This window comes from Paenibacillus paridis (assembly GCF_006345825.1).
GTDB classification, from domain to species: Bacteria; Bacillota; Bacilli; order Paenibacillales; family Paenibacillaceae; genus Pristimantibacillus; species Pristimantibacillus paridis.
Genome location: NZ_VCIX01000077.1, coordinates 57,672 through 115,342 on the forward strand (window position 1 = coordinate 57,672; position 57,671 = coordinate 115,342).

Annotated in this window: 37 protein-coding genes and 2 riboswitches (2 of these 39 cut by a window edge); of the genes, 4 read left to right on the forward strand and 33 right to left on the reverse strand. The window is 50.2% G+C overall.

Annotated features, from left to right (window positions below):
- The 3 genes from FJQ58_RS07890 to FJQ58_RS07900 form a co-directional block, all read right to left on the reverse strand.
- Positions 1 to 53: the start of a GNAT family N-acetyltransferase gene (locus tag FJQ58_RS07890; RefSeq protein ID WP_238403890.1), read on the reverse strand. Its footprint begins 460 nt before the window's first position; the window shows 53 of its 513 coding nt (coding positions 1–53); it begins with the start codon at positions 51 to 53; its stop codon lies off the left edge, out of view.
- 234 nt (positions 54 to 287) lie between these two features.
- On the reverse strand, positions 288 to 992 hold the full coding sequence (locus FJQ58_RS07895) for a hypothetical protein (RefSeq protein WP_139992043.1): 705 nt from the start codon (positions 990 to 992) through the stop codon (positions 288 to 290).
- A 103-nt stretch (positions 993 to 1,095) separates the two neighbouring features.
- Positions 1,096 to 2,340: an MFS transporter gene (locus FJQ58_RS07900; RefSeq protein ID WP_139992045.1), complete on the reverse strand. Its 1,245-nt coding sequence runs from the start codon at positions 2,338 to 2,340 to the stop codon at positions 1,096 to 1,098.
- 257 nt (positions 2,341 to 2,597) lie between these two features.
- Here FJQ58_RS07900 and FJQ58_RS07905 point away from each other — a divergent pair, with 257 nt between their 5' ends.
- A complete protein-coding gene (locus FJQ58_RS07905; RefSeq protein WP_139992047.1) occupies positions 2,598 to 3,488 on the forward strand; it encodes an ROK family protein in 891 nt (296 codons plus the stop codon).
- Positions 3,489 to 3,572: 84 nt separating this feature from the next.
- Here FJQ58_RS07905 and FJQ58_RS07910 read toward each other — a convergent pair whose 3' ends face one another.
- From FJQ58_RS07910 to rbsK, 3 genes are all read right to left on the reverse strand, one after another.
- On the reverse strand, positions 3,573 to 4,142 hold the full coding sequence (locus FJQ58_RS07910; protein ID WP_139992049.1) for a TetR/AcrR family transcriptional regulator: 570 nt from the start codon (positions 4,140 to 4,142) through the stop codon (positions 3,573 to 3,575).
- A gap of 17 nt (positions 4,143 to 4,159) precedes the next feature.
- Positions 4,160 to 4,870 carry an MBL fold metallo-hydrolase gene (locus FJQ58_RS07915; RefSeq protein WP_139992051.1) on the reverse strand — a complete coding sequence of 237 codons (711 nt, stop codon included), beginning with the start codon at positions 4,868 to 4,870 and terminating at the stop codon, positions 4,160 to 4,162.
- 80 nt (positions 4,871 to 4,950) lie between these two features.
- Positions 4,951 to 5,877, reverse strand: coding sequence for a ribokinase (gene rbsK, locus FJQ58_RS07920; RefSeq protein ID WP_139992052.1), 927 nt, complete (start codon positions 5,875 to 5,877; stop codon positions 4,951 to 4,953).
- An 85-nt stretch (positions 5,878 to 5,962) separates the two neighbouring features.
- On the opposite strand from rbsK, the gene FJQ58_RS07925 reads away from it, so the two are divergent.
- Complete coding sequence (locus FJQ58_RS07925) at positions 5,963 to 6,505, forward strand: hypothetical protein (RefSeq protein ID WP_139992054.1); 543 nt, start codon at positions 5,963 to 5,965, stop codon at positions 6,503 to 6,505.
- Between the two features lie 26 nt (positions 6,506 to 6,531).
- On the opposite strand, the gene FJQ58_RS07930 is transcribed toward FJQ58_RS07925, so the two are convergent.
- Positions 6,532 to 7,812, reverse strand: coding sequence for an adenylosuccinate synthase (locus FJQ58_RS07930; protein WP_139992056.1), 1,281 nt, complete (start codon positions 7,810 to 7,812; stop codon positions 6,532 to 6,534).
- A 110-nt stretch (positions 7,813 to 7,922) separates the two neighbouring features.
- On the opposite strand from FJQ58_RS07930, the gene FJQ58_RS07935 reads away from it, so the two are divergent.
- On the forward strand, positions 7,923 to 8,801 hold the full coding sequence (locus FJQ58_RS07935; protein WP_139992058.1) for a LysR family transcriptional regulator: 879 nt from the start codon (positions 7,923 to 7,925) through the stop codon (positions 8,799 to 8,801).
- A gap of 59 nt (positions 8,802 to 8,860) precedes the next feature.
- On the opposite strand, the gene atzF is transcribed toward FJQ58_RS07935, so the two are convergent.
- The 12 genes from atzF to FJQ58_RS07995 form a co-directional block, all read right to left on the reverse strand.
- On the reverse strand, positions 8,861 to 10,621 hold the full coding sequence (gene atzF / locus FJQ58_RS07940) for an allophanate hydrolase (protein WP_139992060.1): 1,761 nt from the start codon (positions 10,619 to 10,621) through the stop codon (positions 8,861 to 8,863).
- Positions 10,618 to 14,253, reverse strand: a complete 3,636-nt coding sequence (uca, locus tag FJQ58_RS07945) for an urea carboxylase (RefSeq protein ID WP_139992062.1) — start codon at positions 14,251 to 14,253, stop codon at positions 10,618 to 10,620. The genes atzF and uca overlap by 4 nt, the downstream gene beginning before the upstream one ends.
- 59 nt (positions 14,254 to 14,312) lie before the next feature.
- Positions 14,313 to 14,963 (reverse strand): urea amidolyase associated protein UAAP2, encoded by a 651-nt coding sequence (locus FJQ58_RS07950; protein WP_139992064.1) that lies wholly within the window; start codon positions 14,961 to 14,963, stop codon positions 14,313 to 14,315.
- Between the two features lie 33 nt (positions 14,964 to 14,996).
- Complete coding sequence (locus tag FJQ58_RS07955; protein ID WP_139992067.1) at positions 14,997 to 15,716, reverse strand: urea amidolyase associated protein UAAP1; 720 nt, start codon at positions 15,714 to 15,716, stop codon at positions 14,997 to 14,999.
- A 42-nt stretch (positions 15,717 to 15,758) separates the two neighbouring features.
- A riboswitch (guanidine-I (ykkC/yxkD leader) is annotated at positions 15,759 to 15,929 on the reverse strand.
- A gap of 55 nt (positions 15,930 to 15,984) precedes the next feature.
- Positions 15,985 to 16,785, reverse strand: a complete 801-nt coding sequence (locus tag FJQ58_RS07960) for an ABC transporter permease (RefSeq protein ID WP_139992068.1) — start codon at positions 16,783 to 16,785, stop codon at positions 15,985 to 15,987.
- Positions 16,786 to 16,791: 6 nt separating this feature from the next.
- Entirely contained in the window at positions 16,792 to 17,805 is a 1,014-nt protein-coding gene (locus FJQ58_RS07965; RefSeq protein ID WP_139992070.1) for an ABC transporter substrate-binding protein, read from the reverse strand.
- Positions 17,806 to 17,882: 77 nt separating this feature from the next.
- Positions 17,883 to 18,036, reverse strand: a riboswitch (guanidine-I (ykkC/yxkD leader).
- A gap of 146 nt (positions 18,037 to 18,182) precedes the next feature.
- Complete coding sequence (locus FJQ58_RS07970; RefSeq protein WP_139992072.1) at positions 18,183 to 19,964, reverse strand: cache domain-containing sensor histidine kinase; 1,782 nt, start codon at positions 19,962 to 19,964, stop codon at positions 18,183 to 18,185.
- Positions 19,961 to 21,502, reverse strand: coding sequence for a response regulator (locus tag FJQ58_RS07975; RefSeq protein ID WP_139992074.1), 1,542 nt, complete (start codon positions 21,500 to 21,502; stop codon positions 19,961 to 19,963). The genes FJQ58_RS07970 and FJQ58_RS07975 overlap by 4 nt, the downstream gene beginning before the upstream one ends.
- Positions 21,503 to 21,631: 129 nt before the next feature.
- Positions 21,632 to 23,293 (reverse strand): extracellular solute-binding protein, encoded by a 1,662-nt coding sequence (locus FJQ58_RS07980; protein ID WP_139992076.1) that lies wholly within the window; start codon positions 23,291 to 23,293, stop codon positions 21,632 to 21,634.
- Positions 23,294 to 23,370: 77 nt separating this feature from the next.
- Positions 23,371 to 24,267: a carbohydrate ABC transporter permease gene (locus FJQ58_RS07985; protein ID WP_139992078.1), complete on the reverse strand. Its 897-nt coding sequence runs from the start codon at positions 24,265 to 24,267 to the stop codon at positions 23,371 to 23,373.
- 34 nt (positions 24,268 to 24,301) lie between these two features.
- Positions 24,302 to 25,258: an ABC transporter permease gene (locus FJQ58_RS07990; protein ID WP_139992080.1), complete on the reverse strand. Its 957-nt coding sequence runs from the start codon at positions 25,256 to 25,258 to the stop codon at positions 24,302 to 24,304.
- Between the two features lie 180 nt (positions 25,259 to 25,438).
- On the reverse strand, positions 25,439 to 26,218 hold the full coding sequence (locus tag FJQ58_RS07995; RefSeq protein WP_139992082.1) for a YheC/YheD family protein: 780 nt from the start codon (positions 26,216 to 26,218) through the stop codon (positions 25,439 to 25,441).
- A gap of 191 nt (positions 26,219 to 26,409) precedes the next feature.
- Here FJQ58_RS07995 and FJQ58_RS08000 point away from each other — a divergent pair, with 191 nt between their 5' ends.
- Entirely contained in the window at positions 26,410 to 27,717 is a 1,308-nt protein-coding gene (locus FJQ58_RS08000; protein WP_139992084.1) for an ArnT family glycosyltransferase, read from the forward strand.
- A 1,329-nt stretch (positions 27,718 to 29,046) separates the two neighbouring features.
- Here FJQ58_RS08000 and FJQ58_RS08005 read toward each other — a convergent pair.
- The 14 genes from FJQ58_RS08005 to FJQ58_RS08070 all read right to left on the reverse strand — a co-directional run.
- The gene (locus FJQ58_RS08005; protein WP_139992086.1) at positions 29,047 to 29,925 is read right to left on the reverse strand and encodes a carbohydrate ABC transporter permease; all 879 of its coding nucleotides are present in this window, start codon (positions 29,923 to 29,925) and stop codon (positions 29,047 to 29,049) included.
- Between the two features lie 182 nt (positions 29,926 to 30,107).
- Positions 30,108 to 30,968, reverse strand: a complete 861-nt coding sequence (locus tag FJQ58_RS08010; protein ID WP_139992159.1) for an ABC transporter permease — start codon at positions 30,966 to 30,968, stop codon at positions 30,108 to 30,110.
- 315 nt (positions 30,969 to 31,283) lie between these two features.
- Positions 31,284 to 32,981 carry a type 2 periplasmic-binding domain-containing protein gene (locus FJQ58_RS08015; RefSeq protein WP_202915232.1) on the reverse strand — a complete coding sequence of 566 codons (1,698 nt, stop codon included), beginning with the start codon at positions 32,979 to 32,981 and terminating at the stop codon, positions 31,284 to 31,286.
- 103 nt (positions 32,982 to 33,084) lie between these two features.
- Complete coding sequence (locus FJQ58_RS08020; RefSeq protein ID WP_139992088.1) at positions 33,085 to 34,725, reverse strand: response regulator; 1,641 nt, start codon at positions 34,723 to 34,725, stop codon at positions 33,085 to 33,087.
- Between the two features lie 19 nt (positions 34,726 to 34,744).
- The gene (locus FJQ58_RS08025; RefSeq protein WP_139992090.1) at positions 34,745 to 36,469 is read right to left on the reverse strand and encodes a sensor histidine kinase; all 1,725 of its coding nucleotides are present in this window, start codon (positions 36,467 to 36,469) and stop codon (positions 34,745 to 34,747) included.
- A 227-nt stretch (positions 36,470 to 36,696) separates the two neighbouring features.
- Positions 36,697 to 39,012 (reverse strand): beta-galactosidase, encoded by a 2,316-nt coding sequence (locus FJQ58_RS08030; RefSeq protein ID WP_139992092.1) that lies wholly within the window; start codon positions 39,010 to 39,012, stop codon positions 36,697 to 36,699.
- A gap of 217 nt (positions 39,013 to 39,229) precedes the next feature.
- The gene (locus FJQ58_RS08035; RefSeq protein ID WP_139992094.1) at positions 39,230 to 41,233 is read right to left on the reverse strand and encodes a glycoside hydrolase family 2 protein; all 2,004 of its coding nucleotides are present in this window, start codon (positions 41,231 to 41,233) and stop codon (positions 39,230 to 39,232) included.
- Between the two features lie 104 nt (positions 41,234 to 41,337).
- Complete coding sequence (locus FJQ58_RS08040; protein WP_238403892.1) at positions 41,338 to 44,679, reverse strand: DUF5107 domain-containing protein; 3,342 nt, start codon at positions 44,677 to 44,679, stop codon at positions 41,338 to 41,340.
- Between the two features lie 183 nt (positions 44,680 to 44,862).
- Positions 44,863 to 50,409: a glycosyl hydrolase 53 family protein gene (locus tag FJQ58_RS08045; protein WP_139992096.1), complete on the reverse strand. Its 5,547-nt coding sequence runs from the start codon at positions 50,407 to 50,409 to the stop codon at positions 44,863 to 44,865.
- Between the two features lie 1,204 nt (positions 50,410 to 51,613).
- Positions 51,614 to 52,480 (reverse strand): protease modulator HflC, encoded by an 867-nt coding sequence (gene hflC / locus FJQ58_RS08050; RefSeq protein WP_139992098.1) that lies wholly within the window; start codon positions 52,478 to 52,480, stop codon positions 51,614 to 51,616.
- Positions 52,477 to 53,553: an FtsH protease activity modulator HflK gene (gene hflK / locus FJQ58_RS08055; RefSeq protein WP_238403894.1), complete on the reverse strand. Its 1,077-nt coding sequence runs from the start codon at positions 53,551 to 53,553 to the stop codon at positions 52,477 to 52,479. The genes hflC and hflK overlap by 4 nt, the downstream gene beginning before the upstream one ends.
- A 166-nt stretch (positions 53,554 to 53,719) precedes the next feature.
- Positions 53,720 to 55,780 (reverse strand): alpha-galactosidase, encoded by a 2,061-nt coding sequence (locus FJQ58_RS08060; RefSeq protein WP_139992100.1) that lies wholly within the window; start codon positions 55,778 to 55,780, stop codon positions 53,720 to 53,722.
- A 68-nt stretch (positions 55,781 to 55,848) separates the two neighbouring features.
- Positions 55,849 to 57,465 (reverse strand): extracellular solute-binding protein, encoded by a 1,617-nt coding sequence (locus FJQ58_RS08065; protein WP_338016132.1) that lies wholly within the window; start codon positions 57,463 to 57,465, stop codon positions 55,849 to 55,851.
- A 100-nt stretch (positions 57,466 to 57,565) separates the two neighbouring features.
- Positions 57,566 to 57,671: the final stretch of a carbohydrate ABC transporter permease gene (locus FJQ58_RS08070; protein ID WP_139992102.1), read on the reverse strand. 782 nt of this gene lie beyond the right edge of the window; only the last 106 of its 888 coding nucleotides appear in the window; its start codon lies beyond the right edge, outside the window — the gene reads right to left on this strand; the stop codon is at positions 57,566 to 57,568.

Genomic DNA, 57,671 nt, shown 5'->3' on the forward strand with positions numbered 1-57,671 from the left:
ACCAAGCTCACATCCGTATTTATCATTGGCCTAATCTGTACTTGCGAATCCATGCATATCTCCCCTTAGCTGTTTATTCGCACTGCCGAAATCGCTCAAAAACGGGATGCGGCAGGCTGAGCCTCTTCGGACAATATGTTCGTTGCTTCAAAAATTGTACCATAGCCCCTCTGGTAGAAACGAGTATAACAAACAAAAAGGAGCGATCCGAGTGAGCAACTGTGCTGCACTTGGTATAGCTCCTTCAATTTCAATCGCTTGAATCTGCCCTTAACAACTCACACGATTTAGCTTGCTGTCGTTGTAGTCGCTGCTTGATCCTGTTGCTGCTGCGGCTGTCTGCCGCCTCCGCCTCCACCGCCGAAGCCGCCCGTTCGAATCGTAATGGACTCGGCCTCCTGGGTATCGTCTTTGAGCATCACGGACAAAATATCGTCAGCCTTCAGATCCGCAAGCGCAACCTCCGTTTCTACCATTTGTTCATTCTCAAATGTTACGGTTACGATTTTGGTCGCATCGGTGACTTGAATGTCTACGGTCTCATCCGTAAACATCGCGCCCATGTTCATTCTTCCGCCGCCCTGCGGCGCTGTCCCATCACCTGACGGAGCGGTTCCGTCACCCGCTGGAGGCTGCTCGCCCTCTGCAGGGGCTTGTCCACCTTCAGGCGGCTGTTGTCCGTCACCGCCAGAAGGCATATCGCCTGTGCCGTCTCCTTGAGGGGGTCTGCCTTGTCCCATGGCCGATTTGTAGAGCGTGATGGTCTGTCCGTCAATCGATTTGATTTTGCCCATGAGATCCGCCTGCATGCCCATGCCCATTTGGCCACGGCCTGCATCGCTCGTTTGGCTCCCGCCCGTTCCTGTGTTAGGCTGAACCTCGCCTTGCGATTCCGTTTGCGATTCCGAGCTGGCCTGCTCCTCCTGCACCCCGCAGCCTGCCAGAGCAGCCGCAATAACTACCGCGCTAAGCATCACTTTCCATTTGTTCATTTCGTTCATCTCCTATGTTTGTTCGCTGATTTCTTATGTCCATAACGAATTCTAGCATTCGAATATGAACGAGAGATGAACGACAACTGAAGGAGAGCTTAACTTATGGTCTGAGCTGCCTTCGCTTCCAATTTCCTGAAAGAAAGAGAAGCGTTCCGATCCAGCCGCAAATGGAGGCAATGATTAATAAGATGGTCAAAGACACGCTGCTCGACAGCGAAGAGCTTAGGATTGGGCCTACGGTTCCCCTAAAGCCGAACAGCATTAAATGCAAGCCGAATACCATTGCTTCTCGTCCTGGCGCAAGCCGGAATACAAAGGCAAGGATGCCGATATCCCAGATCGCTTCCCCGATGCCTTGAATGGCATTCCCGGTAATCACCGCCGCGTAGCTGCCCCAAAGACCATAAATCATTGGTACGATCGCATAAGCGGCTATTCCGCAAAGAAGCGTATATTTGATATCAATCCGATCAATCATCCAGCCGGCTATCAAGAATGTTAGCAGCAGCGCCGAGAAATAAGCTACGCGGGCAAAGCCGATTTGAACATTGGACAGTTCAAGCACATCGACTTGAATAATTTGATAAAGCGGATTCGCCAGCATATTGCCGAAGCCCGAAAAGGTAGTGGCCGCCAGGAAGACGGCAAGCGTCTTATTTTCCTTTACCAGCTTCCACTGCTCTTGCAGCGGAAAGCGGCTCGTTTTTTTGAGGATTGACGGCTTTACAGGAGCTTTCCCCGCAGGCAGCTTTACCGTGCTGAATAAGCCAATGGAGAGGAAGCCCGCTATGGAAGCTGCGATAAGCGGCCCCGATGGACCGAATGCATCCGACCAGCTTCCTACAAAATAAGCAAGCGGGATCATAATAATGCCCATCGCTACCCGAACGTAGCCCATGAGGCGGCCGCGCAAATCAGAAGGGTACATCCGCGATACCAGTGCCGCATAGGCAGGCGCCTGTATCCCCATTAATAATTGAAAGAGAAGAGCGGTAGCTACATAAACGGATGGATAAGCAAAAAATGCCGGCAGCAGAAGCAGCAATCTTCCGACCGCATTCGGCAGCATGACGAACGGTTTGGGGTTATTCGCCTTCTCGATCCAACTTGCCCAGAAAGGCGAGAACAACAGCCCTACCGCAGGCGCTGCCGACAGCAAGCCTACCTGTAAATTGCTGGCCCCCTGTTGAATGGCAAACGCGACGTAAAACTGATTCAAAACCACATTAAATAGGCTGAACAGACAGGAGGCTCCCAGATCGATACGGGCATTTTTCCATACATTTGCGGTCATCGGCATGCCGAATTTCAATAGTCGCGAGCTTGGTTTGGCTTCGGATTCCATTTGGATAGCTACCTTCTTCTCTATGTTGGTTGTAAACGGCCAGAGGACCCCTTGCGCCGCAAAGGATCCTCTCTCTAGCACTTCATTCGATTGGATATTACTACACTACCGCCTTTTTGTACAGCATAAATTGAAAGGGTATTCTTTTGTTCTCCAGCTGGTTTAATTGTGCGTTAAACTTCCTAATATTCCGCGAGTATGATAGACTTTTTCTCAAAGCGTTACAGCAACTTTTTTATATTATTGGAGGGTATTTCGTGAGTATAGCAGTAGGAATCGACATTGGCGGCACAAAAATAGCATTTGGATTCGTAGACGAGCAAGGAGCCGTTATAGCCAAGGGCTCATTAAAAACCGATCTGACGGTAGAGCCGGCCGTTATGCTTGCGCGCGTCGCGGACGCGGTCAAAGAACTGGCTGAACAAAACGAACTGGCGATAGACGCCTTAAAGGGTGTAGGCGTTGGCGCTCCCGGGCCGCTCAATACACTGAAAGGCGAGCTAACCTGCCCGCCCAACCTAAAGAGCTGGTGGGGCTTCCCCGTAGTAGCAGAGCTCAAGAACCATCTTCCTCTTCCTATTAAAATGGAGAATGACGCTACCGCGGCTGCGCTTGCCGAGAAATGGATCGGTGCGGCGCAGGATTCGGAGCATTTCATCTTTATTACGATCAGCACCGGCATTGGCGCAGGCATCTTCATGCATGGCAAGCTGCTGACCGGGTCGACAGGCAATGCGGGCGACGCAGGCTTTATGATTATGGATGAAGCTGGCACGCCTTGGGAGGTTGTTGCCTCCGGTACCGCTGTAGCGCGTCAAGCGACGGAGCTGCTGGGCCGGGAAGTCACTTCCAAGGAAGCCTTCGAGCTGGCGGCACAAGGCGATGCACAAATGTCCGAGCTGGTGAACCGCGTATTCAAATCAATCGGCATGGGCTGCGTCTCGCTTATCAATATTTTGGACCCAAGCAAAATCGTAATCGGCGGCGGCGTATCACAAGTGGGCGACCCGCTTTTCTCAGCCGTTAAAACGTATGTATCCAAGCATGCACTCAACCCTTCGGGCAGAGAAACCGCTATCGTGCCGGCACTGCTGCAGCAGGATGCCGGGCTCATTGGCGCAGCTGCATTGATTCAGCAAGCCTACTAACATAAAACTCAAATAAGCTGTCTTTGACGTCAATAGGCGTCAAGGATAGCTTATTTTTTCTTCACACACACTAATCGCTTTCAATCACTGCTCATGCATACGTAACCCGTGAATATAGGTTTGAATGATGATGTTCAAGCTTTCATCAATCGGTTGCGGCATGCCGAAGCCGCCCTTTTGCTCGATAGCTGCAAATCCGTGCAAAATGCTGCGGAAACCCCTTACGATATGAATGGACGTTTCGCGGTCCAGCTTGTAGAAGCTCAGCCTGTCCACAAGCAGCTCGACCAGCGCCTGCCCGCTAGCCGCATAAGCTGCATCATCCGCATCCGGCGAGCGTAAAGTAAGCTCATATAAGCCTGGATGCTTCCTAGCGAAAGCGATATACGCGGCAGCGATCGCGTGAATGGCCTCATCGCCCTTTTTGCCCTCTAAAGAGCCATTAATCGCATCCGTCAGCTTACCAAGACCATAGATCGCAAGCTGGTTCCGCAAGCCCTTTAATCCGTTCACATGGTTATATAACGAAGGGGAACGAACGCCAAGCTTATGCGCAAGCGAGGCCAGCGTGACCTCCTGTATGCCCTGCTCATCCGCGATTGCGGCCGCCGCTTCAACAACCGTCGTTAAATCAAGCCCTTTTCTAGGCGACATGCTTACAGCTCCCTTCTTTAATTTGACAAAGCCCGCTCTGCTTCTGCAATCGCCTTATCCATGTACTGCTTTGGCTGTTTCACCATATTGCCATGCCCAGCGGCAAGCACCGACGGCTTCAATTCGCCCAACCGGCGAGCCGACGCCAAACTTGTGCGTTTGTCCCAGGTAGCCAGCGCCGGAAATGGGAATAGCAGCTTCATCTGCCCCGCGACCGCTACGCCTGCTCTGGTTTGGAAGGCATCCCCAACGATCAAAATATGATTTCTTGTATCAAGAAAGGCCATCGAGCCTGGCGTATGACCCGGCGCGGCTACAGCGAGCAAAGAACCGACGCGGTCTCCGTCTTGCAGCAAGATATCCGGTATCGTCCGAACCTGCTTCGGAACGCCACCGCGAATCGGCGTATTCGGCTCTCCCGGCTCCAACGAACGGTCACCGCGAAGCAGCTTCGCGTCCCGTTTGGAGATATAGACCTGCGCCTTCGGCAATTGCTCCTTAAGTCCGTCGAGCGCGCCGATATGGTCATCATGGGCATGGGTCAATACGATCCGAGTGATTGGCTTGCCCAGCTGCTCCGCCGCTTGCAGAATCGCTTTGGCATTGCTTGAAAGCGCCGCATCGACAAGCGTTAAGCTGTCCTCCTCCTCCACCAAATAGCAATTAACCGGAAACAGGTTCGGCAGGTAAGTGAGCTGGACAACGGTCTTCTCACGTGTCATTCGCATTAAAATCGGCCTCCTCAAATAAAAACTAATACCATTAGTTTTATAATAAACTAATGATATTAGTTTTGGCAAGCCCCATTTTATTTAGCCGATTCGTTTTGAAGGAACGCCTCAATTTCCGTTTTGTTTGGAATCGATGACTGTGCTCCGGCTTTCGTTACGGCAAGCGCCGCTGCGGCAGAGGCAAATGAGAGCGCCTGCTCAATCGGCAATCCCGCTGCGCTTGCCGCCGCATAAGCGCCAAGGAAGGTATCTCCCGCTGCCGTCGTATCGACCGGCTTCACCTTATACGCAGGCACGGCTGCTGTATCGCCCTGAGCATTTTTATAAAAGCAGCCTTTCTCCCCTAACGTAATGATTACGCTGTCGGTGCCCTTTGCCAATGCCCATTCCGCTGCGGCTTGTGCCGACTCTGCGTCCTTGACCGCCAAGCCGGTTATGACAGCTGCCTCTGTCTCGTTCAGAATTAGCGTATCGAGAAGCGGAAACACCGCATCCGGAATAGCTTTTGCAGGGGCTGGATTGTATAACACGCGTGTCCCGCCTGCACTTGCTCCGGCAATGACCGCCTCGGTCGTTTCCCATGCAATTTCATTTTGGAGAAGTACCGCATACACATTGGACCAATCGCCAGCGCTTGCAGCCGCATCCTCTGCCGTAAGCTTGCCGTTTGCCCCTTCGGACAGTACGATATGGTTTTCGCCCGCTTCATTTACGGTTATAATTGCGAAACCCGAGGAGCCGTTCTTGCGTAATACTTGGTCTGTAGCAATTCCATCATTATGCAGGGCAGCAACCAGCGTTTCTGCGAAGGGGTCCTCCCCAACTGCGCCAATCATCGAGCAGCTTGCGCCCGCTCTAGCTGCCGCAACGGCTTGGTTAGCACCCTTGCCGCCAGGAAAAAAAGACGTTTCCTTGCTTGGTATCGTTTCTCCAGGCAGCGGAAACTCGGTGACATTACTGACAATATCCATATTAATACTTCCGACAACGAGAATTTTCTTCATCGAGCGTGCCTCCCTTTCAATTTGAAACACAAATTTATGTTTTTCCGGGTATGTCCCCATTTTATCAGAAGGAGTAGAATTTCACATGATTACCGCCTTTATTATTGCCTGTGAAATCGGTTTTTGGGTGTTCGTGCTTGCCGGTTTAGTGTTTCGTTATGTATTCCGCTTCAAAAAGGCTGGTACCCTGCTGCTTTACAGCACCCCGCTTATCGATCTGGCACTCGTCATTGCCACTGTCTATGATCTGCGCAGCGGCTCCGAGGCCACCTTCGCACATAGCTTGGCAGCCGTCTATATCGGCGTATCCATTGCCTACGGGCACAAGATGATCAAGTGGGCGGATGAACGGTTTGCCCACCGCTTTGCCGGCGGTCCTGCGCCAGCAGGCAAGCCAAAGTACGGCGCAGCGCATGCACGGCATGAACGCAGCGGCTGGCTTCATCACTTGCTTGCTTGGATCATAGGCGGCGCCATCTTGTACGGCATGATTCTGATGGTTGGCGATGAATCGCGGACCGAAGCTTTGTTCAACGCCCTGCGGCTTTGGTCGCTCATCCTCGGCATCGATTTTCTGATCAGCTTCAGCTACACGTTATGGCCGCGCAAAGAAAAAGCAGTATCCTGACAAACAGGATACTGCTTTTTTAATGTTTACAGCATAATAAGCTGCTCGCGTTTCGGCCCTACCGATACGCTTCCGACCCTCACCGAGGTAGCTTCCTCCACAAAGCGGACATAACGCTGAGCCGCCTCCGGCAGCTGGTCAAAGCTGCGCACGCCCGAAATATCACAGCGCCAGCCCGGAAGCCGCTCCAATATTGGCTTGGCCAAGCCAAGCTTCGCTGTAACCGGGAAAGAGTCCTTGATCATTTGTCCATCCATCTCATAAGCGACGCAGACCGGAATCTCGTCCAAATATCCGAGTACATCCAGATTGGTCAGCGCAATTTCTGTCGCCCCCTGCAGCATGCAGCCATAACGGGAAGCTACCGCATCGAACCAGCCCATCCGCCGCGGCCGTCCCGTGAGAGCGCCAAACTCCCCCGCATCTCCGCCCAAGCGGCGAAGCTGGTCCGCTTCCTCTCCAAACAGCTCGCATACAAAGGGGCCCGCCCCTACGCAGCTGGAGTATGCCTTTACAACCGCAATGATACGTGTAATGGCATAAGGCGGCAGCCCAGCGCCAACTGGCGCGAAGCCCGCAAGCGTGGACGAAGAGGTTGAATACGGATAGATGCCATGATCGGGGTCACGCAGCGCGCCAAGCTGACCCTCCAGCAGAATTTCCTCCCCGTTCCGATAAGCGTCATGGAGCAGTCTGCTCGTATCGCAAACATACGGACGCAGCTTCTCCGCCTGCACAAGCAGCTCGGGCAGCAGCTCCTCTGCTTGGATGGGCGCCCGGCTGTACAGCTGCTCCAGCAGCACATTTTTGGCTGCCAAGGATTGCTCAAGCCGCTGCAATAGCTGCTCCTCTTCATACAAATCAGCGACTTGAACGCCTAGCTTTGCATATTTATCCGCATAAAAAGGGGCGATTCCCCGCTTTGTGGAGCCAAACCCTTTTGCCCCGAGCCGCTCTTCCTCAAGCTCATCAAGCAGCCGGTGAATAGGCAGCACGACCTGGGCTCTCTCCGAGATGCGGATCCGCGGCTCCGGCACGCCTCTTGCGAGCAGCTCACCGTGCTCCTTCAGCAGCATGTCGATGTCCAGCGCGGCGCCTGGGCCGATCACATTCGTAATCCCCGGGTGAAATACGCCTGATGGCAGCATATGAAGCGCAAACTTCCCATAGCCGTTAATAATGGTGTGACCCGCATTGCTGCCGCCCTGATAACGCACGACATAAGCTGATCTTGCGGCCAAAGCATCCGTCAGCTTCCCCTTGCCCTCGTCTCCCCAATTCGCTCCCACTATCGCTGTTACCGTCAATCCAATCGCCTCCGTTACTTGTTTTCCCTTTACCTGGTTCATTATAATGGAAGCATTAACATAAAAATAATTGATATTTCTAATATCTTATATTAGGTGAGGTTATGGATATGATCGTGAATATGGAATGGTACCGTGTCTTTTATTGGACGGCTAAGACAGGGAGCTTGTCGCGCGCTGCAGAGCAGCTTTATATTACGCAGCCTGCCGTGTCCCATACGATTAAGCAATTGGAAGCGAAGCTCGGCGGGCAGCTTTTTTTTCGGATGGCTAAAGGGGTAAAGCTGACAACGGAGGGAGAGGTTCTGTTTCGTTATATCGAGCAGGCCTACACGTTCATGGAAACCGGCGAGCGGATGCTGGCCGAAATGCATAGCCTGCAAAGCGGGGAAATCAGCATTGGAGCCAGCGATACGTTGTGCAAGCATTATCTTATGCCTTACCTGGAGCAATTCCACAACCAATATCCTGATATCCGGATTCGCGTGACCAATCGCACCACACCCGAGACGATTGCGCTGCTCAAGGAAGGAAAAATCGATTTCGGCATCGTGCACATGCCGGTCTCCGATCCACTGCTGGACTTTCGCATAAGCATGCCGCTTCAGGATATCCTCGTGGGAGGCAAAGCTTGCTCCGGGCTCGGCAGCAGCGGACTCGAGCTCGCGAGAGTAAGCGAACACCCGCTCCTGCTGCTGGAGCAGGGGGGCAGCACGCGCAGATTTCTGGATGAATGCGCCAAAGCCGCAGGCGTCCAGCTGACGCCTGAGCTTGAGCTTGGCAGCTTCGAGCTGCTTGCCCAGTTCGCCAGAAGCGGCTTCGGCCTTGCGTTTCTTATTCGGGAGTATGTGAGGGATGAGCTCCGCTCAGGCGAGCTGATCGAAATCCCGCTGCAGCCGCCTTTGCCTGCGCGCAGCATTGGCATTGCCACGCTGCGCGGCGTGCCGCTGTCAGCGGCTGCAAAACGGTTCTTGGAGCTGCTGCCTTAAGCGGGTATAGCACAGCTGGATGAGCACTTCGGATAAAATACTCTCCTAAGATTTATGATTTATGATTGCGGTAGGTTGCGCCAGCCGCCATATGCGGTTATATCCTCCGCCTCCTCTGCTGCATAGGCTTCGCATACAAAGCCGGACACCTCCGACCCGTCCATCAGCTCTACTTTGCCAATGCCCAGCGGAGCTGGAATGGATGACGTCAATGCACCGAACGCAGCCAAAGGCATTTCCCACAATTCAAGCGCAACGGTTGCCCCGCCCTGCGCCTGCTTAATCATGCCCGGCTTCGCTGGCGACGTTGGCAGCTTAACCAGCCGGTAGCGCGGAGCAGAGCTTGCCTCCCGGACAAAGCGAGCCCGCAGCGCAAGCATCTGCTTCTCCAGCGGATATCCGCGCATATGCAAGCCGCAGACAGCCACAGTTATTTTGTCATCAGCTCTACGATCCGCTCCATTTCGAGCAGGCTCCTGAAGAAAAGCCCGGGCCCCAGCCTCGATTAGATGTTCATTCTCCGCAAGCGCGAACAGCGTGATGCCAAACGGCAGACTTGCCCCAGCCGCATCGGAAGGAATGGCCACCGCGCACAAATCCAGCAGGTTGCAATGGTTTGTATAGCGCCCCATATCGCTATTTGCCCGGTACGGTTCCGCTCTCACCTGCTCGCGTGTCCATGTGCCTCCGCAGGTAGGCATGATCAACACCGCATCGCGCAGCAGCTGTTTGGCTTGCCGCTTATATTCCTGCAGCTTATGCATCGCCCGGAACAAGGAAGCCGCATCGTATTCCGGCAATGCCCCCGTACGCAGCACCTGCTCCGTAACCGCTGTAGCAGCGCCAGGATGAGCCTCAATAAATTCGCCTAAATCCGCCCAACGTTCCGCAACCAAAGGCCCCCCGTACAACAGTTCGGCTGCATCCGCAAACAGCTCGTAATCCACGTATTCAATTGGAATATTCAATTGTTTCACACGTTCGAGGGCTGCAAGCCAAGCTGCCTCATATTCCGCTGCAAACGGCCCATAAAAAGCGACGCTTTCCTTCGGCAGGCAAAGCTTGGCAGGCCGCTTAGCTTCCGCTTTGGTAAACTCTCGGGACCACGGATCTCCTTCATGAGCCCCTCTAACAGCATGATCCACAAGGAGCGCTTCTCCCAAGCTGTGCGCAAACACCGTAACGCAGTCCAAGCTTGCACAGGCAGGGACAACCCCTTGGAGCGGCCATGAGCCAACGCTTGGCTTATAGCCCACAAGCCCGTTAAGCGCAGCCGGCACACGGCCTGATCCCGCCGTATCGGTCCCAAGCGAGAATACCGCTTGGCCGCGCGCGACAGCGACTGCCGAGCCGGAGCTCGAGCCGCCGCTAATCAACTCCGGACGGAGCGCATTATGCGTCTCGCCATACGGACTGCGGGTGCCAACGAGCCCCGTTGCGAATTGATCCAGATTGGTCTTGCCGATTGGGATAGCGCCTGCATTTACGAGGCGTTCCACAACCGCCGCATGCTCCTCCGGCCGATAGCTGAATGCTGCGCAGCCTGCCGTAGTTGGCAAACCGGCAACGTCAATATTATCTTTGACAGCGAACGGAATGCCCCAAAGCGGGGCCTCTACCGGATCAAGGGCAGCCAGCCCCTCCAGATAAGGCGCCAATGCTTCTACAGTTGGCGGCGTGATCCAAATGTTCATCGCTGCATCCGTCTCAGCCCTGCGAATAATTTCCTCCATAACAACCGCTGGCGTCACTCGGCCGCTTGCATAGCTGCCTTGCAGCCATTCTAAAGTCAGGTGATCCGGAAAGGCTACCGTAGTCATACCGCCACCTCCGTTTCGTTATGCTGAGTAATACCAACGATTAACTGGCCGGTATGCACTTGATCGCCAGGCGCCACATACACGGAGCATACTTCTCCATCAACGGATGCTTGCTGCGAAAACTCCATCTTCATACTTTCGACAATCATCAGCGTATCGCCCTTTTTGACGTAATCGCCCGGACGCACCAGCACCTTCCATACGCTGCCCGGCATCGTGCAGCGAACAGCGGCTGCCCCTTCCTGCAGCGCCTCCTCCTGTTCCGCCCGGTCCGGTTCTGCTTCCGCCACATACTCGGCAAGCCCAAGCGCCTTCCAGCTCTCGCGCTCCGCTTGAAAGGCCGCTTGCTGCTTCTCTTTGAAGTCCGCGGCGCTTTCCTTAATCTCCTCCAGAAACGCCAGATATTCCCCTAAATCAAACGTCGTTTCCGTAATATCCGCTTCATATCTGCCGCGCAGGAAATCCTCGCGCAGCCGCAGCAGCTCATCAGCCGTCACCGGATAAAACTGAATTTGGTCAAAAAATCGGAGCAGCCAAGGCTTGCCAGGCTTAAAGCTCTCCGTGCTTCGCAGCCTGTTCCACATTTGAATCGTACGCCCGACGAATTGATAGCCGCCTGGGCCTTCCATCCCGTATACACACATATAAGCGCCGCCGATGCCAACCGCATTCTCCGGCGTCCATGTACGCGCAGGATTATATTTCGTAGTCACCAGCCGGTGCCGCGGATCAATCGGCGTGGCTACCGGCGCTCCCAGATAAACATCGCCTAGCCCGAGCACCAAATAGTTCGCTTCATATACAATTCGCTGCACGTCCTCCATATGCACCAGCCCATTCACTCGTCTGATGAACTCGATATTGCTTGGGCACCACGGCGCATCCGGCCTTACCGTTTGCTGATAACGTTCGATGGCGAGCTGCGTTGCCGGATCATCCCAAGAAAGCGGCAGACGGACAATTCGCGACGGCACCTGAATCGTCTCCAGCGGCGGAAGCTCACTATCCAGCTTCAAGATAAGGCCGCAAGCTTGGCTGACGGTCATTTGGGAACGGTCGATATGCACCTGCAAAGAGCGAATGCCCGGCGTCAAATCCAGTACCGGAATTTCGCCTGAAGCTTCGATTGCCTGCATCAACGCATGCGCTTGGAAGCGCAGCAGCAGGTCCAGCTCAAGCTCGCCATATTCCACTAACAAATTCTCGTCGCCGCTGCAGCGAATTTGGATCGGAAAGCGGCGGCCCTCTGATTCATGGACGAGAAGCGGATAATCCGGGCTCATCGCTTCCCCTGCCGCAGGCAGCTCTGCGGAAGGCAAACCCTGACGCAGCCCACCCCCTATGGCCTCTAGGCTTCGCTCTTGCCCATCACGAAGTTCATCGGCTTCCTCCAATGTCAGCAGGTGAAACCGCACCTTGTCTCCGGCATGCAGCTGCCCAAGCTTCCAGAACTGCGCCGATGCCGTCGTCACCGGGCAGACGAAGCCGCCCAAGCTAGGTCCATCCGGTCCGAGCAAAATCGGCATATCCCCGGTCAAATCAAGTGTTCCAATCGCATACGCATTATCGTGGATGTTGGACGGATGAAGCCCGGCTTCCCCGCCATCCTCGCGCGTCCACAGCGGGGGAGGCCCAATCAAGCGAACCCCGGTCCGCGAGCTGTTAAAATGCACCTCATACGCCGTCTCGGACAGCTCCTTCAAATATGCTGGCTTCAAAAACTCTCCCGTACAATGTGGTCCAGGAATAACGCCGATCGTCCATTCCCTCCCCATTTGCGGACGCTCGGGCAGCGCTAGCTCCTGCAGCACCGCGGGCTCTGCGCCTGCGTTTAAGCCAAGCACATCCCCCGCTCGCAAAGCACGGCCGCCATGACCGCCGAAGCCGCCAAGCGTAAAGGTCGCCGAGCTGCCTAGAATACGCGGCATATCGAACCCACCTGCGACAAGCAAATACGTTCGCAAGCCCATTTGCGCCTCGCCGAAGCTGAGCACTTGCCCACGTTCCGCGTACGTCGGCTTATAAAGCTCCACGATCTCGCCGCCCAGCTTCGCCTCCATATCCGCTCCAGTTAAGCAAAACCAGGTCCCGCTGCGAAATTTATAAGAGCCTCCGCGCAGGGTGAGCTCCAGGCCAGGGGCTGCGTCCTCATTGCCAAGCAGCTTATTGCCGATGCGGAAGGAGTACGGGTCCATCGGTCCGCATGGCGGGACGCCAACATCCCAGTGGCCGACCCGGCCCGGCCAATCCTGCACCGTGGTTTGCACGCCGCCGTCCAGCACTTCTAGCGCAAGCTCGGCAGGCTCGAAGCCGTTTAACAGCTGCGTATACACCTGTCCGCCAGCTACCTCCGAATCCTGCAAAAGTGCCTGCAAATATTGCAGATTCGTCGTAAGGCCGTACATTCGTGTCTCGCCAAGCGCATTAACCAGCTTCTCGATCGCTTCCTCCCGGCTCGCGCCGTGCACAATGATTTTGGCCAGCATCGGATCATAAAGCGTGGTAACCGTCAATCCGTCCCTCACCCAAGTCTCATTGCGGGCATGGGCCGAAAATACAGCTTGATCCAGCTGGCCCGCGCTGGGACGGAAGCCCTGCAAACAATCCTCCGCATAAATGCGGGCTTGGATGCTGTGGCCCACGGGCGCTTTCACCAGCGATTGCAAGTTCGTCAGCTCATGCGCCGCTTCCCGAACCATCCATTCCACCAGATCAATGCCGAGCACCTCCTCGGTTACCCCATGCTCCACCTGCAGCCGCGTATTGACCTCGAGGAAATAAAAATCGCCAGTCTCCGGATCGTACAAGTACTCAACGGTACCCGCGCTTCGATAGCCTGCTTCGGCTGCAAGCCGCTTTGAGCATTCGAACATCGCCATCCGTACCTCATCAGTCAAGTTCGGTGCCGGGCTTTCCTCAATAACCTTCTGGTTGCGGCGCTGGATTGAGCAATCGCGCTCGCCCAGCGCAACCACCTCGCCAAAGCCGTTGCCGAATATTTGCACCTCTACGTGGCGCGCTCTAGCAATATATTTTTCCAGAAACAATCCGCCGTTTTTAAAATGGGTTTCCGCCAGATGCTTTACGCCGTCATAGGCAGAGCTCAGCGCCTCACCGTCTGCGCACACGCGCATGCCAATGCCGCCCCCGCCTGCCGTGCTTTTCAAAATAACCGGATAGCCGATATTCCCTGCTTCCTCCAACGCTTCTTCGAGCTCCTTAATCAGCGCCGTTCCCGGCAGAAGCGGTACGCCTGCCCGATTCGCTATCTCTCTGGCCGAATGCTTCAGTCCGAACATTTCCATCTGCTCGGGCGTCGGCCCGATGAACACAATGCCTTGCTCGCGGCAAGCGCGGGCAAAGTCCGCATTTTCGCTAAGGAAGCCATAACCCGGATGAATGGCCTGAGCGCCTGTTTCCAAAGCGGTTCGCAAAATCAAATCCGCATTCAAATAGCTCTCTTTGGCCGGTCCTTCGCCGATGAGCACAGCTTCGTCCGCCTGATCGACATGCAGGCTGTCTTGATCTGCTTCCGTATAGACGGCTACCGAGGCGATGCCTAGCTTGCGCAGGGTGCGCTCGATTCGGACGGCGATTGCGCCGCGGTTTGCGATTAATATTTTAGTGAACATCGTACCCTCTCCTCGCCTTATCGTTATATTAATCCGTTAGTAAGAAAACATCAGCCATGTCAGGCATGCCAGATAAGCACCCGTACCGGCGTTGGGTTATAGGCGTTGCAAGGATTGTTGAGCTGCGGGCAGTTGCTGAGCAGCGCCGTCGTGCGGCATAGCGACTGAAGCTCCACATAAGCGCCTGGCGAGGATACGCCGTCCGCAAATTGCAGCCCGCCGTCTGCCGTTACCGGCACGTTCATGAAGAAGTTAATATTGGGAGCCAAGTCACGTTTCGTGTAGCCCTCGTTTCGCTTCGCGAGCTGCAGCATAAACGTGTCGCGGCAGTTGTGCATATGAAGCTTGTCATGGGCATATCGCACCGTATTGCTTTGCGCCGAGCAAGAGCCGCCAACGGTATCGTGCCGGCCGCAGGTATCCGCGACGATGCGCAGCAGCTCCTTGCCGGATTCCGAGAGCAGTACCGAGCCGGCCGTCAAATAAAGGTTGCCTTGCCCTGCGATGGTCGCAACCGCACTGTAATGGTCCTCCGGATGGTCGGCGTCGTAGAACAGCGTGTCGGCCGCTTGGTTGCCAGCTAAATCAACGATGCGCAGCACCTGTCCCGGCTGCAGGTCATACATCCATCCGTCACCCGCTTCAATCACCTCATCGTAGATGGCATCTTCTTCCTTGCGGGAGCTTTCTACCCGATTGAATACAGTCATCATCCATTCCTCCTCATCCACCATGTTTGTCTCTTACAATCCTTGCAGCAAGTAATATTGCTGCGTATTCTCATAGGCCCGGCGATTCTCGGGCCGAAAGTTAAAGCAATAGTCGTCCTCCCTAACCATATCTGCCGTAAGCACCTCAAGCTGAACAGGCACGGATGGATATTCGCTGCTCGGGTCCAGCGGATTCGGCGTATTCGACAGCACCAGCAGCACATCCATATCCGTTCGCAGCGTCACCTGCGCTCCGGCCGCGCAATGCGCCAAGCTAAAATGCATCCGCCCCTGCTCATCGCAGGACACCTTGGAGAACAGATTTACCGGCGGAACAAGATCCCGCACGCCGAGTCCATTTCGAATGAGCTCAACGGCGAAATTTTCTTCCCCGCTGCGATACCATTCATTCCGCTGCTCTTGATACGCGGTCCTGCCGTATTTTCGGTCTGTGGCCGCTCGGCTCGTATAACCGCTAATGGCATCATGCCAGCCAAGCTGATCCTCTACAAAACTGGCGAGCGACCGACCATTATCGCTCATGAGGATGTTGCCCTTGGTGAGATGGGCGGTGTACTGTGCTTTCAGCGTATCCGGCATATTGTAGCGCTCCGTCAGATCCTTTGCTTGATAGAGAAGCAAGGAAACGTTCGCTCCCGCTTCCAATGCGGTAAACCTCAGCAATCTCCCCCTGCTTATCAAGCCTGACCATTTGCCGCCCGGACGAATGATTGTATTCCAAGTCCCGTTCATGTTGTTTCCTCCTCTTGAAAATAAAGATAGCCCGGGAGTGTGATCTCCCAGGCTTTTATCCTTCCGTGTGCTATCGCGGGCCGATTAACCCTCGTGGGATGATGAACCTCCCCGCGATATGCCGTCTCTCGGACCAGACCTGAGCCGGCTGACGAGTATAAAGCAAAACATAAACCGTCAGCCGTCTTCAGCGGAACCCTAGACAGCTATTTCGTTCCCAATGGCAATCATGGGAACCTATATTCAATTTTCAGCTATTCCTATTTGCTTATGCCCAAGGAAACAAGCGGCGGTTCAAGAAAGCAAACACCCGATCGCTGACAAGTCCCAATAAACCGATGACGATAATTCCTACAAAAATTTCATCTGTATTCAGAAAGCGCTGCGCCTTCATAATTTGATAGCCCAGCCCGCTGCTTACGGCAACAAGCTCCGCTACGACAAGATACGTCCATGCCCACCCTAATATTAGGCGGAGCGTATTCATCAGCTGTGGCTGAATTGCCGGTATAATAACTGTTTCGATCGCTTTCCACCTAGTCGCTCCAAGCGTGAAGGACGCATGCAGAAGGTCATGCGATACCCGGCGCGTAATATCCGATACCATAAGCACAAGCTGGAAGAAGCAGCCGATAAAAATGAGCAGCACCTTCGCCCATTCGCCGATACCCGCCCATACCATAATGAGCGGAATAAAAGCGACTGCAGGCATATACCGGATAAATTCCATCGGCGGCTCCACGAAGGCTTCACCGAATTTGAAGGTACCCGCAAATACCCCGATAGGGATACCAACCACACAAGCCAGCAGAAATCCCGCGGATACCCGGAATACGCTAATTCCGATATGCCCCCAATATTCCGGGCTGCCGAGATTCAGGATGAGCTGGATAAGCACGGCATGCGGCTTAGGAAGAAAAATCGGGTTAACCATTTCCGTATAGCTGAGCAGCGACCAAATGCCGAGCAGCAAGACGAAGGAGAAACCTGCCACAGCAGCAAACGGTCTCGGACCGATGTCTTTAAAAATTTGAAAGGTATGCGGTTTGCGTCTTATCGGCTTCCCCATCGTTGATCACTTCCCCGCTCTATTTTTGATGAACTGCGGGTCAAATAGCTCATCCACGCTGTCCAGCTTGTCGACCATGTCCAAATTGTGGAGGAATTCAGCTGTTTTCATGCCCGTATAACTAAGCGACGTATAATCCTCGCGTTTCTCAAACGCCTCAATGTTATCCTCTACGCCAAACAGCTTGATGCTATCGAGGCCAAGCTTAAAGTCCTCCGGCGTTGTCTCGGCCTTCTCGGCAAGCAGCTTAATCGCTTCCTCCTGATTATCCTCGTACCAAGCAAGCGCATCGAACCAAGCGTCGACGATCTTCTGTACCTCTTCCGGCCTTTTCTTCACCACGGAGTCGCGGAATACGAGCAGATCGGGAATAAGTCCCGGCGTTTCCTTGGATGAATAGAGCACCTTGCCCTTGCCTTCTTTGACCGCCGTCGTCTGGAACGGCTCCCACAGCACCGAGGCGTCGGTGTTGCCGGAAATAAACGCCGGGCCGGCATCGTTTACCGTCATGTTAACGTATTTGATATCCTTCTCATCCATCCCGTTTTCTGCAAGCGCGGTAAGCAGTAGAAAATGGTCCACCGTGCCTAGTTCCGTAGCAACCGTCTTGCCCTTCAGATCTTTAATCGAGTTAATCTCAGGCTTACTCACAATGGCATCTCCGCCGAAGGAGTTATCATTGACGAGCACGGCTTTAAGGCCAATTCCCTTCGATAACGGAGCCAGCGAATCGCTAAGCGTCTGGCTGTTCGCGTCTACTTTGCCCGCCGCGATCGCTTGCAGCGAATCGCTATATACCGGGAAAAATTCCAATTTCACGTTTACGCCATGCTTTTCGAAGAACCCCTTCTCCTCGACCAAATACCACATATACCAGCCCGGCCAAGGGCTAAGCGCAATCGTAATCGGATCGCCTTGCGCTCCTCCCGATGTTTCTTTTGTATTTCCTGAACACGCAGCCACGACCGACATTGCAATGATAAGGATAAGCACAAGCCCCGCTTTCATTGTTGCTTTCATTACTCCCCACTCCTGTCATCTTTTTAGTTGTCAGCTCCAACATTCTCTTTATAAAAAAACAAAAGCCCGGGAGAGTAATCTCCCAGGCTTTTATCCTTCCGTGTTATATAGATGAGCGGATGAATCCGAAACCATCTATACGCCGTCTCTTGGACCAGGCTTAGCCGCATGCCGAGCGTTTACTTGCGTTTACGCTGAGCCGCTGCTAACGGAACCCTAGACTGCTTGTCGTTCTCATCGTTTTGCTTTGAGAACCTTTATTCGATTGTCACGAAACCTTACGTTAAATCGAATTATAGTTCGGATCGTACGGATATGTCAACGTTTATGTTAGGTTTTATTACATATATTTAAATAAATAAAAAAACCGCCCTCTGTTAAAGAGGACGGTCAGACGTTTGAGCAGCAGTTTGTGCCGGAATGATGATCGATACGGATGTGCCAATGCCACGTTTACTGTAGATGCTTACCCCGTATTCCGCGCCGAAATGAAGCTTGATTCTCCCATCTACGTTGCGAATGCCATACCCTACGTTTACGCTCTCCACCGGGTCGGAAAGCTGACGCAAAATTTCCGGATGAATGCCGATACCATCGTCGATAATCTGGAAAGTAATCAGCTTCCCCTCTAATTTCCCAACGATGCGGATATTAATGCGGTCCCCATACCAGGCATGCTCCAGCGCATTCTCAATATAGGGCTGCAATATAAGCTTTACGGTCGTAAAGCGCAAGATATCAGGGTCCACATCAAACAGCACCTGCATGCCGTCACCAAATTTTGTCTTCTGGATGTTAATATAGGCGCCCACCTGCTCCAGCTCGTTTTTGATCGGAATGACCGTTCTTCCTTCGTTGAGTGACAGCCGATAAAATTTAGCCAAATCAAGCACCATCCGCTGCAGCTTGTCCACCTCTCCGAACTTGGCCAGCCGGCTAATCGAGGAAAGCGTATTATAGAGAAAATGAGGATTGATTTGCGCTTGCAGCGATTCCAGCTCCGCTTCCTTCTTCTGGATATTGGTCATGTACACTTCCTGGATCAGCTCATCAATGTTTTGCCCCATCTCGTTCAAGGCCACGGAGATGCGCGTAAATTCATCTTTCCCCTTGAAATGGATGCTCTTCTGGAAGTTGCCCTCTTGGAAGGCGTCGAGCACGCGGACGATCTTGGAAACCTTGCGGGAATAAAACCGGGAGATAAAGAGACCGGCAAACGAGAACACGATATAACACGCCAAACAAATCAGCACGGTCCATAATCGCACCTTTTTGGTCGCTTTCTCCATAATGTCCGTGGGTACGAGTGCAACAAGCTGCCAATTGAGCTGTGCAATCGGTTCATCCTGAATGACCCAATAATTCGCGATCTTCTCCTCGCTTAGCGTTTCGCCAAGCTTATAATCCGTATCTCCGGAGGAGAACATGATGCTGCGGTTCTCATCGATTGCGAATATTTTCGTACCCTTGCCGATCTTCTCGGAATCCACGCTCTCCAGCAGGTCCGTCAGCCGCAGGCTGATCCGAACGAAACCGATCTCCTCAAGCGTAATCGGATCATTCATATTGACAAGGCGCCGAAGCAAGGAGATGTGGCCAAATTTCGTATCCCCCTCAATTTGCTTCCACTGCATCGTCTCGCCGTAACGCTCCTTCGGATAATTCACGTACCAAGGATGATCCTCGATCCGTGAAATATGGTACAAATCGAACAACGGCCCCTCATTATTGAGCGGATCGGCATTTTTATAATCATGATAGATTTCGGGCAGCGTATCATTATGCAAATATACCGCCAACCTCATCTTATTGTTCGCTGCCTCGATGGTCGTCTGGATCTTTGGCAGCAGCTGCTTTGTCGTTGCCTCGTAGCTCACCCAGCCCTCCTCGTAGTGGCGAAGGTAGGAAGCCAGATTGCTGTCAAAATAAAGCATGCCCGAGAGCCGCGACATATCGTTCATTTTATAAGAGATATTGTCCTTCATCTGCTCCAGCGTGCCGTGGTTAATCTCGCGCGTACGCTCTTGAATGGAGCTTGTAAAAATAATATTCGCAGCGTAGCCAACCAGCAGCACCGGTATAATAATAAACAAGCTGTAGGTGAGCATCAGCTTAATGCCAAACGGAATGTAGCGATGCTCCTTCTTGTGCGTAGTCATGTTCGTCTATACTCCAGCGGCGTCATGCCGTACGTTTCTTTGAATTGCCTGCTGAAATAAGGCAGGTGGCGGTAGCCGACGCGGTCCGCGATTTCATATATTTTCAAATGGGTCGTTTTGAGCAGCTCGCATGATTTCTCCATGCGGAGCTGGATAAAGTATTCGCTGAAGTTTTTGCCGGTTTCCTCTTTGAAGATCAGCCCAAGATAATTCGGCGACAGCGAGAATTGCTCGGCCAAATCGCGCAGCGTAATATTATCATGCGTACGCTCTTTCATATAATCGATCATTTGCTTAATGATTTTCCAATTTTTCTTATGCTTGTTCGCTTGAAGCGTCTCTGATATTTCGTAGACCCTGCGTCTGAGCCATAAATGGATATCATTAATCGTCTCCAAATGCATGATGATTTCGTAATGGTCCAGCTCCATGCCCAGCAGTTGAAATACGTTTTCATTCGTTCGCTGCAAATAATTATCAAGCTTCATCACGATATAAAGCGCGTAGTTGCGCAGTGTAAACTTGGATTTTAGGTTTTTTGCCACTTGGAACAAATCATCCAGCTCGTCATGAATCCGCACAAGCTCGTAGCCTGACATTGCATCAAACAAAGCTTCCAGCTTGGCATCCAGATGCTTAACATCCTCCTTCTCCGATTGCCGGAGCTCGCCGTGGCCGATTACCCGTCCTTTGCCGTAAAACATTTTCAAATCAAGTGCTTCTATTGCTTGCCTGTACGAGCACTGCAGCTCCTTAATCGACGTACACGGTTCACCAACGCCCACAGTAATGGAGAACGATTGCAAGTCCCGAATCCGCCGTACGATGATTTCAGGCAGATTGACCTGATCCGTGCCCTCGATGAGGAACGCCACGCGCGCTTTGCTTATTTTGCAAATATGCCGAACGCCAAGCTCCTTGCCTACGGACACCACCTGCTGCATCTCGTCCTGCTCGGAGCGTTCCTCGTCTGCAAGCTTCCACGAAAGGTCATCAATTTCGATAACTGCGGCAAAGCCCGGCCACTTAAAGCGGTTCAATTCATATTCTTGATTAAGCACTTCAATCGTGTTTTCGTTACAAGGACCTTCCAGCAGCTGCAGCAAATATTCATTTTTGACGATCGGCACCATTTGCCCATAGGTATCCTGCCGCACCTGCTCCTTGTCCAAATCCTCGCGCACCTTAAGCAGGGAGTCGATCAGCTCCTGGTCATCCATCGGCTTCAGCACATAATTCACGGCATTCAATGATAACGCCTGCTTCACATAGCTAAAGTCCTGGTAACCGCTCACAAAAATAATTTTTATATCCTTGGATAGCTCAAGCGCCCTTCTGGCAAGCTCCAAGCCCGTCATATTCGGCATGCGGACGTCCGTGACAAGGATATCCACTTTCTCAGCGTCCAGCACTTTGCACGCATCAAATCCGTTCATAACGCCGGCTACAACCTCCATCCCCAGCTCTTGCCATGGAATAAAGGTGCGCATTCCTTCCAAATCAAGCCTTTCGTCGTCTGCTAGCAATACTTTGTACATGGTGTTATCAGCTCCAATTAGAAAAACGCGTAATGGCCTATTTACTCTTTAATATTGACGGTGGGAAAACGAAAACTCGGGTACACTAAAAAATCTTAGTATACCCGTCGTTTTATCAATCGCTATCGCTTATTGCGCTTTCATTTTTGCAAGGTTAGCTTGCCATTTCTCGGTTTTGAATGCAAGCAGCTTGTCATAGCCAGCAGCCTGCGCATCCTTTTCCGCTTTATCAAGAATGGAGATCACTTCTTCATCGTTCTTAGCGAACAATGCTTTCGCTCTCACTTCTAGGTATAGGTCCTCGATACGCTGGCGAATAATGCCTTCCTCCGTATCCGGCTGCGGATCAATGTTAATGAATTCCGTTGCGTTCGATTGCGTTTTCCAAGTGACTTCGCGTTGGTAGCGCGTCGACCAGTTTTGCTGCTCAACCGGCAGCGATTCTTCGAACTTCGCTTTTGTTGTATCCAGGAATACCGTGTTGCCTACCCAGTTCAGGTTAGTCGTAATCGCTTGCAGCTTGCCAAGCTCGCCTGCCTCGGACGTGTATTTGTCCGTGAAGATTGGCGTCTCGCCGTCAGCTTCCACGCCATCCCAGTAGATGCCTGGAGGGCCCCACATCAATGCGCTTTGTCCTTCAGCGCCAGTCAGCCAATCGTAGAATGCGAAGATGGCTTCCGGGTTTTTCGCTTTTTTCGTAATAACCGTAACGTTCCAACCTAGCATACCATATGTGCCAGGGAAAATTTTATCTTTGTCCAAGCCTTCTTTATGAATCGGCCAGATCATAAAATAACCAGCTTCCGGATCGTTCTTCACGAGCTCGGCATGAGCTTGCATCGCGATCTCTGTCGGGCTTGCCGCTGCGAATACCGCTACGCGGCCTGTCATTACTTTTTCCGTAATTTGATCAATCGTTTGCGTCATCGCATCCTGCGTGATCAGCTTCTCGCGGAAGAGCTTCGCCGTATACTGCAGGGACTCGCGATATTGCGGGTCAAGGAAGATCGAAGTCAGCTTGTCGCCGTTTGGCACGGCGCGCATGCCCGGATACTTCTGATCGTTCTCTTTGAATGCGGAGTACAAGACGTCAAGGCCTTGTCCATCCTTCGCCAAATGCGGCTCGTAAGGAACAACGTTCGGATATTTCTCTTTCACAAGCTTCAGGTAGCTGTAAAGATCATCCGTCGTTTCAAGCTTCGGAGAACCTAGCTCCGCATAAATCTTTTTGTTCACAACATAACCGGAGTTACCGTTTGGCTGCTTCGTATACCAGTTAGGGAACTGATAAAGCTTGCCATCCTCGGAACGAAGCATGTTAATGCCTTCTTCGCCCAGCCATTTCTTCAGGTTCGGATATTTATCCAAATAATCGTCGAACGGAACCAGCATGTCCGCGCTGCGGAGCTTCTCTACATCCACACGCTCCAGCCAGATTGCATCAGGCAAGTCACCGGTAGCAATCATCGTGTTCAGCTTCTGAGGTGCCGCGCCGCCAGAGTGGATCGGCTTCACGTTTACTTTCTTCGTATCTCTGATCCACGTACTTGTAATATCGCCGCCCCATGCCGGCATTGTATACCAGTCATAGTGGCCATAAAGGGTAAAATCAAGCTGTTCCTTGCCTAGTTCATAAACCGATGCGGGAGTATTGCTGTTATTTTCATCCGCTTTGTTGTTTGGCGTTTCTCCGCTTCCGGATTTGCCGCTGTTACCGCTGCAACCTGCCAATAAAGATACGGCCATAAAAGCAGAAATGAGTGGGACTAGCAGTTTACTTTTTGCTTTCATCTGTTTTAAATCCCCTTTCGAGCTCTTTTTTATATGTTCAAAGCTTTCGCTCTAAACGACTTTTCATACCATGCCGGCTATTCCTTCAATGATCCGACGAGTACACCCTTAACGAAATATTTCTGAACGAACGGGTATACCATAATGATTGGAATGGTAGCGACCATCATCGTCGCCATCGACAGTGACTTGCTGGTTACGGTTCTCATCTTGGCCATCTGGCCCTGAGCCGCTGAATCCAGCTGGGACATCTGATCCGAGACGATGTTCGAATTCAAAATTTGCTTCAGCATCGTTTGTATAGGGAGCAGCTTCTCATTGGTAATGTAGATACTTGGCCCAAACCAGTCATTCCAATGAAAAACAGCGGTAAATAGCGAAAGCGTAGCGATAACCGGTCCTGAGAGCGGAACGACGATACGGAAAAATATGCCCCAATTGCCGCTGCCGTCGATTTTAGCCGATTCTTCCAAACCTGCGGGCAAGCCCTGGAAAAAAGTCCGGAAAATAATCATGTTCCATACGCTAATCAGCGAAGGGATAATGAATACCCAAAACGTATTCATCAGGTGAAGCTCACGGATCAAGAGGAAGGATGGAATCAATCCGCCGCTGAAGTACATCGTAATGATACACAAAATCATGTAAAATTTGCGACCCATCAGCTCTTTCTTTGAGATGCCATAAGCAAGTATGGCCGTAAATAGAATGGAGGCAACCGTACCGACGACTGTCCGGGCGATGGAGACAAAGAAGGCGCCTACAAGCCGCTCATCCTTGAAAACGATCCCGTAATTCTCCAGCGTCCAGGCCCGCGGCCAAAAGGTGACGCCGCCCATCGCCGTATCGATGCCGGCATTAAAGGAAATGACCAATGCGTTCCAGAAAGGATAGAAGGTCATAAAAGCTAATAATGTTAGTATGATATAGATCGTGACCGTCATCACGCGGTCTCCAAAGCTGAGCCTGATCACTGCATCCTCCGCCTTTCCGGGCTAATTCTTTTGTTTACCATAAGCTGCTGCCGGCTCTGCGTGCCAGATAGTTCGCCATCGTCAGTAGTCCAACGCTGATTACCGCTTTGAAGAGGCCAACCGCAGTGGCGTATGAATATCTTGAGCTTTGAATACCGACTCGATAAACATAGGTGTCGATAACATCCGAGACATCCCTCAGTACGGGATTGACGGCCAGCAGGAGAATGTCCTCGAAACCTGCGTTCAATAGATTGCCAATGGCCAAAATCATGAAGATCAGCACAACCGGCATAATCGAAGGTAGGGTAATCAAGAAAATTTGCTTAAACTTGCTCGCGCCATCCATCGATGCCGCTTCGTACATGCTTGGATCAATGCTGGCGATAGCAGCAAGGTATACGATGGAACCAAAGCCGATTTCCTTCCATACGCCCGTCGATACGAGGATCGACCAGAACATTTCCGGAAGCGACAGGAAGTTGATAGGCTCCTCGATAAAATTCATTTTCTCAAGCAAAATATTAACGCTGCCATTATCCGTCGAGAGCATCGACATGATCAAGCCTGCGACGATAACCCAGGACATAAAGTGCGGCAGGTAGCTGACCGTTTGCACGAGTCGCTTGAACATCATGTTTTTCACTTCGTTCAGCATAAGCGCCAGCACGATAGGCGCCGGAAATCCAATGCAAAATTTCAGCAAGCTGATGATCACTGTATTGCGCATGACCTTAAAAAACTCCGGCGAGTTGAAGAACATTTCGAAATGCTTTAACCCGACCCATTCGCTGGCCATAAAACCTTTGAAGATGCTGTAATCTTGAAAAGCCATCAATACACCATACATAGGAATGTAGCTAAACACAATGATAAGCAGCAATGCAGGCAACACCATCATTTGAATGTCCAGCTGTTTCGCAAATCGCACAAACGCATTTTTAGTTTTTGGTTTCCGTATTAGTTCTTCATCAATGGAAAGCTGTGCCACTCTTCAATCCCCCTTGCTCTTGTTGTTCTTCTTGTATTCTATCGTTATACCAATTCGACTAATAGCTAACTGAACAACTAAAAATGATACTTTTCAATCATTGAGGTAAGCGCAATCATTTATATATGCAAAAAAGCAGCAGATCGGGGCTGCTCTCCCTGATCTGCTGCTTTTGGACGGCTATTTGGCGTCCCGCCTGCCGTAGCTGGCTGCGAAACGCTTCATGTTTTGGTAGGCGGTAGGGTCAAGCTTCTTGAGAGGATGGAATTGCGGATGGTTCGAATTTACTTCGAGCACCCACAGCTGTTGTTTTTTATCATAAGCGAAGTCGATGCCCAGCTCATGCATGCCGGAGCGCTTCTTGCTGAGCGTGCGCGAGATTTGCATCGCCACGCGGGTAAGCTGTTTGACCCGGCTGGCTGTCTCCGCTTCGGAAATGCCCTGCTCGCGCCCCAGCTTTTTCATCGAATAGATGTCTCCGCCTTGATGATAATTAGTGACGATTTTATGCCTTGCGCCTACCTTCACCATAAAACCGGTACAAACCCATGAACCGCGAGGCTTTCGCTGAACCATTGCCCGAATGTCATAAGGACAGCCATTCACTTTGTCTAACGAAATGCCCTGCTGGATAATGAGCTTCGATGATTTCATCTTTTTTATTCGGTCGTGGAGCGACGATACGGTTTCATACCTATGTCGGAGCTGCTTCTTCTTAACAATTTCATATAATTCGTAGCCGTCTTCCGTACTTATGATCTTAAAGATCCCCATTCCTAGCGACCCTATGTCAGGCTTGACATAAAGCGTAGCAAAACGGTTAAGCATGCTTTGCAAGTGGTCACGGCTGAAAGAAACAGTATGAGGCACATAAGATTTGAGATTTCTTTGCGCGGCTAAGTATTGGCAAACACGCAGCTTTCCTCTTATATTCCGGCTTTTGTATTTTTTCTTATACACGCTGCACTCACCTCATCTTACTATATGTAAAGAGGCATTCTAGCAATTGTACGGGAGTGTACAGGCGGCTAAAATAATCAAAGCCTTCCAATGGTCATTTGGAACATTTTTGGCAATTTATACGTTATACTTATCCGTAGGGATGAATAGCTCCAATAACAGAGAAATACAATTCGAGAGGTGTGTCTTTTTTGTTTAATCTAAGCCAAGTATCCAAACCTGTTAAAACTGCCCTTTGGGTGATCGTTGCTTTCGTGATAGCCGTCAGCTCGGCATCCGTGCTGATTTATGGGGATCATTTTTTGCTGGGCTCTTATGAGAAGCTAAATAATGATGATGTAAAATACGTGAATAGCGCAAAAATTTTATTGAACCAGCACACGCTTGCTTACAACAGCGGCGAATCGCCGTCCACCTTCATTATGCCCGGCATGCCCTTTGTGCTCGCAGGCTTGATGCTGATATTCGGACAAGGCGAAGCCGCCGTCATTGCGTTCCGCCTTTTACAAGTGCTGCTCCAGGCTTTTTCCGTTTATCTGATTTTTGTGATCGCCAATTACATGTTTAACAGCAGAGCCGCTTTGATCGCGAGTATCGCGACCGCACTTTACCTGCCTAATTATTTCTCTTCCGGCGTTATCTTGTCCGAGACTTTGTTCACGACCATTTTTATCCTTTTGATCTGCTTCAGCCTGATCGCCTTGAAGAGCAATCAAACGAAGCATTACATAATTGTAGCTGTCCTTGTGATCATGGGTTGCTATTTCAAACCGCATACCGGACTTTTTCCCGTCGTGTTATTTATTCTATGGCTATTCAACAAGGTATCCTGGAAAACGATCGTCAAGCATACCGTTGTCATTTCCATTACGATGGTACTGCTGCTCTGTCCTTGGTGGATTCGCAACTACGTTACTTTTGACGAGTTTATCCCGTTCACCAAATCGGCGGGCAACCCCATGCTGCTTGGGGCTCTAATCAACAACGCTGCTCCGGCCCAGCCTTTCTTCGATGCTCATCCGGAATATGCGGGCGACCGTGCCAGCCTGTTCGTCGGATCAGACGATTCCATGGCCGAAACCGCTAAAAAAATTATGCGTTACGGCTTCACCAACCAGCCCATGGATTATTTGAAATGGTATACCGTTGAAAAAGTAAAAGGGCTGTATCTCGGACCTTACTATTGGAGAACGGTGTTTGATATCCAGCTGCCCTTCGTCTATACGATTCACGTCATCGCGATGTTGATCGGCACTTCCGGCTTGCTTTACCTGCTCGTAAAAACGATTCGGAAGCGCAATATTCCATATTTGCTCCTGCTTCTCACGCTGACCTACTTTACAGTGATCTACATACCGTTCGTCGCTTTCTCACGGTATGGCTATCCGAACCTGTTCATTCTCTTCCTAGCCGGAGCCTTCTTCGCCGACCGGATGCTGAATACTTGGGGGGAGATGCGCTTGGCAGCGCGGGCTGAAAAGATGGGGGCACCTTTGTAAAGGTGGAGCCAAACTTCTTGTGGGAACCAAAACCTTCAAAGGCGCTATCTACCAAACCTTCAAAGGCGTTTCGAACCCACCCAAACCCTCCCTTCCAAGGGAGGGCCCCGAGGCGCTGCGCCCTCTGGACTCCTGCACCTGAAGTAACATTAGCTTCACTCTTATGCTCCACCGCTACGTTTGCGGTGGAGCGCTTTTCTTCCCTACGGGACACGCTTTACTTTGGTGAGGAAAAATTGATTGGTTACTTTTAAAAACAACTGGCTTGAATTGATCCATTTCAGCTTGAACTAATAACGTGCTTTCCTGCCACGTTGAGTGATACGAGTAGAAGTCCAAGATTAGTTACTTTTATAGATGTATGTTTGTTTACTTATGAGCTAATTTTGGCTGAAGGAGCTAGTTTTTTTGTTCGGGCTGCCAAGTTAGTTTGGAGCATGTTTTATTAACAGGAATTCCTCCCGTTAATTATTCGAACTTAGCTAGGTTTTCGCTTTTAGCTGGAATTCCTCCCGTTAATTCTGGGCTTTTTCTCCCTTTCCATTATTTTGGGGTCATTTAGCGGGAGGAATTCCCGTTAAGCTTCAGAAGTTTTGTTATTCCATAAATTAGAGGGACAAATTCCGGTTAAATGGGTGAATTGTTGCGGCAGCAAGCCAACAACTTCCAAAATCAGGTTCTGTTTAATTCACTCTGGCACTCAACCGCTACGTTTGCGGGGGAGCGCTTTTCTTCCCTGCGGGACACGCTTTACTTAAGTGGTGGGAAACAATTGATGGGTTACTTTTAAAGATTGACTTGGATTGATCCGTTTCAGCTTGAACTAATAACGTGCTTTCCTGCCACCTTTAGGGATAAGAGTAGAAGTCCAAGATTAGTTACTTTTATAGGTCTATATTAGTTTCCATTTGATCTAGTTTTGGCTGAAGGAGCTAGTTTTTTGTTCGGGCTGCCAAGTTAGTTTGGAGGAAATTCAATTAACAGGATTTCCTCCCGTTAAGTATTCATATTTAGCTAGTTTTTCACTTTTAGCTGGAATTTCTCCCGTTAATTCAGGGCTTTTTCTACCTTTCCATATTTTTGGGGACATTTAGCGGGAGAAATTCCTGTTAAGCTTCAGAAGTTTTGTTATTCCAGAAATTAGAGGGACAAATTCCCATTAATTGGGTGAATTGTTGCGGCAGCGGGCCCGCAAATCTCGAAAATCAGGTTTAGATGCATTGTCCTGTAGTGTCCTGCCTCAGCCACCAGCAACAGTTCAGTTGAATAGCAACACAAAAGGCATCCCTTATAAAGGGATGCCTTTTGTGTTGCCCTAGCCGGACTTCATTACTCCTTAACCGAGCCCATAACCAAGCCTTTGACAAAAAACTTTTGCAGGAACGGATATACGATGAGGATCGGAAGAGCGCCGATGAAGATTTGGGCTGACTTTACTGTTTTTTGGGAGATGAGTGCCAAGTCCGCCGGATTGATGCTCATCGAGCTCATGTCGCGCTGGATAATAACGGTTTGAAGGAAGGTCGCCAGCGGATAACGCTTCGGATCGCCAATGTACAGCAAGCCGTCAAACCATGAGTTCCAGTGAAACACCATGCTGAACAAAGCAAGCGTTGCTATAGCTGGCAGAGACACGGGCAGGTAAATGCTGAACAGCGTACGGAAATGGCCCGCTCCGTCGATTAACGCCGCTTCCTCCAGCTCTTTGGGTACGCCGCGGAAAAAGTTAAGCATCAGAATAGTCAAAAATACGTTAACCGCTCCCGGAAGCACAAGAACCCAGAAGTTGTCCATGAGGCCGATCTTTTGAATGACCATATAGAACGGAACAAGTCCGCCATTGAAAAGCATCGTGAATACGAACAGCCAAGCGTATACATTACGACCGCGGAAAGCCGAGTTTTCCTTGGACAGCGGATATGCAGCCAAGAAGGATAATAGCAGCGTTAGCAGCGTTCCGATGACTGTTCTTTTTACCGCGATCCACATCGAGTTTAGGAAGATCGGATTGCTCGTTGTTTTTTTGTACGCCTCAAGCGTAAAATCAACCGGCCACAGTCCAACGATGTTGGCGTCAGCCGCCGCTTTGGCGCTGAGCGATACCGCGAATACATGCAGCAATGGAATAACGCAAAGCAGCGCCAAACCGATCAATAGGATCGTATTAAAGGTATTAAATATCCGATAGGATGATGATTTATGATACATTCAGCATAACCTCCGTTTTCAAGCGTAAACGGCTATTGCGAGCCTTAGGCTGCTTTAGCTCGTTTCGCGATGAAATATAAGCATCAATATAGCCAAAATCTATACTCTCTTATATTTCAAGCGTAAACGGCTACTCCCAGCCTTAAGCCGTATTAGCTCGTTTCGCGATAAAACATGAACCTCTAAAAAATTCTATAATTCGCTAATTTGTAAGCTAGGCGGTAAGAGATCACGACCAGGATGAAGCTGATCACGGACTTGAACAGTCCGATCGCGGTACCGAAGCCCATTTCGCCGTTGAGTATTGCCGTGCGGTAGACGAAGGTGTCGATGATGTCGCCCTTTGCGTAAACCAATGAATTGTACAGGTTGAAGATTTGGTCGAAACCCGCGTTCAGTACATTGCCTAGCGCAAGCGTACCTACTACAATAGCAATCGGAATCATGGATGGAACCGTAATATGAAGCGTCTGCTTCCAGCGGCTGGCGCCGTCGACCTCGGCGGCTTCGTAAAGCGACGGATTAACGTTGGCGAGAGCAGCTAAGAAAACGACCGTGCCGAAGCCGAACTCCTTCCATACGTCCGAGAGGATAACGGTAAATCGGAACCAGTCTCCATTGCCAAGGAAGAAGATCGGCTGGATGCCGAATACGCCCGTAAGCAGCCGATTTACAAGCCCGCCTTCCGTGGACAGCAGATCCGTAAGGATGCCGCCCAAGATCACCCATGACAAGAAGTGGGGCAAATAGACAAGCGTCTGAACGAAACGTTTTACGAGCTGCTTTCGGATTTCATTCAATAAAATTGCGAATACAAAAGGCGCAAACAAATTCAGCACCATTTTGAAAATAGCTATGATTAATGTGTTCCAAATGACCTGCAAGCTGTCTTCCCTCTCGAACAAATAACGGAACTGATCAAAGCCCACCCACTCGGAGCCTGTCAGGCCGAGCCAAGGCTTATAGTCTTGAAAGGCCATGACGAGCCCGCCCATGGGCAAGTAGGCGAATATGATCAGAAAGACGAGGGATGGAAGCACCATGAGATGAAATGGCCATTGTTTTATGAGGTAATAAAACAGCGGTTTTCCTTTTAATTTGACAACAGTTCCTGAGGTGTCGTCCGGTTGAAGCGTTTGCTGCTGTGGCATGTTTGTTCCTCCCGCTGGATGAAATGTAGAACGCAATCAGCCTCTCTCGAAGCGCGTATGCACGGCGTTCCTTCTATAAAAATTATATCAGCGCGGCAAAAATCGAAGTAGCTAACAAACCCAACATTCATGGCACAAATGCAACCACTTTTTCAAAAAACGCAAAAAAAATACGGCCCCGCAAGGGCCGTATTTCATGCATTCCGCTTATTTCGCTACGTTCGAATACCACTCGTTAACTTCCTTCGTAATATCGTCGCCGCCGGAGGATTTCCAGCTTTTCACGAACTCATCGAACGCTTCCGCAGGCTTCGCGCCATAGATGATTTCATTAAAGGTTTGGGCTTCGATTTTCTTCAAATAGTCCATGCGAGATTTCATGGTTTTGGTGGATGGGCCAACAAACATATCCTTCTTCGAAATGTCCTCTTGCTGCATGACAACCGTTGCGGCAAGCGCCGTTTCCGGACCGTACTGCGCAACAACCTCTTTCTCGCGGTACGTGGTCGCTTCCTTGCCCTCAGCTAGATTAAGCAATGCTTTAAACTGCGCGTCAGGAATACGTGCGCCGTCACGAACGATGAAGTAGCGAAGCGGTGCCGTAATTGCGCCGCCTGGCACATCATCCAAGTACAGCGGGTTGCCGCTTGCATCCAGCGCATAATCATAACCCTCGAATGCGCCTAGCTCAAACGGGCTGCCTTCTTGCGGGTCGGCAAGGTTATCGAACAAGTAGTTCTCGTAAGTAAAGAAAGCTTCCGGATTTTTCATATCTTTGTTAATCAAAATAACGCCATTTACAAAATGAGTGCCATGACGCATCGCCGTGCCGTCTTCGCCAGTCGGAATCGCGTATGGTTTCCATACCGCGCCTTCTACGTTTTTGGCTGTGTCCAGCAAAGGCCAGCCGCTCATCCAGTAGGGTCCAGGAATAATGCCTGCCGTTCCGGCTACAGCCGGCTCCGATGTTTTGTTCTCATCCCAAAGCGCTGCTTCCTGCGGGATATACCCTTTGTCGCGCCATTCTTTCAGCTTGATCAGGCCTTGCTTGATGCCCGCGTTCGTGGAGCCATATTCAAGCGTTCCGTCTGCTGCCAGGTTCCACTGCGATGGCAGTGTGCCGTAAGCGCCAAATACCCAAGAAGGGTCGCCCATCCAAGTGCTCATCGATGTTTTGAAGCCCACGCTTAGCGGCACGACTTTGTCCGGTGCCAAGCCTTGCGGGTTGTTGTTCTTGAACGCTTCCATCACGGCTTCAAGCTCAGCGATCGTTTTCGGAGCTTGAAGATTCAGCTTATCCAGCCAGTCTTGGCGAATCCAAAGCAGGTAATCCGAGTTGTATGCATAATCAAGCAATGGAATACCCATACGTTTGCCGTCATTGACATAAGCGTTCCATACGCCCGGATCAAGGTTCATCGCTTCCTTCCATTTCTCGCCAGCATATTTATCAAATAGCGCTCCAGCATCCTGGAACATGCCCGAATCAATTAAATCCTGCGCAAGCAGCTTGTCGTTGACAACGGCAATGTCCGGCATTTTTTGGCCCGAGGACATCGCCAGGCGCATTTTTGTAGCAAAGGCTCCATTGGTATCCGTTACGGACCATAAGGAATCTACTTTAATGCCAAGCGTATCAAGCGCCCATTTCGTCGCCACGTTATTTTCAATCGTTTCGCCTTCGCGGAACGTAAGCGCCGGATCTACGCCCCAAGCGGTGGAAATCGTTACCGGAGGATCATATTTCTCTTTGTAAGGGTTTTCCTCATTGCTCGCAGCAGCGTTTCCATTCGCCGTATTCGACGGCTCAGCCTTGTTGCCGCTATTGGAACAGCCGACAATGGCTGATACGATAAGAAGCATGCATAGCGTAAACGCGAACCGTTTTTTGGATTTCGTATTCATTGTAATCCCCCTCATGATTATGTTCTACATGTTCAATTATAGGGGGAGCCGCAGCTCCAGCCTATGACACAAAGCGAACATATCAGCACCTTTTGCAACTACTTTACTGCTCGCGGAACTCCTGAGGCGTCATCCCATAATACTTTTTGAACGTTTTGCTAAAATATTGCGGATTCTGGTACCCGAGCTCACTCGTAATCTCATAGATCTTCTTGTTCGTGTTTTTGAGCAAGTAGAGTGCTCGCTCCATTTTCATGCCAATAATCCACTCGCTTAGACTTTCTCCCGTTTCTGCCTTAAATACTTTCGAGAGGTATACCGGATGCAAAAACACGCGGTCCGCGATCGTCTTTACGGTCGTATCCTGGCTTAAATTGTTCGCCACGATTTCCTGCACTTGCTTAACGATGAAGCTCTTGGCGCTCTCCTCATTCACGGACAGCTCCCTCTCGAGCTTACGAAGCACGCCGATCGACCAATCCTCAAGCCGCTCAGGGGACAACACAATCATCTGGTCCAAAATAAAATCGATGCCCAGCTCGTTAATTTGCGATACATATTGCCCCTGCCGGTGCGCAATGTACATAAAGGCATTCGTCAGCGCCAAATAGACCTCATACAGATGCTCCCTGGAATAACGAGTTTGCTTCAAATCGGCAAAAACATCCTTGATTTTCTGCTCAACCGCATCCCAGCGCTTCGACTCCAGCAAAGTAATCAGCGTTGGCGGCTTATATAAGCTCTCCATCGATTTAACAAAGGTCGTATCTTTGCCTGCCCGGTCCTCCAAATAATGAATCGCATGCTGCTCTTCATTGGCAATTTGGAACATAGTGCCTAGACCGGCACGGTACGCCGTCGTAATCGCATCAGGAAACTCAAACCAATCGGTCACGACGATGGATATATCTCCTTTGAGATAACTGCTGACATTCGTACGAAGCTTCTTCGCCGCTTCCGCCAGCTTAGCTTTCCGCGATTGTCTGCTCTCTGAGCTATAATCCATTTTCTCGCCAGGCTCTGATTTGGGCTGGGCCATAATGAGCAAATATTCATGGGGAGCCTTGCAATGCCACACATGGAAATCGTTCGCGAACGACTCCTCCGCAATATTGCCAACCGCAAATTCCATCAGCGAGACAGAGCTGTAATCCAAATGGGAAAACTGCTTGCCCAGCTGTACGAGCATCATTACCGTAGGACGTTCCATAACAAGGGAAATCTCGTATTGCGACAGCTTCTCCTTGATCGTCTTCGGCGATAGCTGCCTGCCGAGTACCAAGTCCACCATAAAGTTCGCGCGCAGCACTTTAAAATCCGATTTACGGTCGTACATCAGCTGCTGATATTTTTCTGCTTGCTCCCATTCATCCTTAAGAGCTTCAATAGCGCCTGACACGGTTTTCACGAATTCGTCGTCGTTTACCGGCTTCAAAATATAATCAAAGGCCTGCAGCTGCACCGCTTTTTTGGCATATTGAAAATCGGAATGTCCCGTTAGCAAAATACATTTAATATGCGGCCACCGCTCGCCAATTTCCTGAATAAGCTCGAGCCCATTCATTTCCGGCATCGCAATATCGGTCACGACAATATCAATCGCATTTTCCTCCAACAGCTCTAAAGCTTCGAAGGCCGAAGCTGCCTGATACACGCTTTTCACGCCAAAAGAGGACCACGGTATCGTTTTCTCCAGGCTCCCTGTCACGTAAGACTCATCGTCGATCAATAGGATTTCGATCATTTGATTTCCCCTTTTCTATCTAAGCTGTTGACCAAGTAATGGTGACTTTGAGCCCGCCGAGCCCAGAGGAAGCGAAGCTCACCCCCGCAGTACCGCGGAAGCGCAAATGCATGCGCTGGTGCACATTCCATAACCCGCAGCCCATTTGCTCATCCATCTGGTTTTGCATTTTCCGCTCCAGAATCATAATATCCTCGGCACTCATCCCTTTGCCGTCGTCTTCAACGATCAGCCTTGCTTCATCCTCTTCCCATTCCCCTGTAATCCGAATTACCGATGCGTCCGACCATGCCTCTATGCCATGAATGACAGCATTTTCGACTAGCGGCTGCAGCATTAGCGGCGGTATATCCAGCTGGCGCATTTCCGAAGGAACGGTAATGGTGTAATTTAATCTCGCCATGCGCATTTTCTGGATTTCCAAGTAACTGCCCACGAAATTGAGTTCCTCGGACAACGAGACCAGCTCACGCTCCTGACGCGTCGTGTACCGATAGTAGTTAGACAGATGATGCGACATCGCAACGACCGCCTCATTTTGCTCCAGCTTGGCCATACTCGAAATAAACGAGAAGCAGTTATAGAAAAAATGTGGATTAATTTGCGATTGCAGCTGCTTTAGCCGGGCTTCGCGCACATGGATCTTCTCCAAGTAAACCGTCTCGAACAGCTCCTGAATTTGCTCCACCATGAGATTGAAGCGCGTATATAAAAATCCGAACTCACTTTTGCCGCGCGGCTTCATGCGGATCGAATAATCGCCGTTTTTCAGCTTTTGAAAACCGATAACGAGCCGTTTAATCGGCACCTGCACCTGGGCGTAAAGCAAGTAAGCGGCCGTGCAGCATAGCAGCAGCAGTCCTGCCATCGATACGTAGAACAGCTGGTTCGTTTTTTGAATCGGACGGATAATTTCGGAAATAGGAATGTAATCGATTAAATACCAGCCGATCGTCTCCGATTTCACGATATTGACCAAATACTTTTCTTCCCCTACCTTCAAATTCCGGCTCTCCATATCCTGCAGCGGCTCGCTGTTCAACAGATCAATGACATGGTTCGTCAGCTCCTTGTCTGCAGAGCGGTTGTAAATGACGCCAACATCCTCCATATAGTAAAAAGGGTCCCTCCGGCCGTCGCTCTTGAATTTGTCCAGCATATCCTTGATGCTCGAGCTGTAGAACTGCACCTCGATAATCAGATTGGAGCCGCTCGGGTCCAAGTAGCTGGAATAAGGCGTTACCGCATAACGAGAGAACACGAATGGCCCTGTCTGGCTGTCTTCCGTCGGCTTCACTTGCCAGCCGGGCTTTAATCTTTGCTTCAGATCCGCATCGTCATAACGGATAACGTCATTATCTGATATGTCCCGGTGCAGCATTGGCGAATAGATATGCAGGCTGCTCCGCCATTTGGATGAGTTTTGCTGGATCGCAAGCTTGGTCTGAATTCGCTTGATCAAGGTTGTCAGATCCAAATTCAGCTCGGTCGTCTCCGCAAATATATCCCGAAGCGAAGCAATATCCGGGTCCTGAATGAGCAAATCCGGCCATAGCGCCATGGAATCAATGCTGGTATCCACCTGGTTTTGAAAAAAAACAAGCTGGTTCGTGTTGGATTTGTTCAGCTCCTCGCCTAATATGTCCGTACTCGTTTTATTCGAGTAAAAGTAAAAGAGCATAATCGGCACGAGCATAATAATAATTAGCGCAACGATTTTTGTAAAAAGATTTATTTTGGGCATAATGGCTTCGCACCTTTGCATGTCAGTCGTTGGGCAGTGGCTCTATTTCTTATCGCCCTCTTCACCATACGTGTACCTATCCTTCAATTCAACCAGCAAAATTGAAATGTTTAAGCTGTTTTTGCAACCAGTTCGCTTGGCCTGCCCTCATTATTGACATCGATAAACCAAAAAAACCGAAATTTCGGCATTTATGCCAAGATTTCGGTTTTCTATAAATTTACGAATTAATGAAACGCTTTGGACAATGCGGAGGTGTAATAAGGAATCGGCTCGATACGATGGAAGATGGCAATCTCCACACCCTCAAACCGCTCCACCAGCGCCTGATTGACGAACGTATGAACCGTTCCTTTGCGAAGCGGCGTAATCGATAGATGAAGCGGCTTGTTCTCCAAATCATCCTTGAACTGCTTCAGTCCGATCGGCCAAGCTTCTCCGTAATGGATGTGATCGGTCAGCAGCTGATTGTCGAGATATGCGCCGGCAACATCACCATCGTATTCAACCTGCAGGAACAAATCCGATACCTGGCTAGGCCAATTCGTGTCCACTTGGACGAGTGCGCTTCGCTCCAGCGGCTTGTTCACGGTAAGTGTCGGCGTATAGGCTGGGACTTCAATATTTACAGTATGGAACAAACCATCCTGCTGACCGGTGGACTTGCCTTGGCTTGCCTGCAAAGCGCCGTCCGGCAATGCTGGGCAGATGGAAACGCTCCAGCTTGCGCTGCCCTCGGAAGTAGATACTATTCGCTCATCCTTGACATAAAGACGGCTGTCGCTGAGCACGAGCCTGTCCTCGCCCCAAATGCGGAACTTATACGTTGAGAGCGCCTCATCACGGGAGAGAACAATTACTTGCACCTGCTCGCCGCTTGTCAGGTTTAACGTAATGGCATGCTGCTTGCCGATTTGCGGAGTAACTACAAAAACACTTTCTTCGAGCTCCACCTTTGCCGATTCGTTGGATATGGCAGCAACGGTGGAACGGCTGAATACCAGCTCTGGAGCAAGGCCTTGCTGTGCATAAAAAACAAAGAGAGGTATTCCCTTCACGTTCAGCTTGGTTAAAGGCTGTACAGTAGCTGCAACGAGCAATGCGCCCGCAAGCTCTAGATTAAACGGCAGCACGGCGCTGACGTCCTGCTTCAGCGTAAGCGTGCCATTATGTGGGAAGGATACCTTGCCCTTCGCAGTATCCAGTTCAATCCGAACGGCTTCCCGATCAGGAAGCTCCAAATGGTCCTGGAAGTTATTCAGGAAGAGGAAGCCCGCTCCGTCCTTCTGCCGCACACACCAGCGCATCGACTCCGTATCCTCAGGATGGATGCTGTCTTGCCCTTCAGGCAATACCGTTCCCATCGGTGCAAGAATGTCTCCGAAGGCATCCATGAATAATGAAAGGGAACGAATCCGGTCATAGGATTTGCCGACGCGTCCAAACTCGCCAAGCGGCGATTGGTAGTCATAGGTGATTTTCGGAAGGCCATATTCATTAAGATAACCATGCTTGCCCCGTGGATTGGAGCCGCCATGATACATGTAATAACCAAGCAAGTTGCTGCCGCTTGCCAGCTTTACGAGCGTCATCGCCTCGACGCTTTCCGGGCTGACGTTCGGACGGGCCGTATAGCTGACCTGCATGCCGCCAGCCATCTCGCAATAGGCAACCGGATAATCCAGCGTATCATAATTGACGCCTTCCGCCGGCTTGACATGAAGATCCCGGTAAATATATTCACCGCTTGGCGGCTGATTCGGAATCCACGGCGTGTAGGCGTAGCCTGCCAGCATCGGAAGCGTATCCGACTCTGGCACGGCTGCTCCACCCCATGCGGTTGCCGTGAAGAACATTGGCGTCATGCCTGCCTCCTCTGCTAGGCGGCGAAGCTCGGCCAAATGCTCGTTGCCGCCTTTACCCGAAGACATAAATACGCCTGCTTTGTAGCCCCAGGAGTCGAGCGGTGCGCCGCAGTGCATATATTCGTTTTCCAGCTGAACTGCAATAACGGGTCCGCCCTCCTCGAACATGGCCCCCTTGACCTGCTTCGCGATTTGGCGATACAGGCGCTTCGCATAAAATAAATACAGCTCGTCATTGGAGCGTATTTCAAGCGGCTTGCCGAACACCCAATCCGGAATGCCTCCGTTTCTGACCTCGCCGTGGCAGAATGGTCCAATACGCAGGACAAGCGGCAGCTCCAGCTTTGCGCACAGATCCACAAAATGCCGCAGATTCCGATTGCCGCTCCAGTCGAAGATTCCTTCTTCTTCCTCATGGTAGTTCCAGAAGATATACGTCGCGATGACGTTGACGCCGCCTGCTTTCATTTTAAGCAGCTCTTCCTCCCAGTGAAGATAGGAGAAACGAGAGAAATGAAATTCACCTACAACAGGAATAATCGGCAGCCCGTTGCGCAGCATATAAAAATTCGTAAATCCGAAGCTCTCCCCTTTCGGGTTCGTGCCTTTGCTGCCTGACAGCTTGCCCGGCTTAATTTCTTTGTTCGGACCATCCAGCTTTAACGAGTACGTGGTCATATGAGAAATGCCTCCTAATGTGATCAATCGTCATTGATTATTGTATTTGCAAACCAGCATCGCAGGCAGCGCATGGCCATCTCCATTCCGAGCGCTGGCTTGCTTCAATCGCTAGCTGCAAGAGAGAGTACCTCCAAATCGCTAATAGTCGTACTCTCTTGCTATCGTATCAAACCCCTAACGCTCCATATAGGGCACATTCACAACATATTGGTTGCTAATCCAACCTTACTTCCCTTTCTAGCTGCTCGCGTACCGAAATCGGCAATAGACCATTCGCAGCGGAAAATCCGGTAGGCCTGTTAATGGAATAAAAACAAGTGTCAAGCAACGATGCCTTGTGGACGGGCAATGACAATTGGCAACTGTCGCCTGGAGCTAGTGGTGGAATATCTAACATCGTTTCCGTCCCCTTTTCCATAGCCAAAACCAATTGATATCCGCTAATCGAATAGCTTGGAATATCATTTCGGTTGCTGAGTACCATTGTTAACGTCAGATCATCTTCCATAAACCATTCTTGCAATGAGAGGGGTGCACCTATTTCTCGAAGCGCTTGATAGGATGGCTTCGGCTTGCCGTATACATCGGTCGTGCCATGCACTCTTTGGCGCAGCCTTCCAGAGCCTTCCTCCCCCATTTGCGTGCGATAGTCATTTAAACTGAAAAATATAAGCGCGGCTATCCCTTTATGCTTCCGGTATTCTTTGGTCTTCTCCTGCAAAATCTTAATGCGTCTCGGGTCCCCTCCTGTGTACGCAGGCTCACACAAGCCATATTCGGCCACGACTAGAGGCTTATCGGGAAAGGCTTCGTCAATGCTATGAATGACCTCCTCCATATCCAATTCCCCATGCCAAGTACCGATGTAATCGTTCCACATCAATAGATCGCCAACGCCAGTCGCATCGCTTTCCGGCTTGAAATGTACCGAGTTGCTCACATAATTGATGAGTCTGTTCCCGTCGAGCGTAAGAACATATTGCTTCAATTGCTCCATATACCTGATCGTTTGGGCATCCTGCCCATTGACTTCATTGCCCATTCCCCATGCATAGATGCAAGGATGATTGTAATGCCTCGTAATCATTTCTTCTGCATGCTGCTTAGCGATGACAAGCAAATGGTCATCGGGCTCGCTAGGCTGCTGCCAATGGGGGATTTCTTCTTGAACTAGCAGCCCGTTGCGGTCGCACCAGTCGAGCAAACGACTGCTTTGCTGCCAGTGGAATCTTGTTATGACACAGTTTGCATGCTTGATTTGCTTCAAAACCTCGATGAGATCTGCTTCCGTCTCCGCCATGCCTTTATCCGGATGCGAACCGGGCATCCATTCTACGCCCATTAAGCGGACAGGTTCACGGTTAAGCAGAAGCTCGTTCCCAACCGTCTTAAGTTCACGAAAGCCCACATCCAAACTAAGCTGATCCGTTGCTAATCCATCCGATAAAAGTATGATTTGGACCGTATACAAATGAGGGTGGTCAAAATGCCATAGCTCTGGCTGCGCAATGATAAGCGGCTTCAATTGAAGCATGCCTTTATCCGCCAATATATCGTACTCGTCACTCGCAATGAGCTTACTCTCGTGCCAAATCAACAATTTCACAGTGATTGGGAGATTGTTTTCGGTCGCTTCCCCCCATAACCTTGCCTCACCTTGAATCGTTCCTGATTTTACAGCCGTACTATGGTCAGCGAAAAAAGGAATGGCATCGATTTTCAAATAATCGATCGCTGTCATTCCCGACACAATTAGCGATACGTCACGGATAATACCGCCGTCATCTGCCCAATCAAAGCTGTTTTGAATCGGCAGCGCCAGTTCGCTATTTTCGTTATTTACGGACACGACCAATCGATTGGCCTGTCCATAGCGCACATAAGGAGTTATATCCAGCACAAAAGCCGTGTAGCCAGAGTGATAATGGGCACCCACCTTTTGTCCGTTCAACCAAACGTCTGCATCACGATAAATAGCATCAAATTGCATACGAAGCAGCTTCCCTTGCCAAGCTTCCGATATTTCAAGTTCATAGGAGTACCATGCCAGGCCTCGATAATCTTCAAAACCTTGATCAACATTCCACGTATGCGGGATTTGCACGCTTCGTGCTTCCGGCAAGCCGGTATTATACCATTGCTGACTTATGCCTCTGCGATCAACATCCGTTTGAAACTGCCAAGCTTCTGTCAATCCAACGATGAGCCTTGTATTCATTCAATCCTTCCTCTCCATATGCCGCCTATCGTCAAAATACCGCATATCGCCAAACAAACATGCGGCGCTCAATTGGCGTGTAACCAATGAACACCGCTGTTATATTATTTTAAAGTCAGTCGTTTGTGGATAGCTGCCCCTTGATGGCTGCGATCCATGGCAATCGCAAGCTCAAATTGCTCACCAGCTTGCTTCTGCTGCTCTAGGCCAAGCAAGCCTAGCCCCATCATAAAGCGGCAATGAATGATGTTCCGTTTATTCAAATCTTCATCGAAGACGAGGAAATCAGGCAGAGATACAGCAAAATAATCAATTTTGACATCATCGAACAAATGCTTCTCTGCGAAATCAATCAGCTTGTTAAAGCGACGCTTCGCCTCCTTGCTGTTGTTAAGCTTTTGCCAAGCCAGTCCCTGATAAAAAATCATTTCCGGCGGCTGGTCATTATAATACATCGCGCTTGCCGGCTCCTCTAATCCTTGGGAAGCTATTCTGAATGCTTCCTCTGCTTCCGTTAACTGTCCAAGTCCCTCGAGAGCACAGCCCAGATAGTAATACACATTGTTTTCCTGTGCGCCGGCCAGCTTGGCTTCGCCCAGATTTTCAGGATTGGCTAGCGCTTTCCGAAGCAGTTGCTCCGCTTCAACATACTGCTGCCCGGAGATTGCAATTTTCGCCTGTTCAACATGAGCAAGCACATATTGACCGAGCGTCTTTCCTTCTCCTCCCTCCCATGGATGGAAGCTGCGTGATGCAAGCAGCACGGCTGCTTCCTGATGGCGTCCCAGTGCATTGTGCAGCGTGACATATTCCAAATACAGGTCATCTCTCGCATGAACCAGCTCCCTATGCTGTTCCAGTGCAGCCAAACGCTGCTCCGGTTCGATGTCTATTTTCTTATAGAGCTGATCCAGCTCGTAGAAGACACGTGCATCGGACTGATCACAGGCAAAAGCGGCTTCAAGCGATTTGCGGGCTTTGCCTGCTTCGTTTCGTTTATTGAAATAAGCTAGCGCTAGATTACGGTGAGCCACAGAGTAGGAAGCATCCTTCGCGATGGATTGCTCCCAGTGAGTAACAGCATCTTGGTGGCGCTTCTTGTCGTAGTAAAAATTACCCAGGAAATAATACGCTTTGGCATCTTCCGGCCGCACTTCGACAGCATGTTGCAGAACCAGCAGATCAAATAAGCTGTTAGGGAAGCAATAATCTGGCGATACTGCATTTCCAGCTTTTAAATACCGTGCCGCTAGCTCGCCTTGTCCACGTTTTCCATAACTGTATGCAAGGGCGAAATGAATCATCGGATATACGTTCGCATGCTCATCCGCCGCTAGGAAATGCAGCACTTGGTTCGCTTCCTCATACAAGCCCGCTCCTGCATAATCATAGGCAAGCGCCAGATGGTTATGGGCGTCTCCCCGCATAATTGCCGTTAAGTCCTGCAGTGCTTTCGTCGCAATGGCTTCATTACCAGCTTCTTTGCTTGCCAAAAACAATTCGTGATATGCCCCAAAATCAGCAATATCCAGCTTCAGCGTTTCGGTTGCATACGCTGCGGCTTCCGCTAACCTTCCAAGGCGCCGAAGCAGGGCAGTTTTCAGATCCCTCGCTTTGTAGTTGCGGGAATTACGGATCAATGAGCGCTCTGCAAGTTCAAGCGCTTCTTCATATGCGCCTTTCTCAGAAGCAATTTGCGCCAAAGAGAAGTAACCGCTATCCTGCCACTCTGCTGACCAAACGGCTTTGTAAAAGGCAGCGAACGCCTCTTCTAATTTCCCTTGATGCTTTAGGGATACACCAAGCTGATAGTAAGCTTCGCTATCATACGGATTGGGGTTTCTCCAGGTAAGGCTGCTAATGGCTGTATGGAAATGAGCCTCGCTTTCGACGAATAGTCCCCTACGCAGCAGCAGCGTTCCATAGGCAACATTGATACGGATATCCGTTTCATCTCGTTTTAGTCCTTCCAAATAATAAGCTTCGGGCTCAAAGGTTGCATGGCGGTATTGCTCCAAATGGAGTCCTGCCAGATACAACTGCTCGTTTGTTTTCAGCTGTTGCGGCTCCGGTAGCGGCTTGGCTGCATCAGGCAGCTCTTCGATGCCCGGCTTCTTCGGCTGGTAACTTACGAGTACGCGGCCAGCTGCATCCTTAACTGTCAGCCGCAAATCATATTCCTGATCGTCTGCATGAAGTGGCGCATGCAAGATGAACGTCATGCTTGGCGACAAGCTTGTGGTTTCCTGCACGTATACCCTTCGATTGCTCTTCAGCTCGATCGTCGCCCCTTCGACTAATGAAGTCGCATAGGCTTGAATCGTCGCTTTCGATTCCTTCTGGTCCACCTCTAAATTGACAGCCGCTTCAATGGTCGCGTTTTTGACGACGCCGATATTTTTGTAAGGCATAAAATATTGCTTAAATGATTTTTCTTCATAGGGCTGCAGCCATGTGAAATCTGGCTGATTATCGGTATATACGCCCGTCATGAGCTCGATGTAAGGACCATCCTCATCCGTTAAGCTGCGGTCCCAGGCTTGGCCAAACTCCCCGTTTCCCCAGGTCCATTGCTTCTTGCCCGGCGAAATATGATGATTGGCTACATGCAGAAGTCCGGCTTGGACGGAATGATCATATCCGCCTACAAAATTATAATCCGATTTGTAAGCCATGTAAGAGGTTGGAACCGGAATGTTTTTGTAACGTGAAATATCGACACCGTCGGAATAATCCATCTTGTAGTAAGTGCCTGTGGCGATCGGGAACTTCGATACATCACGTTTACCGTGGTCAAATACCGCATGCACATCCGGAGGAAATACGGATTGGGTATGGTCATTGACCGCAACCGCCGGGTTAGCCCACCATAGGAAGGTTTGCGGCTCAGGCGTACGATTATACAGTTGGGCATGGATTTCCAAATAAGCTTTCCCCGGATGCAGTGTAAAGCCTGCAGTTACTTTCGTTCCATACATTCGATCAATCTCGCTTACCCACACAGTTGCGCTGCCGTCCTCATTTTCCGCTAGGCGGTATTCGACGGGTCCGAAAGTATTCGGACGGTGATGCTGCGGCCAATTGAACTCGATACCTCCTGAGATCCAGGGGCCGGCTAAGCCAACAAGCGCCGGTTTAATGACCTGGTTGTAATAAACGAAATCATATTGATTGGTTTTATCTACAGCGCGGTAGATCCGTCCGCCAATTTCGGGCATGATCTCAATTCGCAAATATTCGTTTTCAAGTATGGCCAGCTTATAGGGCTGAGGCGCTTTCTCATCGTCAATTTTGTCAATGACCGGATGCGGATACACTTTTCCTGAACTGCCCTGATAGACCCGCTTCTCTAGGAACATTGGATTTTTATCGGGTTTGCCGACGCCATAGGTTGGAATTTGAACGACTTCCTCCCAAACGCGTGAACGCTCGTTCTTATTGCTCAATCTGCTCACTCCTCTTATCAGTTAACGATCCTATAGCTATACATTACTGGAGAAGCGCCATGCTAGCCATTGATTATACGCTGGTCATCATGGATAATATTCTGATTTTATTCGTTTTTCCTCTTTGCGTATGAATAACAAAAAAAGACGCCTTCCTAATGGAAGACGCCCTGCCAATCCTAATTAATCAGTCTTATGAATCGTATGGAAGAGCCTCTCTAAAATCACGGCCGCTTGCGCTCTCGTCGCACTCGCTTTAGGTGCAAATCTATCCTGGCCGATACCATTAATCAGGCCTGCAAGCTGCATGTCGCGAATAGCTTCTGCAGCATACGCGGCAAAGTCTGCTTGATCCTCAAAGGATTCCGAACTCCGATTTGTGTCTAATATGACCTTGCTCACTTGCAATGCACGGTGCAGGATAACAGCCATCTCTTCCCGGGTAATGACGTCATTCCCCCCAAAGCTTCCGTCGCTATTTCCATTAACGATACCAAGCTTCTCTGCGGCTGCAACAGCCGGTGCATACCATGCGCCTTCCTTCACATCCGTGAAGGACGAGTTTTGCACTGCTTCTGGCGTTTCCAAAATTCCCATTAGCATTTGCAAAAATTGCGCACGAGTTACGGATGCTTCCGGTTGATAGGTTTGATTTGTAAATCCGCTGATGATGCCTCTAGCAGCCAAAAATTCAATACTTTGCTGTGCCCATGCCACCTTGGTTAGATCCGTAAATGAAACAGCGTTGTAAATTGCTGCATATTTGCTGAAATGCTTCGGACTAAAGGATACGGTATCCGACTCGGCATCGTAACTGGCGTTTTTTACAATTTCCAGCTTACCGTCATCCGTGGCATAATAAACCACCACACTCTGGGCATTTTGCCCTTGACCAAGCACATAAGGCAGCTTGACGTTGATCATGCCGTTTCCGAAATCGGTTAGCTTCTTGCCATCCACCGTTAAAGCAAAGTCATAAACGGTATTTCCGCTGAGTGCCTGCCTAAGCTCGGATGATAAGGTTCCAGCATCTAATTTCTCCACGGTTAGTTGAACGCTGCTGGACGATGTGCTGATGATGTCTTTAAACAACTCGATCGAAAGTGAAAAGGTAGCGAAGCCCGTTTTAAGTATAATCTTATTTATCGAGCTGCTAGCCATTTCCGCAATCTGCTGCGCAGAAACTTCTACGACGACACCAATCGCTCCTGCGGCAGGAGCTGCGCTTACCGTTACCGAATGTTCCGCTTCATTTTTATCTGCCTGTTTCAAATCAACCTGAACCACCGGCAAGACTGGAGCAGTCGTTGACGGAGTTGACACTGGAGTTGCCGCCGGCTTCGGTGTCGTTTCTGGTTTTGGCGTTACACTTGGCGTCGGCGTTGTCTCCGGTGTCGGAGTCGCTTCTGGCGTTGGTGTCGCTTCTACCTTTTCCTCCGTTAGTGTCAGCCTGATACCCGTTGTCGTTTGTTGGTCTGCCACGCTTATATCAGATACGCTATTGGCTTGGAAACCCGCTTTGTTTACAAATAAAGCATAATTAATGCCCACAGGAAGATTACCCAAGATAAACTCACCTTCTGCATTCGTAGCTGTCGTGTATTCAATGCCATTTATCGTTATCTTGACCTCAGCACCTGCCAGCTTCGCACCGGATTCATTTTGCACCACTCCGGAAATGCTGCCTGTTCCTGCTCCCAAATAACCTACGGAGACTGCATCGATCAGCGCCCAGTTTCCTGCGTTCGCATCCGCATAGAAACCAATAGTCAGCTCGCCGTTTTTGACCAACACATCCATGCTTTGAGCAGTCATCGAGCTGCTCTTCGGAATATCGAGCCTCGCCAGCTCGCCGCTTGAATCCTTGGCGTACATGTAATATTCCTTCTGGTCGCCACCGTTATAGAACCAGCCGCTGACCTTATAATAACCGTTGGCTATACCGGTTAAGGTCTGGTGAGCATCAGAAGTGTACGCACCTGCCAGCCAATGCGAGAACACATAACGGCCATCCTTTGCATTCGCATGGGTTTGAATAAAGGTAGCATTCTCGGTGCCTGTAATCGTCCAGCCCGGTATCGCATACCTATCAGCACCCTGTGTCTCAAAGCTAGCATTCGTCAATGGAATAACCGTCGCCAATTGCAAAAATAGAGGCGCATTTGCGGTAAGCGCAGCTATCGTTACTCCGGTTGCCATTCCATTTAAATAACCGGACTTGCTCGCCGTAACCGTATACCCGCTTCCTCCTAGCATATCCGTGAGCTTATATTTTCCGGAAGCGTCGGTTTGAGCCCTATACGTCTGCTCGCCCTTAACCGCAACGACGGTTGCCCCTTCTACAGGAGAATAAGAGCTGTCTGTGACGATGCCCGTAATTGTGCCAAAATTGAGAATCAGCTCCACATGAACGCCGCTTGTCGTCAAGCCGACTGCAACTGCAATCGGAGCCGCATTGGCTGTCAAATATCCCTTTTTAACTGCCTTTACGCTGTAATCCGCTCCTGCTGGCACATGCAAAATCGTATACTGTCCATCTTCGCCGGATGCTGCAGAATACGTTTTTCCGCCAACAACGACGCTAACCTCTGCATCTGCTATCGGCAATTGATCGGATCCATGAATCATCCCTGTAATCGTGCCGGAATTCAATGCAAGCCTTAGCTCAATATCGGATTGGACAGCACCAATGGCTACCTTGATACCGCTTGCTTCTCCTGCCGCATAACCTTCTTTTTGCGCTTTGAGGGTCACGGCCTCTGCCGCAGGCAAATCTGCAAGCGTGTATTGACCATTTTGATCCGTTATCGTGTTATAGTTTGCACCGCCTATGCTGGCGCTAACAATGGCGCCGGCAATGACTCGCTGCTCCGCGTCCTTCACTACGCCTGAAACGGAACCGCCCGTTAACGTAATATTTTGGCCCGAGGTAAACATTCCGGCATTCACCAACTGAACCATTCTGTTGCCAGCTTGGTATCCTTCTTTGGAGGCAGTCACTTCATACGCGGTGCCTACCGGCAAATCCGGTATAAAATAGTTGCCGGCAGCATCGGATGTTGTTGTATGCGTCTTGCCATTTACCATTGCTTGAATCGTGGCAGAAGCGATTCGGTTGCCCGAAGTTCCTTGAACAACGCCTGACAGATGACCAAAGGTTGATCCTTCTGTATTCTGCTTATATGCGTCATGGGCAGGCAATGCCTTGCCGCCAAAGTCAAATAACGTTGTGTTTGACACGACATTCAAGTCCGGTTGGTCGTCAGCCTCCTTGATTGCCCAGCCTACACCCGGGACGGCAATCATAATCGGATCCCAGTACAGATCGCCAATCACTCTGCCATTGTTTACGCTCTTTAAGCCGTTGAACAAGTTGATCATAAATTCCTTTTGGCCTTGCGGTGAGCTCGTGTCTGCCGGATACGGGCCATTGTCGTTCAGTTGGCCGATCGTTCCGTTAGGCAGTGCCGGATTCCAGTTATAGCCGGTTTCCATAATCATAATATCCTTATCATACTTTTCGCTAAAATAATTGCAAAACGCTACGATTTGCTCAATCGTCAGATCTGTCCAAAACGGATAATACGAAGGCCCGATAATATCATAGTCAACGTTTCTCGCTTCAATCTGATCAAAAAAGCTTTCATATTTGCTATAGTTTCCCGCATCATCCAGATGGAGAATGACCTTGGACTGCGGAGAAGCAGTCTTGACCGCCTCCGCGCCTGCTTGAAGGAAACGTGCCAGATTGCCCCAGCTTGTGCTGGACGCCCTGCCGTAAGGGAACAAAATGCCAGATTGCATTTCGTTTCCTAATGATACAAATTCCGGTGCTGTTCCTTGCGCCACCATGGCTTCCATCACTTCAGCCGTATAAGCCCGCAGCAGCTCTTCGAGCTTATCGACTTTTGCCGCTTCCGTGGTCAAGTCATTGATAGCCGCTTGCCAGGCATTCGGAATGTTATGCGTGGCTCCGTTCGTCCAATAATCGCTGTAATGGAAGGACAGCTGTATCTGCAAGCCTGCCGCTTTCGCGCGTTTCGCAAGCTTCAAGATATCGGCTTTATCCATAATGCCCGCCGGACGATAATAACTGCCGTCGCCATGCCCTTTGCCTGGCTCGTTGTAGACGCGCAGCCGCACAATGTCATGGCCGTTTTCTTTTAGAATTTGAAATAAATCCTTTTCCTGTCCGTTCTCGTCAAAAAACTTGCCGCCCTGCGATTCCACATAGGACAGCTCCGATACGTCTCCGCCCTTGAGGAATCGGTAGGCTTGGTCGTCCTTCACTAGCTCGACCACATCCAGCTTCACGCTGTTTCCGGCATTCGCATCGGAGTGCAAACCAATCGTTATCTTACCGTTCATGACCTGAATGCCCCGCAGATACACTTTCGTCCAGGTGCTGCCAATGGGCAGGGCCGCCCGTGCTTCCGACATGCCATTATCGCGGGCGAACAAATAGCTGGCATGCTGACCTCCGCTATTTTGCACCCAGCCCGTCAAGGTATAATAGCCATTCTCTAGGCCGGTCAACGTCTGCGAAGTCGTCACCTTATAATCACGGTCTGACCAATGAGACAGGCTGTAGCTGCTCAAATAGCCGGGAGCATCCGCGAACGATGCATCCGCATCGCCAGCTTCGGTCCATTCGTCAAGCTCCTGCGATTTTCCATTAGCTTGAAAGCTAAAATTTCCGATCGCTATACCCACGGGCTCCAATTCAACTTCCTCGTCCTTCACTAAGGAGACCAAGTCGATACCTAGCCACGCATCTGCGGGGCCGTCCGCATAAAAACCGACCGTAACGCTGTTGTTCTCTATAATGACCGGCAGACTAATTTTCGTCCAAGAGGAGCTGCTCACCGGTATAGCAACCTTTGCCTCTGCGCGGCCGGTATCTTTAGCATATATGTAGCTCTCGTTAAAACCGCCTCCGCTTGAAATCCAAGCCGTCAATGTATAAGCTCCATTCGCAAGGCCTGTTGCCGTTTGATAAGTGTTTGCCGTATAAGGGGCATCGCTCCAGTAATTCAGCCGGTTTGTACCACCGTCCGCCGGCGACCAATCTGATTTGATAGCTATCGGGCTTGTGCTGCCTTCCGGTCCGAAACTAGTCTCCCAGCCTGCTAACCCGGTTTCAAAACTGGTATTCTCCAAATCTTTGGCAGGAGCAGCTTCATCAAGCATAAGCGTTACGTTATCCACGCCCATATAGTTGCTTGCCAATGCCAAACCATCCGCATATACGCCAAGCGTCAACTGATGATTCGTCACCACGACAGGCAACTGAATTTGCACCCAATCGCTGCTTTGCGGCACATCTTTTCTTACTTCCGGAAGGCCAGTGTCTTTTGCATATAGGTAACTCACCTGAAAACCCGCTCCCCGCTCTACCCATGCCGAAAGAGTATAGCTGCCGTTAACCAAACCCTTTATCGTCTGCTGCGTATCCGCAGTGTAGGCTGCAGCACTCCAGTAATCGAGCCGCTTCGTCCCACCTCCGCTCGGGATCCAGCTTCCTTGAATTGTAATAGGGCTTACTCCATCAGTCGCTGTAAAGCTCGTTGACCACGCTTCAAAATCGTTCTCGAAACTCCCATTAGGAACACTAATGGCGGTCCCCGCCGCATGAACGGACGGTGAATCTAGTCCAGTAAATAAACCAATAACCATACAAATCATAATGAAAATACTGATACTGCTGCGAAACCTTCTAGTTCTGCTCATTTCCAGTCACTCCTTCAGTTCAGATCTAAACCCCGCGTTTATTACTGCCTGCAGAAAATAAAGCGTTATCATTTCTCGGCTTGACAATCGCTCTACCTCTATTCACATCTATAACTTTAAAGGAATTCAAGTAATCTACAAGTAACACAAATGCAAGATATATGCTGCTTTGATAGCCGCTTAATAGGTAAGGGATATCAATTACGTTGGGGCTGCGCGAGTAGATCATTTTTTTATATTCACTTTAATTAGTGCCGTCCAACCACTTTTGTTCCCCATCCATAGATACTCTGTAAGAACACATACGCTCTTACAGACAACTAACTCAGACTAGTTTATCTCTGTTAGCGCATATACGTTCATACAGCCACCGTTCGAGCCACCTTCAACGCCGAAATCATTCCGTAAGCACTCATTTGCTCTTACAGACAACTAATTCAGGCTAGTTTATCTCTGTTAGCGCATATACGTTCTTACAGTCGCTGTTCGAGCCACCTTCAACGCCGAATACATCCTGTAAGGACACATACGCTCTTACAAACAACTTACTCAGACTAGTTTGGTTCTGTTAGCGCATATACGTTCTTACAGCCGCCGTTCGAGTCACCTTCAACGCCAAATACATTCTATAAGCACACATACGCTCTTACAAACAACTTACTCAGGCTAGTTTGGCTCTGTTAGCGCATATACGTTCTTACAGCCGCCTTTCGAGCCACCTTCAACCCCGAAAATATTCTGTAAGCACACATATGCTCTTACAAACAACATACTCAGACTAGTTTGGTTCTGTTAGCGCATATACGTTCTTACAGCCGCCGTTCGAGCCACCCTCAACGCCGAAATCATTCCGTAAGCACTCATTTGCTCTTACAGACACTAATTCAAGCTAGTTTATCTCTATTAGCGCATATACGTTCTTACAGCCGCCGTTCGAGCCACCTTCAACGCCGAAATCATTCCGTAAGCACACATACGCTCTTACAGACAAGTAATTCAGGCTAGTTTGGCTCTATTAGCGCACATACGCTCTTACAAACAACTTACTCAGGCTAGTTTGACTCTGTTAGCGCATATACGTTCTTACAGCCGTCTTGGCCCCGCCTTCAACACTAAGCTTGAGCCCAGCCGCTGCTAAGCCCAGCGATGCCGTACAGAAAAAGCAAAAAAAGAAGCTTCCCGCCAAAATCGGGAAGCTTCTTCTCTATTTGCCTAGCAATATTTTTGCATAAGGCGAGTCGATCGGGATCATGATGACCGGCTCGTTTTGCAATGTGGTGGAGTAGCTTTGCAGTGTACGATAGAAGTTGTAGAACTGCGGGTCGCTGCCGTAGGCTTTGTTATAAATAACCGCTGCCTCGCGCTCGCCTTCCGCTACAATTTTCTTCGCATCCGCTTGTGCCTGTGCCAACAGCTCCGTTGCTGTACGGTCTGCCTTCGACGTGATTTTGCGCGATTCCTCGTCACCTTCGGATAAATAGCGTGCAGCAATCGATTGACGATCGGAGATCATCCGGTTGTACACGCTTTGCTTATTCTCTTCTGGCAAGTCAGTACGCTTAATCCGGACATCGATGACTTCGATGCCGTAATTGTCCCTGGTCAAAGCCGTAATAACATCCTTCGTAATTTCATCATTAATATTGCCCCGCGCTGTGTTCTCGCTAATGATGTTATCGTAATTAACCTCCGATAGCTTACGTCTTACGGAGTTGTATACGGCCTCGTCGATCCGCTGAACGCCACCGCTGACCGATTGTACCGTTCTTAGAAATTGCGAAGCGTTCGTAATCCGCCATACCGTGTAGTTATCCACGACAATCGGCTTTTGGTCCTTCGTAAGTATCGTTGTCGGAGTGCTTTCGTAAGTCATTTGATATTTAGGCAGCGTTGAGACATTTTCGATAAACGGAAGCTTGAACTTAAGGCCCGGCTCCGGCACCGCTCTCATTGCTTCACCGAAGCGTAGCACGACCTTGTATTCGCCTTCCTTGACGATGTACATCGAACCCGAACCTAAAATAACCACGACCAATACAATAATAAGCGTTATCCACTGGTTTCTTTTCATTGTGCAGTACCTCCTTGCGGAGCTTCTGCAACCGGTGGCGTCGTTACAGGAGGCGTTGTTGCGCTACCTGTATCGCTGCTGCGCATCAGCTCATTCAGCGGCAAATAGTTTACCGTGTCGCTGTTAGAATTGGTGATGAAAATTTTAGCATTTGGCAATATTTTCTCAAGCGTCTCCAAAATCAAACGGCTCTGGGTAACATTCGGATTGTTTTTGTACTCTCCGAAAATCGCGTTAAACTGGGCAACGTCACCCTCTGCGTTCAAAATCCGTGATTTCTTCTGGCCTTCCGCATTCTCCAGAAGCGCCTGCGCTTCGCCTCGCGCCTTAGGAATCCGGTCATTCTCATATTTTGCTGCGTTGTTGATCTTTGTGTTTTTCTCCTCGCGCGCATTCGTTACTTCGCGGAAGGCTTCTGCAACCTGACCGCTTGGCGGCTCAATATCCTGGAACTTGATATCAATAATTTGAATGCCCGTTTGATACTTCGATTGCAGCTCAATTAGCTTCTCGCGAACCTTATCCTGAATGACGGTTTTTCCGTCTGTGATCGCGTAATCAAGCTTCTCCGAGCCGATAACCGCACGGATCGATGAGCTGGCCGCATTGCGCAGGAACTGCTCTGCATCCGAGATATTATACAAATAATCATGAATATTGCTGATTTTCCACTGAACGACCGCATCTGCCGATACGATGTTTTCATCGCCCGTGATCATCATCGCTTCCTCATCAACTGGAATCGCAGCCGATCCCTCTTGACGGTAGCCGATATGAATACGCTGCGTGAGCTCAGCCGGAACGGTGATTACCTGCTGGACCGGATAGGGCCATTTAAAATGCAGTCCCGCCGAAGTCTCCCCCGAATATTTGCCGAACGTCAGGATTGCCGCCCGCTCCTGCTCTTGTACGGTGTAGAATGATGAGGACCCTAGAAAAATTGCTAGCACGGCGATAACGCCGCCAATAATGATCTTCCTCACCGTAGCCGGATTAAGCTCTGGCGGTCTTCGTCCGCTCATGCTTTGGTTAGGCGGTTGGTTCTGGTTCTGATCCATGAAGCTCAATGACATCTCTCCCCTTCCAAGTCATTCTTGGTTTATGCGAAAAAAAATCGCTATAAGGGATAATACGGAGAAGCCCGCCAAAGGTCACGGATTTTTCGCAAATTTTGTTATTTTGCCTAATAAACATTCATATCTCTTCATTTTGCTGCGAATTAAGCCGTCTTGGTTGCCTTTAAGCCTGTACGAATTGCAAAAGCTTCGACTCAGACGCTGACAGCTCGATCCTATATTCCGATGCGCCTGCTTCTATCCGCTGCTCTTGCCCGCTCCACAAGTCACGAACGATTATCCCCTTAGAGGAATCTATGCCTATTCTTGCGAATGATGCGGATTTCACCGTTTCGTTCTCATTGTCAAAGTTAAAGGCTGCTACATAAATCTCTTCTCCTGAGCTAAGCGAAAATAAATCCTCACCCTTGGTGCCGCTAACGCCCTCCACCGGACGGAACGTTTCCCCGCGCTTCGCAAGCGCCATGACCTCTTTGTTCGTCATCCATGCTTTCGCGCGGCGCGCGGCTTCCTCCACACGGTAATCATCGCCGAGCAGCAGGGAAGTGCCGGATATCACCCCGCTGTTCAAACGGCTTCTGCCCTCGTGCTCGCTCGTTGCGCGCTGATTGTCGCTTTTGTACAATACCACATGGTCAGGATCGTTATAGCGATACAGATTGTCATTAATCCACCAGCCGTAGGTAAGCGCGTTAAGCATATATTCCGTATCGTTAATCGTTCCGAAAGCGTCACAGGAAACCCGGCGGCTGTGAGCATAGCCGTGCGGAAACAGCGGAGCGATCGACAAATTAATCAAGAACGGACGGCCCACCCGCTCCGGCGCAAGCGTATCTCTAACCAGCGCCATGCCGATATTATAGGCCTGTATGCCCGTCCGCACGCCGTCTTGGTGAAAAATCCCTTCCATCGCGCCGTGCGTGAGGAAGTCCAGCTTCACATAATCAAAGCCAAGCTCCACAAAGCTGTCCAAGCTTCTCTTGATTCGCTCCTGCGCTTCAGGATGTGTTGGGTCAATCGGGAATGCTCCATCGAGCTTAGGCAGCGGCCGTCCCGCTTGATCCTTGATTAGAATGTCGCGGTAGAGCACGCGGCCATCGGTTCCTTCTACCGGCGAATCCGGATCGCTTCCCCAGAACGCGAATGGCGTATAATAGATGCCCGGCTTCTGGCCATTCCCCTTTACTCTTCGAACAGCATCCTTCAGCTGCTCCTCCGGCAAGCTATTCCAAAACGCATCAAAATTCACGTATAAGCTGTCGTTGTCGTCAGCAAAGCCGTTTTGCTGCAGCTCCTTGGCAAAGAAATCAGAGGTATGCGTATAGACATCGTAATCCAGCTTGCTCATAACGGCAGACCAGCTATTCCAGCCCATCGGAATGCCGCCTTCCCACGGAAGGGCCGGTGTCAGCACCGCATTAGCCTTGCCGTATTGTTCCAGCCCGTCGCGATAATCGGCAAACGCGCCTACGAAGATCGTTGGCGATACGATGCTTTTGCCGCGAAGGGCGCCATGAGCTAATGTATCTCTAGTTTGCATGTCGGCAGCGCCGCCAAAAACGCGAAGCCGGCCAACCGCTTCGGCAAAGGTGCCTTCCACGACGATGCCCGTTTTCCAGCTATCATGCGTAACCGAGCCAATAACAAATCCGTTTCTGCTCTGCGAGCGATAAATCGCTGTCGTCTCATAGCTTTGCACGCTGCAAGGGATCGCATGGGAAGCGAAGCGTACCCATTTGTCGTTATCAAAGGGGATAAACAGCGTTCTGATCTCCTCGACCGGCTCTGCGCTATCTCCAAATTCGGCCACGCTACCGTCATTCAAATAGGCAGCTAATGGCGTCAGTTCATTGGTTTCCCATTCGAATTCATTTTCGGCCTCAAGCTCTGTGAGCAAATACGGAAGCTGCTCATACATCCGGAAATGCTGGCGCAGCGTTGGCTTGCCAAGCTCCTCATGCTCAAAGCTCCAGCGCAACCCTCTGCCATAGCCATCCTCAATCGGTTGAATTCCTGACTGGCGAACAGCATGCTTCGTATAATAAGTAGAGCGCAGCTGCGCTAGACCATAACGAGCTTCCGCATAAAGGCCGCTCAAGGCTTCGCCGCTGCTCCATCGCAGCGTAAGCTCGCCATTCGTCAGGTTTGCCGTTGCCTGAACGACACCATTCTCCACTATAAATTCATTCTGTCCATGCTCCAGCTTAAATGTTCCGATTTCCATTCTTCCTCAGCTCCTTTGTTAAAATGAAAGGGGGCCGGCTGAGCCGGCCCCCCAAAGCGCCGTTTGGATTATTTCCAAAGCTCCACGCGTTCTTTGTAATTTGTTGTGAAAATAGCTTCAACCTTTTCGTCGCCCGCAGCTTTCATATCGCTTAACATTTTGTCAAAGATGCTGCCCGCTTCTTCCGGTGTCTTAGCCATAATCGCTTTTGTCAGGGCTTGCTTCGTAATATCATTCACCTTTTGTTCATTCAGCGCTTCAACCGTGCCGCCTTGAGGCCCAAGGGCGTCAAAGAGGACCGTATCATAGACCGAATCGGATAGGTTCTTGATTGCCATCTGATCCACTACGCCACGCTCGTAACGGCCTGCCAGGTCATACGGAGTTCCGTCGGAGCCTTTGCCGTTCTTGATGAACCACGTCCATTTGCGGATACCTGTTGACTTCGCGTAGTTGTTAAAATCATTTTTGAAGCCTTCCAATACTTCTGGGCGAGGTGTGCGTTTGCCATCCTTCATATCCCAGTGCTCGCCTTCAACGCCCCACATAAGCAGGTATTGGCCTTCTTCGCTCGCAAGGAAGTTCATGAACTTCATCGTACGTTCTGCGTTTTTGTTTTTCTTCGTAATTGTAATGGCATCCCAGCCTAGTGAGCTGCGGCCGCCGTAAGTGGTTTGACCAGGGTCTACGCCGTCAGCTACCACTTTGTAAGGGAACAATTGCGACTGCTCGCCACGGTCTTTCAACAAAATCGTATTGGCAGCGCCTGGATCCCAATAAGAGCCGGTGGAAGCAAAGACAGTACCTGTTGCTAGCTTCTGTTCCCAAACCTGCTTCTTGTTAATTGCCCATTCTTTGTCAAGCAATCCGCTGCGGTATAGATCATTCATGTACATAACCATTTCACGGTATTTAGGGTCTTTGACATCGAACTGGATTTGGCCATTGTTCTCGTAGAATTGCTTCAGCCCGAACATTCCTTTGAATGTGCCAAACGATCCGCCGAAGTTTTCTCCATCCATCGTAAGCGCTGTCGAGTCCTTGCCTTCAATCGTCGGATATTTTGCTTTGAAATCCTGCAGCAGCTGCTTGAACTCGGAAGCAGTGAACGGCACGCCGCCTTCAGCCTTGTCAGGAGCAAGCTCCTTCAAAATATCTTTACGGATGTTGAAGCCGTAAACCGGTTCATTTTCAACGCCATACCAATTGGAGAGGTAATAGTTTTTGCCATCCTTGTAGCGTGTTTTATTCAGTACGTCGCCGTACATCGTCGTTACGTCAGGACCATATTTTTCGATGAGTTCATTTAACGGGATAATTGCCCCTGATTCGATATATTTATTAACCAGGTCACTTCTGCGGTCAAACAAGATCATGTCCGGCAAATCGTCGCTCGCCAACATCAGATTGAGCTTCTCCGCGGGATTTCCCGTCGGCTGTTGAATTTCTATCGTAATGCCCGTACGCTTCGTAATTTCCGACGCTACCGCATTCGTGAATTTATCGCCAGTGTTCTTATCGAAGAAAGTAAGCGTAAGCGGTTCGGTAGAGTCTGCACCTTCGGCTGCATTGCCTTCGGGCGCTGTCTCTCCGTTATTCTTCGTATTATTGGAGCCACAAGCGGATAAAGCCGTAATCACAACGATAACGCTTAGAAACATAACTAGCCATTTTTTCATCTTCATCGTATAAATCCCCCTTGTACGTGATCTTATTATAGTACAATTTCACCAAAAATCATTTCCGCTAGCGTTCGCATCACCCCCTATCATAACTTCGTACCGGTTAGCTCTTTACAGCACCAAGCGTCATGCCTTTAACGAAGTACTTTTGAAGGAACGGATACACCATCAAAATAGGGAGCGTCGCGACCATTGTCGCTGCCATCCGA

What these genes read in the sequence shown, in the direction of transcription:
- FJQ58_RS08060 (WP_139992100.1), bottom strand. Translation starts at nt 55,780, where the DNA reads ATGGAAATCGGAACATTTAAGCTGGAGCATGGACAGAATGAATTTATA.
- FJQ58_RS07955 (WP_139992067.1), bottom strand. Translation starts at nt 15,716, where the DNA reads ATGAACGGGACTTGGAATACAATCATTCGTCCGGGCGGCAAATGGTCA.
- FJQ58_RS07975 (WP_139992074.1), bottom strand. Translation starts at nt 21,502, where the DNA reads ATGTACAAAGTATTGCTAGCAGACGACGAAAGGCTTGATTTGGAAGGA.
- FJQ58_RS08025 (WP_139992090.1), bottom strand. Translation starts at nt 36,469, where the DNA reads ATGCCCAAAATAAATCTTTTTACAAAAATCGTTGCGCTAATTATTATT.
- uca (WP_139992062.1), bottom strand. Translation starts at nt 14,253, where the DNA reads ATGTTCACTAAAATATTAATCGCAAACCGCGGCGCAATCGCCGTCCGA.
- FJQ58_RS08005 (WP_139992086.1), bottom strand. Translation starts at nt 29,925, where the DNA reads ATGTATCATAAATCATCATCCTATCGGATATTTAATACCTTTAATACG.
- FJQ58_RS07925 (WP_139992054.1), top strand. Translation starts at nt 5,963, where the DNA reads ATGATTACCGCCTTTATTATTGCCTGTGAAATCGGTTTTTGGGTGTTC.
- FJQ58_RS07915 (WP_139992051.1), bottom strand. Translation starts at nt 4,870, where the DNA reads ATGCGAATGACACGTGAGAAGACCGTTGTCCAGCTCACTTACCTGCCG.
- FJQ58_RS07935 (WP_139992058.1), top strand. Translation starts at nt 7,923, where the DNA reads ATGATCGTGAATATGGAATGGTACCGTGTCTTTTATTGGACGGCTAAG.
- atzF (WP_139992060.1), bottom strand. Translation starts at nt 10,621, where the DNA reads ATGACTACGGTAGCCTTTCCGGATCACCTGACTTTAGAATGGCTGCAA.
- FJQ58_RS08065 (WP_338016132.1), bottom strand. Translation starts at nt 57,465, where the DNA reads ATGAAGATGAAAAAATGGCTAGTTATGTTTCTAAGCGTTATCGTTGTG.
- FJQ58_RS08015 (WP_202915232.1), bottom strand. Translation starts at nt 32,981, where the DNA reads ATGAATACGAAATCCAAAAAACGGTTCGCGTTTACGCTATGCATGCTT.
- FJQ58_RS07980 (WP_139992076.1), bottom strand. Translation starts at nt 23,293, where the DNA reads ATGAAAGCAAAAAGTAAACTGCTAGTCCCACTCATTTCTGCTTTTATG.
- FJQ58_RS07950 (WP_139992064.1), bottom strand. Translation starts at nt 14,963, where the DNA reads ATGACTGTATTCAATCGGGTAGAAAGCTCCCGCAAGGAAGAAGATGCC.
- FJQ58_RS07900 (WP_139992045.1), bottom strand. Translation starts at nt 2,340, where the DNA reads ATGGAATCCGAAGCCAAACCAAGCTCGCGACTATTGAAATTCGGCATG.
- FJQ58_RS08020 (WP_139992088.1), bottom strand. Translation starts at nt 34,725, where the DNA reads ATGATCGAAATCCTATTGATCGACGATGAGTCTTACGTGACAGGGAGC.
- FJQ58_RS07895 (WP_139992043.1), bottom strand. Translation starts at nt 992, where the DNA reads ATGAACAAATGGAAAGTGATGCTTAGCGCGGTAGTTATTGCGGCTGCT.
- FJQ58_RS07960 (WP_139992068.1), bottom strand. Translation starts at nt 16,785, where the DNA reads ATGGGGAAGCCGATAAGACGCAAACCGCATACCTTTCAAATTTTTAAA.
- hflK (WP_238403894.1), bottom strand. Translation starts at nt 53,553, where the DNA reads ATGTCATTGAGCTTCATGGATCAGAACCAGAACCAACCGCCTAACCAA.
- FJQ58_RS08030 (WP_139992092.1), bottom strand. Translation starts at nt 39,012, where the DNA reads ATGACCACGTACTCGTTAAAGCTGGATGGTCCGAACAAAGAAATTAAG.
- FJQ58_RS08045 (WP_139992096.1), bottom strand. Translation starts at nt 50,409, where the DNA reads ATGAGCAGAACTAGAAGGTTTCGCAGCAGTATCAGTATTTTCATTATG.
- rbsK (WP_139992052.1), bottom strand. Translation starts at nt 5,877, where the DNA reads ATGAAGAAAATTCTCGTTGTCGGAAGTATTAATATGGATATTGTCAGT.
- FJQ58_RS07965 (WP_139992070.1), bottom strand. Translation starts at nt 17,805, where the DNA reads ATGAAAGCAACAATGAAAGCGGGGCTTGTGCTTATCCTTATCATTGCA.
- FJQ58_RS08010 (WP_139992159.1), bottom strand. Translation starts at nt 30,968, where the DNA reads ATGGTGCTTCCATCCCTCGTCTTTCTGATCATATTCGCCTACTTGCCC.
- hflC (WP_139992098.1), bottom strand. Translation starts at nt 52,480, where the DNA reads ATGAAAAGAAACCAGTGGATAACGCTTATTATTGTATTGGTCGTGGTT.
- FJQ58_RS07970 (WP_139992072.1), bottom strand. Translation starts at nt 19,964, where the DNA reads ATGACTACGCACAAGAAGGAGCATCGCTACATTCCGTTTGGCATTAAG.
- FJQ58_RS08035 (WP_139992094.1), bottom strand. Translation starts at nt 41,233, where the DNA reads ATGAATACAAGGCTCATCGTTGGATTGACAGAAGCTTGGCAGTTTCAA.
- FJQ58_RS07910 (WP_139992049.1), bottom strand. Translation starts at nt 4,142, where the DNA reads ATGTCGCCTAGAAAAGGGCTTGATTTAACGACGGTTGTTGAAGCGGCG.